A 54,934-nucleotide genomic window follows, 5' to 3' on the forward strand; every position below is an offset into this window, starting at 1 on the left:
TGGGCCTGTTCCACCTTGACCCGCGACCAGTCGGCTTCCATCTCCTCAGCCACGATCAGCGGCAGGCTGGTGCGCACGCCCGTGCCCATCTCGGCGCGGTGGGCGAGGATGGTGACGGTGCCGTCGGGTGCGACCGCGACGAACACGCGCGGATCGACCACGACGCCGTGCGGCATCTTGCCGGCGCCGGTCTCGTAGGCGAACGCCTGGCGCGACATCACGGGAGCAGCGAGCACAAAGCCGCCGGTGATGCCGAGCCCCTTCAAGATGCTACGGCGCGAGACCTTTTCGACCCTGATGTTCTTCTCGAAGCCACGAAGCTTCCTCGGATTGTCGATGAAATTCATGTCACACTCCCGTCGATGCGAGATGGACCGCATTCTCGATGCGCTGGTAGCAGCCGCAGCGGCAGATGTTGCCGGACATCGCTTCGCGGATCTGGTCGTGCGACGGCTTTGGATTGTCCATTAGCAGCGCAGCCGCCTGCATGATCTGGCCTGCCTGGCAGAAGCCGCATTGGGGGACGTTGACCTGCCGCCAGGCCTTCTGCACCGGGTGATCGCCCTTCGGATGCAGTCCCTCGATCGTCGTGATCTCGCGGCCGGCGACGTCGTTGATCGACGTGATGCAGGCGCGCACAGCTTCCTTGTCGACGATGACGGTGCAGGCGCCGCACAGTGCCTGGCCACAGCCGAATTTGGTGCCGGTCAGCCCGGCCTCGTCGCGCAGGAACCAGAGTAGTGGGAGATCCGGGTCGCCGTCCCAGCTCTGTTCCTGGCCGTTGATCTTCACCTTGATCATGATCGTCCCTCGCTCTTCATAAGCTTGTTGATTTCAGATTTTCCAGATGCCGGTCGGTGCCATGCCCGCTGCGCGGCGTCGCATTCCAGCGGTCATCCCGCGCGGGCAGATCCCGGCAGGACTCAGGAATGCCAATTCATGTCCGGATGTGCTCGATACCTCCCGTCGTGTTCTTGATTATTGAATTTCGCGCGGCATCGTCACGACGCGATCTTAGTGGGATCGCTTCGGTCCGGTCACAGCCAAGTGTTCTCTCGTCAGCTGTTCTCGATGGGAAAAGATTGCAACGAAGGTTTGTCAAAAGCAGGGCGCCGCATCACGCCGTGCGCCTCTTGAGATGGGCACAACGAAAAAAAGCTTCGTCCGCCAGAAGACTCGTGCGGACGAAGCAGGATGCCTCAGTCGAGGGAGGGAGAAACGCAGGGGCCGCGGACTTCAAGCAGGAAGCCGGCGGTCCTGCGCAGTCATTCAGAGACCAGGACTGAGGGAGCTGACGGTCCCACACAAGTGCAGTCGAGAAGCGGCGGCATCGCCGCGATTGTCCCGGGTCGGCTCCGTCCGCTCGCTGGGTGTGGTGGAACCAGCGAGCGGGCGGGGCGCGGCAAACGTCAGGCGGCCTTTGCTCAGGCGGCCTTTGCTTAAGCGGCCTTTACTTAGGCGGCCTTGGCCTTCGCCACGTGGGTCGCGATGGCGTCCATCAGCGCCGGCGACAGGCAGTCATAGGGCTCGAGACCAAGCTCCTTGAACCGAGCCCGTATTCCGCCCATCTGCTCCGGCTTCACGCCCGATTCGATCACCGACGAAACGAAGGCGGCGAATTGCGGCGCCTGCGAACCCTGTTCCTGGAACAGTTCGGGGTGAATGAAGTCGAGGCCGTAGAACGGGTGACCCTTGTTCTCGATGCGGCCGTACATGTGCGTGCCGCAGGCCTTGCAGGCGTAGCGCTGGATCACCGCCGATGGATCGACGATCTGGAGCTTGTCGCCGTTCTCGAGTACGGTGACGTTCTGGCGGGGCACCACGGCGACGACGGAGAAATTCGCGCCCTGCGGTTTCCAGCACTTGGTGCAGCCACAGGCATGGTTATGCGCGACGTCGCCCTTGACGGCGACCTTGACCTGATGGTCGCTGCATTTACATGCGAGCGTGCCGCCGGCGAAGCTGCCGCTGCCCTGTTTGATGCCGTTATCGATCGAGGGATGGAGTGCAACAGTCATGGGTCGATCCTCCTTGGGGTGACGCTTTTCGAGTTAGAACACGACGACTGAACGGATCGATTTGCCCTCATGCATCAGGTCGAAGCCTTTGTTGATGTCTTCGAGCTTGAGCGTGTGGGTAATCATCGGGTCGATCTGGATCTTTCCGTTCATGTACCAGTCGACAATCTTCGGCACGTCGGTGCGGCCCCGCGCGCCGCCGAAGGCGGTGCCGCGCCAGTTTCGCCCGGTGACGAGCTGGAACGGGCGGGTCGCGATCTCCTTGCCGGATTCGGCAACGCCGATGATGATCGAGGTGCCCCAGCCGCGATGGCAGGCTTCCAGCGCCTGGCGCATCACCGTGGTGTTTCCGGTGCAGTCGAAGGTGTAGTCGGCGCCTCCGTCCGTCAGGGTCACGAGATGCGGGACGATGTCGCCCGTGATCTTCTTGGGATTGACGAAATCGGTCATGCCGAACCGGCGTCCCCATTCCTCCTTGGAGTCGTTGATGTCGACGCCGATGATCTTGTCCGCGCCAGCCATCTTGGCGCCCTGGATCACGTTCAGGCCGATGCCGCCGAGGCCGAACACGACCACGTTGGAGCCCGGTTCGACCTTGGCGGTGTTGACGACGGCACCGACGCCGGTGGTGACGCCGCAGCCGATGTAGCAGCTCTTGTCGAACGGCGCGTCCTCGCGGATCTTGGCGACCGCGATCTCCGGCAGCACGGTGAAGTTCGAGAAGGTCGAACAGCCCATGTAGTGGTAGATCGGCTTGCCCTTGTAGGAGAAGCGGCTTGTGCCATCAGGCATCACGCCCTTGCCCTGCGTCGCGCGGATCGCGGTGCAGAGATTGGTCTTCTGGCTGAGGCAGCTTTTGCATTGCCGGCATTCCGGCGTGTAGAGCGGGATGACATGGTCGCCCGGCTTCACCGAGGTCACGCCAGGGCCGATCTCGCGGATGATGCCCGCGCCCTCATGGCCCAGGATCGACGGGAAGATTCCTTCGCTGTCGAAGCCGTCGAGCGTGTAAGCGTCGGTATGGCAGATGCCCGTCGCCTTGATCTCGACCAGGACTTCGCCGACCTTCGGTCCTTCCAGATCGACTTCGACGATCTCGAGCGGCTTCTTGGCTTCGAAAGCGACGGCGGCACGTGTCTTCATCTTAAGCTCCTCAAATTCCGGCAGGGCGCCAAGAACCAGGTCCTGGTCGGGCTCCGCACGTTCACTTCTTGCCCATGCACGAATCTTCGTTCTTGGTATAGGCGTCGTTCTTGTCGTCGTGCTTGCCAGGTCTGGTGCGGCCCCAGGCCTCGTTGGAGCGGGCGCGCAGATAGACGTAGAGATCGTCCATGTAGCAGGCGACGTTCGGGTTATCGCCGAAGGCCGGCATCACGTTCTCTGCGGCAGTCGAGATGTTCTTGCGGCCGGAGGCGACGACGCCGAGAAAATCGGCATAGCTCATCGTCTTCAGCGAATCCTTCAGCGCCGGGGCGTAGGTCGAGCCCATGCCATCCGGGCCGTGACACACATGGCAGTCCGAGTGATAGCGGCGGTATCCGGAATAGGTATACCAGTCGACGGAGCCGTCGGTGATCTTGTAGGTTGGGTTGCCTTCCTTGTCGGACCATTCGCCGGTTTCGTTCTGCTTGACGGCAGTCGGGTCACCTGAGCCGTCCGCGACGGCAATTCCCCCGGACGCGATCAAGAACATCGCGGCAATGGCAGAGCAGATTTTACGCAAGAGATTTTCCTCGGAAGGCATTCGGTGAGACGAGCCGGCGCGTGGAGTTGATCCACGCGCCGGAGCGATGCTGAGAGGCCTAGTTGGGCAGCGAGAACACGGTCAGCGTACCGCCGAGTGCCGTGTAGTTGCTGAGCGCCGCGTAGCCACCGACTGCGCCGAGACCGGCGGTCGGATCGGTCAGACCTGCCGCCAGACCGATGCCGGCCCAGCCGCCCACGCCGGAGAGCACTGCGACATACTGCTTGCCGCCGTTCTCATAGGTGGTGACGTTGCCGATGATGCCGGAAGGAGTCTTGAACTTGTAGAGCTCCTTGCCGGTCTTGGCGTCGACTGCCTTCAGGTAGCCTTCGAGCGTTCCGTAGAACACCACGTTGCCTGCGGTTGCGAGCGCACCCGACCAGACCGAGAACTGCTCCTTGTTCGACCAGACGATCTTGCCGGTCTTGCCGTCCCAGGCGATGAAGTTACCCATGTGGGTTTCACCCTGCGGCGGATACATCGAGAGCGTCGCACCCACATAGGGCTGGCCCGCGGTGTAGCTCACCTTGAACGGTTCATAGTCCATGCAGACGTGGTTGGTCGGGACGTAGAACAGCTGCGTGTCCGGCGAGTAGGCTGCCGGCTGCTCGTCCTTGGTGCCGAGCGCGGCCGGGCAGATGCCCTTCACGTTGTGGTCCTCGCCCGCCTTGTCGGTCGAAGCTGCGTCGAGCACCTTCGGGCGGCCGTAGGTCGGCGAGTTCTTGTCCATGTCGACGCCGGAGGTCCAGTTCACCTTCGGATCGTACTTTTCGGCGACCAGGAGCTCACCGGTGGCACGATCGAGCGTGTAGCCGAGGCCGTTACGATCGAAGTGCGTCAGCAGCTTGCGCGGCTGGCCGTTGATCTGCTGGTCCGAGAGGATCATTTCGTTGACGCCGTCATAGTCCCACTCGTCGTGGGGCGTCATCTGATAAACCCACTTGGCCTGGCCGGTGTCAGGGTTGCGAGCCCAGATTGTCATCGACCATTTGTTGTCGCCGGGACGCTGCTTCGGATTCCAGGTCGAGGGATTGCCCGATCCGTAGTAGACGAGGTTCAGCTCGGGGTCGTAGGAGATCCAGCCCCAGGTGGCGCCGCCGCCGATCTTCCACTGATCGCCTTGCCAGGTCTTCAGGCTGGAGTCCTTGCCGACCGGCTTGCCGAGTGCGGTGGTCTTCTCGGCGTCGACCAGGATTTGATCATCCGGTCCTTCAGAGTAGCCGCGCCAAGCCAGCTTGCCGGTCTTGATGTCGTAGGCGCTCATATGCGCCTGAACACCGAACTCACCGCCGGAAATGCCGATCAGCACCTTGTCCTTGACGACGAGCGGCGCCGAGGTGCCGGTCTCGCCCTTGCCGGGATCGCCATTCTTGGCGGTCCATGCAACCTGACCGGTCTTGGCATCGAGCGCGACCAGGGTGGTGTCAGCCTGATGCAGGAAGATCTTGCCGTCGCCGTAAGATACGCCGCGGTTGACTGTGTCGCAGCACATCACGGGGATGACGTTCGGATCCTGCTTCGGCTCATACTTCCAGACGATCTTGTTCTCGTTCGAAAGGTCAATAGCGTAGACCTTGTTCGGGAACGGTGTGTGGACGTACATCATGTTGCCGATGATTAGCGGGCCGCCTTCATGGCCGCGCAGCACGCCGGTCGAGAAGGTCCATGCGACCTGGAGCTTGCCGACGTTTTGAGCATTGATCTGGTTGAGCTTGGAATAGCGGGTATTGGCATAGTCGCCCGCCGGCATCACCCAGTCTTTCGGGTTCTGCGCCATCTTGTTCAGCTCGTCATTGGCTGACGCGCTGCCTACGGCGAGAGCCGCAGCGGACCCAAGAAAGGTCGCCAGTAGTACCTTGCGCATAGTCATTCCTCCGTTGTCTCGTTTATTTTTCCGAAGCATTGCTCAATCACCGGGCTTCTCGTCCGGTGTCTGCTCGTGCAGGGCGGTCACGTTTGGGACCAGAAACGATGCTGGGTGCTTTCTCCTCCTGATGAGAGCTACGGGTCCACGTGCAGGAGCGGCCCGTTTTTGTTGTTCCTGATGCATCCGTAGCGACTTCGCCATCGGGAAACTTGCCCAAGAGAGAAGCTGGTTTGCTTGACAGCGCACGGCCGCGAAGATTTTGATTTTGCAGTAGCGAATTCAGCGGCTTCCGCAGCGGCTTGGGACCGTCTTCCACGCTTAGGTTCCCCTTGACGGCGCTGCAACTAAGGCGGAGGATTAACTTCCAAGGGTGGCAATGGAACGATGGCGCTCGTTCCAGAAGATCGCTCAAAATCGAGGTAAACGTCACGCAATCACGGTTCAGGGCTCCGGCAGCGCGGCTCGCGATTCGCGTCAAAATCTCCGGATCAAACCAGTGGCTGGATTAATGTCCGACACAATTCACACGCTCTCGACGACGGGAATGACGCCGAAGCGGCAGATCCAGAGCTGGATCGACGGGCTGACGAGCCTGTGTGGGCATTTCGACGTCGATCCGCTGGAAGCGTCTTCGCTCGAAGGCCGCATCGACTACACCAGCGTCTCGCGCCTGAAGCTCTGCCAGATCGAGGTCAGCCAGCATCGCATCGCGCACACACTGGCGCGCGCCAAGGCCAACGAACACCCATATATCAAGATCCACTTCCAGACTTACGGTGTGTCCTATTTCGAGCAGGAAGGCCGCCACATCGAGCTCAACCCCGGCGACATCATCGCCTATGACGTCTCCTGTCCGCATTCGATCATCAGCCCTGCTTTTACGCGCCACGACGTGGTGATCGTACCCAAGGCGCTGCTGCGGGACCGCGGGTTCCCGTCGCAGCGAATGCCGGCCTGCAAATTGACCTCACGCACGGGGACGGGGCGGATCGCCCACGATTTCGTCCATGCGACCTTCGACGAGGCGGCCAAGCTGTCGGCGAATAGTGCGGTCGGCGTCGCCGATTCGCTAATCGACCTCTTGCTGCTGCCGCTGCGCGAGGCGGACACGATGCTCGATCGCGTCGGTCCCGAAGCGACCTATGTGCGCGCGCAGTTCTTCATCCGCGAGCATTTGCGCGATCCGGATCTGTGCATCGACCAGATCTCCGGCGAGCTCGGCTGCTCCAAGCGTTATCTGCACATGCTGTTCTCGGAGCGCGGCACCACGGTGAGCGACTACATCTGGCAGGCGCGTCTTCAGAATTGCCGCCAGGAGCTCGAGGCCCACGCCGGCAAGACCATCACCGACGTCGCGTTCTCCTGGGGCTTCTCCAGCTCATCGCATTTCAGCCGGGTGTTCCGGAAATATTTTGGCGTAGTGCCGTCCTCGATCCACAAGGCGCAACAGGGCGCGGTTGCCGCGGACGAGCATTAGGCAAACGCCAGGTTTGGCGACGACGACGGTTGACCGTCGCGCGCCCGCGATGTCTCTCACGCCGATATGGCGATGTAGGGAATGCTGGTCAGGAGAGCGGCGAGCAGCACCGCATTGCCGAGCATTCCACTCCAATGTAGTCGGCGTAGCCGGCGCGGGGCCTCGGCATCGCCGGCGTCCCTGGCGCTGAGCTGTTCGTCCATCCGTTGCATGAACCAGCGGCGTCCGTAGATCGCCAAGGCTGCAAGAAGGCCAACGCCCATCGCGGCGACCAGACGACCGTCGAGCAGGAAAGCGACCGCTCCGATGAGTCCGGCAACGCGCATCACCAGAAAATGCGCATTGAACATTCCGCGCAAAAGCTGGGCGACGGGCTGGATATCCAGCTTCACCAGCAGGAAGGCCGGAGACGCCAACGTGAAATAGCCCATCGGAAAGAGCAGGATGATCATGACGGCTACGGCAACGCCATCCGGTGTCATGGGATCGGCCTTTCTCGTCCGCGCCGGTGAGACCTTCCCGGCAGCGTCGCACAATCATAGCGGGAAAATACGTTTCCGGCACTAGGCTTTGGTCGAATGCTGCGCCGCGAAGGGCGTGTTGTCTCGCGGTTCAGGAGGGCTCGAGGCCGAGGGACCGCGCGCTCTCGATCCAGATCGGCAGCTCGCGCTGATATAGGGCGTTGGTTTCCTTGAAGCCGATCGCGGGTTCGAGCACGAACGTGTTGAGAACCTCCTTCACCTTCGGATCGTTGTTGGCAGCGACGCAAAGCTCCGCCATGCGGTCGACGACCAGTTGCGGTGTCGCCTTCGGCACGGCCCAGCCGGAGAAGCCGCTAACGGTGAAGAATTTCGACGTCGCGCCCTGCTCGGGGAGGGTCTTGATATCGGGGATGGCGTCGACCTTCTTCGAATGAACCGCGAACACTGTGCCGCGATCGCTCTGCAAAACCGATTGCGCTGCCGTGTAGCTGCCCATGGCGACATCGAGCGTACCTTCCAGCATGCCTGTCCACATCGGGGCTTCGCCGCGATAGTGGATCGGCTCGATGGCAAGGCCATACTGTTTGTTGAGCTCGTGGACCGTCATATGCGGGGCCGAGCCCGCGCTATAGGTGCCGAAGTTGACCTTGCCGCTCTTGCGCGCAAAGGCGACGAAATCCTCCAGCGTCTTGACGCCGGTTTTCGGGTTCGCCACCAGCAACAGGCCGGCGCCCGGAATGACGCTGACGAGCGTCAAATCCTTGTCCATGTCGTAGCCCGGAGTCTTCATCACCACCCGGTTCATGATGTAGGTGGTCGAGATCGAGCACAGGATGGTGTGGCCGTCGGGCTCCGCGCGGGCGACCTCCGCGGTCCCGATCGCGCCCGCGGCACCCGGCTTGTTCTCGACAACGACGGTCTTTCCGACCTGCCTGGCAATGAATTCGCCATAGGCGCGTGCGAGCAGGTCAGTCTGTCCGCCGGCGGGATAGCTGCAAATCATGCGAATTTGCCGCGATGGCCATGCAGCCTGCGCCGAGGCGTTGCGCGAGACGAAAGGCGTCGAGAGCGTGGCGGTGCCGGCGGCAATGAAGTGGCGGCGATCGAGTTTTGGGGACATGATTCTCTCCCGGGTTGTCGCCGACGGTACTGCATCGGGTCGCCTCTGCCATGGGTGGCAGGCGAGACAGATTGGCGCATTCGAAGGGCCGCGCTGTGCCTATTCGGGCGTCATCCGGACAATCGCACTTTTCGCATGACACGCAGCCAGACGATTTCGGTCAGGGCTATCGCAAGCAAGCCAAAGGTGCCGCCGATCAGCACGTTGACGATGCGCTCCTCCGAGATGCCGCTGGCGCTGCCGGCGAAAGAGGCGGCCAGCGCGATGAAGAAGCAGCGCAGGCCGAAGCCGATGATGTAGCGGGAGAACGAGATCAGCGTGAGGGTGGCCGCGAGAACCGCGAGCGCATAGCTGACCCGGCTTTGCGGCAGCACCATGCCGGCGAGGAAACCGAGCGGCACGCCGGCGACGGCGCCGATCGCCCGCTGCTTCAGCTTGCCGGTCGAAGCGACGAGATCGCCGACCACGACGCTTGCGGCCGACCACATCACCCATTGGCCCTGCGCGAGATCGAGGATCTCGACCAGAGCCGCCGCAGCGAACACCGCAAGGGCGGTTGCCGCCGCGGGCACAAACCATCCGGCCGCGGGCGCTCCGAACGAGGTCGCGGCATCGCCGCACCGTCGCTGGTCGTAAATCCGGATGGCGCAGACCAGAGCCAGCGCGATCGGAGAGGACACGATGATCATGCCGGCATGGTGCAGGGCTTCCGAGGCGCTCACGCCCTCCCGCACCTCGCAGGCAAGATACACGGCGGGGATGAACACCCAATTCCCGAGCGTGCGGAAATGTTCGCCGTGGCGCGTCACTGCGACCGCAAGGAATCCGGCGAGCGCCGTCAGCACTGCGAATAGCGGCTTGATCGGGTTCGCGAGGAACAGCGCGGCAAAGGTGAGGAGGATGGCGAGATAATGCCACGCGACGACTTTCGGCGGCAGGTGCAGCCTGAGTGCGGGAATGAGCAACGAGACCGCGACCAACCCGAGATTCAGCAGCGCCGTCTCGCGCGCGATGAAATAGGCGGCGACCATCGGGCCGACGACGATCAGCGCCCGCACCAGCTCGCCGGTCTTGATTTCGCGCGAGAGGAGATCGCGCAGGCTTGCGGCGGAAGGATTCACGATGCCACCAGATGGCCGAATGAAAACGGCGGCATCATAGGGTGCAGAATGTCGCCGAGCTAGCCATGGTTGTAGCGGCCCATCGACCACTTTATCCGTCATTCCGGGAGCCGGACGCTCCGGTCAACGCTGAATGATCTTCATCCAGACGTCGCCGAGGATCGCGGGCTCACGCGGCGGCAGATAGGTCAGCCCCGCCTGCCTGCCGAATTCGGCGATCTTGCCCTCGGCAGCAAGCCCGGTCAGCGCCTTGTTGACGGCGTCGGTCAGCGCGGAATCGCTGGCGAGCCCGACATAGCCGCGATTGGCCCCGATCGGATAGTAGTAGCCGGACGCGGTGATCGCTGTATCGGGGTGCGCGGCGCGATGGGCGTCGAGGCGGCCGAGGTCGATCAGCGTCGCGTCATAGTCGCCGCGGGCAAGTGCACCGAGGAGATCATCGCGGCCGGGGACGAGATGGGTGATGTCGTCGATCAGGCGCCCCTTGTCGAAGGTCATGAGGATCGCATCGCCGAGCGAGCCGCTCTCGATGACGAGGCGCAGGCCCGCGAGATCGCCGACATCGCCGATCTTGCGACCCCGCGCCTTCGGTCCGAGCACGACCGTCATCGGCGAGTAGACATAGGGCTGGCTCGGCGCGAGCACGCCGAGCGCGACGCGGCGGCGCCGGTCGTCGCGCGTGGCGCCGGCAAAATCCGGCAGGCGCGCCGTTTTCATGCCGGGCTTGACGAGGGAGTCCGTCGTCAGCGCGTAGCCGCCGACGAGCGAGCAGCGGCCGTCGGACAGCAGCGCATTGGCCTCGAGCTGCGGGCTCGAATCCTCGTCCAGCTTGCTCTCGAACCACTGGATCGTCAGCGGCCGTCCGATCCGGTCGGCGATCGCTTGCGCCAGCAGCACGTCGAAACCCGAGCCCGGCTTGCCCTTGTGATGCACCGAGAGCGGCGGCCTGTCCTCGTCGAGACAAATCTTGAGCGGATCGTCGGCCGTGCGTGCAGCCGCGGCCGCCGCCGCGAGGATCGCGGCGATGCTCCAAGCGACCAGCCAACGCATCATGGTTTTCTCCGACTCGAGATGAAGGCCCAGAGATTCCCGATCTCCTCGTCGCTGAGAATATCGGCCCAGGGCGGCATCTTGTTGTTCTTGCCGTTCTTCACGGTGGTGACGAAGCGCGTCTTGTCGTCGGGGAAGGCGCGCAGGTCCGGCGTGATGGTGCCGGGGTTCATCATGTTGGGACCGTGGCAGTGCGAGCATTTCTCGGCATAAGTCGACTTGCCGTGGTCGATCTGTGCCTGCACGGGATTGCCGGTTGAATCATCCGCGGCACGAACGGTCGCCGCAAGCGCGACCGTCAGCACCGCGACGGTGGCGAGGATCGCCACCGTCTTGTGAGATAGCTTTCTCAGCATCGTGCCGTGGTTATTGCTTGACCGCAAAAACCCAAAGCGAGCCGCCGGGCGGGACTTTGGCCAGCCGTTCGTCGCCGGAGAACAGCGAGTAGACGCCGCCGTAGCCGCTCGTCACGGCGACATACTGCACGCCGTCCTGCTGCCAAGTCACCGGTTGTCCTTCGATGCCCGAGCCGGTCTGGAACTGCCAGAGCTTCTTGCCGGTGTCGGCATCGAAGGCCTCGAACTCGCCGGTCAGCGCGCCCGAGAACACGACGCCGCCCGCAGTCGACAACACGCCGGAGAAGCGCGGGATGTCGCTTGGTGCTTCCCACTTCGCCTTGCCGGTCATGGGATCGATCGCCTTCAGATGACCGCGCGGACCATCACCCCATTCCCAGAGATCGGTAAGGTCCATGCCGAGATACCATTCACCCTGCTTGAAGGTGGCGGGTTCGGTCTTGTACCTGCCGCCGAAGGCTAGCGTGTTGGCGTAAGCGAGGCCGGTCTGCGGATTGAACGACATCGGCTCCCAGTTCTTGCCGCCGAGGATCGACGGATAGACTGTCACCTTCTTGCCCTCACGCGCGTCCTTCGAGACGTCGGTCTCGATGGGACGTCCGGTCTTCATGTCGATTCCTGTCGCCCAGTTGACCTTCACGTAGGGATTGGCCGCGAGCAGCTTTCCGTTGGTGCGGTCGAGCACGTAGAAGAAGCCGTTGCGGTTGGCGTCCATCAACACTTTGGTCGGCTTGCCCTCGACGTTCATGTCGGCGAGGACCATCTCGGCCACGCTGTCATAGTCGAATGGATTGTTGGGCGAGAACTGGTAGTGCCACTTGATCTTGCCGGTCTTGGGATCCATCGCCAGCACGGAGCAGGTGTAGAGGTTGTCGCCCGGACGAACCGCCGAGTTGAACGGTCCGGGATTGCCGATACCCCAATAGACCGTGTTCAGCTCGGGGTCATAGGAGCCCGTAATCCAGGTCGAGCCACCGCCGAGCTTCCAGGTATCGCCCTTCCAGGTGTCGCCGCCGGGCTCGTCGGGGGAGGGGATCGAATGGGTGCGCCACAAATGCTTGCCCGTTGCGGGATCCCAGCCGTCGATGAAGCCGCGGGTGCCGAACTCGGCGCCGGAGATGCCCGTGATCACGATGCCGTCGGCGACCAGCGGCGCCACCGTCATCGAATATCCCTCCTTGATATCGGCCGCCTTCTGCCGCCACAGCTCCTTGCCGTCCTTGGCGTCGAGCGCGATCACGTTGGCGTCGAGCGTGGTGCGGAACACCTTGCCGTCATAGAGTGCTGCGCCGCGATTGATGATGCCGCAGCAGACGATGCGCGGCGTTTCGGCAGGATACTCGACCTTGGATTTCCAGATCTGCTTGCCGGTCTTGGCGTCGACCGCCATGGTCGCGTTGTGCGACGTCACGTAGATCACGCCCTGGTACACCAGCGGCTGCGATTCCTCGCTGCGATCGTCGTTGAAAGAGTAGTTCCAGACCGGGACAAGGTTCTTGACGCTGTCTTTGTTGATCTGGTTCAGCGTCGAGAAACGCTGGAGATTGTAGCCCATCCCGTAATTGAGAACGTTCGATGTATCGGTCGCGCCCTTGACCAGCTGCTCGCTGGTTTGTGCATTTGCACAAGTCGATGCAAGCATGACGAGGCTCGCGGCCATCGCAAAGCGTTTCATCCGTTCCTCCCAATATGCGCGCCTATTGACGCTGCGACAGCAACACTCCGCCCGAATGCAAAACGCGTCAATACGAAAGTCGTAATTGCGATGCCGATATGGTGGGCGGCGCGAGATGCCGGTCATCTGACGGAGAGCTGACAAGCAACTCTCACTTGTGCGCAGGCGCTGAAGAAATTCCGCGACACGGAGCAGGAGCGCGTGCGCCACGGCAATGGTCGGGCCGACGGGTTCCGCAAGTTGTACGGGCGCAGGCTGCAATTCGGGGCTTGAACCGAGGCTCGCTTGTGGACTTATGTCGTCGATCTGGCTCGAATCGGAGCTCTTGATCTGGGAGGTTTTCATGATATCGCGTCGCTCTGTTGCACTTGCGCTCACGATTGCACTGCTGTCCGGTCCGGCATGGTCGGCCTCCGGCAATGCGGTCAAGACGTTCGATACCGACAATGACGGCACGCTCGATCTGGCCGAGGTGAAGAAGGCGGCGGCCGCGTTGTTCGCCAAGCTCGATCCCGATCACGACGGCACGCTCGACGCCCGCGAGTTGCGCGGACGGTTAACGGCGAAAGAACTCGCCGCCGCCGATCCCGATCGCGACGGGACTCTCACGCTCGACGAATATCTCTCGGTGGTGGAGCAGCGCTTCAACGCAGCGAATCCCGACAAGGACGGAACGCTGGATGCGAAGGAGATGAACTCGCGCGCCGGCCGCGCGCTGCTGCGCTTGTTGCGGTGAGAACCGCGCCGCTTGACTGAGAGCGAAGGCGAGTTGCCCGAGAGAGAAATTTGCAAGCGCGATGCGACAGTTCGCTGTGTCAACGGCGCGATTCCAGACTTGCGCTGTGCCTGACGCAGCCCTAGGTTTTGGCCGGCGCGATGTCGCGCTCAATCCCTTGGGAGTCCCCGAATGGCCTGGAAAGCTCCGAAGATCGTGGAAGTGCCGGTCGGCATGGAAATCAACATGTACGCCTGCGCTTTGCGCAAGTAAGACTGCAAGACTGACGACCTGCCGCGGCTTCGATGGCAAACACCGTCGAAGCCGTGGTAGTGTCGGGGATGCGAGCGAGAGCCCATACATTCTGGACCATAGTCGCCTGCACCGTCGCGCTCGCGCCGGCATGCGTCAGCGCCGAAGAGGGCTTCGATACCGAGCACATCTTCGGCTTCATGATCGGCACCGATGTCGGCAATCCCGGCGAGCGCGAATTCCAGACCCAGACGACAGGTCGATTCGGCAAAGGCGGCGGGACCTATCGCGCGCTGTCGCAGGAGGTCGAAATCGAGGTCGTGCCGCTGCCGAACTTCCGCGTCGAGGTCGGCGGCACTGCCACCCTGCACGACATCACCGGCGTCCCCGATATCGGCGACCGTCGCCAGTTCAATTTCCAGGGGGCTTCGCTCGACCTGCGCTATCGCCTGCTCGATCGCGAGCGCGCGCCATTCGGGTTAACTGTCGCCGCCGAACTCCATGGCGACCGCATCGACGAGACCTCCGGCGCAAAAGGGCGGATGTACGGTACCGATTTCACGCTCGCTTTCGATCGCGAGCTGATCCCGAACTTTGCTATCGGGGCGCTCAACCTGATCTATCAGCCGGAATGGGCGCGCTTCGAGATGACGGGGCTGTCCGAAAAGAGCTCGACCATCGGCGCGGCGTTCGCCGGCCTCGTGCGCGTGCGGCCCGATGTGCTGCTCGGCGGTGAGGTGCGCTACTTCCGGCAGTACGAAGGCATCGGCCTCGGCGAGTTCGCAGGCCAGGCCCTCTTCGTCGGTCCGACCGCCTATTTCCAGCTTTCGGAGCGCTCGCGCCTAACCATGAGCTGGAGCATGCAGGCCTGGGGCCGTCCGGCCGGATCGGGCGGCAATCTTGACCTCGTCAATTTTGAGCGCCATCAGGCGAGGCTGGTGTTTGGGGTCAATTTCTAGCGCTCGCGCACCGGTTGCGGGGACAGGCGACGGGCGATTCCCGCTCGATCTCGCGCGGCCGGATTGAAACTTCCCGCTCCTCGGAACGTAATCTTTTGTGCTAACTTCATCGCCTCTGCGAGGATCCCGGCATGAACCCGATCGACCTGGTGGTGACTGTGTGTGCGGTGCTCTCGCCTGCGACCTGCGAGGAGCAGCATCTGGTGTTCAACTATGCGGGGTCGCCGACGCAATGCGCGATGGCTGCGCCGCCCTATATCGCGCAATGGGTCGGCGACCATCCGAAGTGGCAGGCGGTGCGGTGGCGCTGCGAATATCCGCACCCGAACGACAAGGCGTGAAGCCCTGAGCTGCGTTGCCGGTCGCGACTGGCTTAGGTCCTCATCCTGAGGAGCTTGCGAAGCAAGCGTCTCGAAGGATGGCCGCAGGCGACAGACGGGCCTGCATGGTTCGAGACGCGCGTTCCGCGCTCCTCACCATGAGGGGAAAACGCTCGTAACGCAGCCCGCGTTACTTGCTGCAATCCTTCAGATCCTTGTCGGCGATCGAGAACACCGCATCCGCCTTGATCTCGATGTCGCGCACGATGCACTGCCGCGCATTGGGATAGCTGACCTTGGCGTCGTAGCGGCCGGGCTCGACGCCGGTGATGCGCAGCCGCTCGTCGTGGTCGACCTCCTTGTCCTTGTCGTTCAGGCACTGGTTCGGCCCCCACTCGGTCTTCCCGGCCGGCGAGAGCTGGAAGCCGGAGATCGTCTCCGTCGTCAGATTCCAGAGCCGGATACCCTTGCCCTTGGCCTGCGCGAGCGCCGCGCCCGGCATCGCAACCAACAGGATGCCGATCGCAATCAGCGTGCGCCGCATGGTGAACCTCCCGTGAAAATCTCGTTGGTCCAGTTGACCATGACTTCTCATTTTGATTCAAGCTGCAACGCCGCGAGCTCGGCCTTGATCCTGCCGAGCTCGGCCTCGCTGCGCTCCGCGCGCGGGATGGCAATCGGCACCTCCCGCACGATGCGCGCCGGTCGCGGCGCCAGCAAGAACAGGCGGTCGCCGAGCCGGATCGCGTCATCCAGGCTGTGGGTGACGAGCAGCGTCATCACCGGACGGCGCGCCACCAGCGTCGCGATCTCGTCGCGCAAACGGCCGGCGAGTGCGTCGTCGAGCGAGGCGAGGGGTTCGTCGAGCACGAGCAGGTCGGGCTCCACCGCAAAGGCGCGGGCGAGCGCGACGCGCCGGGCGAGGCCGAGTGACAATTCGCCGGGAAAATGGCTGCGATGCGCCTCCAGCTCCAGGATCCTGAACAGCTCGGCGAGCTTGGCATCAGTGACGTCGGGTGCCGCAAGCCGCACATTCTGCTCGACCGAGCGCCATGGCAGCAGCCGCGGCTCCTGGAAAACCATGCCGATCCGCGCTTCCGGCGGGCGCGAGATGCGTCCCTCGAAATCGCGGTCGAGCCCGAGGATGATGCGCAGCATCGTGCTCTTGCCGCAGCCGGACGGACCGATCAGCACGCCGACCTCGCCGGATTGCAGCGCGAAGCTGATCGGCGCGAGCACCTCCTGCGTTCCGCCCGCGGCACTCCTGAACGTCTTGCCTGTGATATCGACCTCAAGCCGCACGGGGTCGCCATCGTGTTGCGCGGGCTTCGAACGGTTGCACCAGCGCGGTCTCGATCACGAGCACGACGGCGGCGAAGGTCAGTGAATAGGCCAGCAGCCGCGGCGTGTCGAACAGTTGGAAAGCGACGCCGATCTCGAAGCCGACGCCGTTCGGCCGGCCCAGGAGTTCGGCGACCAGTACGATCTTCCACACCAGCGACAATCCGGAACGGGCTGAGGCTGCGATATAGGGCGCCAGTTGCGGCAGCACGACGTGGCGAAAGGCGCGCAAGCGCCGCATCGCGAACACGCTCGCCATCTCGTCGAGCGAGCGGTCGAGCGCGCGCGCGCCCTCGCGCAGGGTGACGATGGCGGTCGGCAGCTTGTTGATGGCGATCGCCGCGATCGCTGCGGCCTCGGTGAGCCCGGCCCAGATATAGGCGAGCACGATCACGACCAGGGCGGGCAAGTTCAGGAGCAGGATCAGCCAGGGATCGCCGAGCCGGTCGGCGAGCTTCACTCGTCCCATCAGATAGCCGATGGCGCTGCCGAGCGACATCGCCAGCACGAAGGCGAGGCTTACGCGGGCAAGCGTGGCGCCGAGATGCAGGAACAGCGCGCCGCTCGATGCTTCCGCGATGACGACGTCGAGCACGGCGGGCGGGGAGGGCAGCTTTGCGGCGCCGACGAACAGCGCGGCTGTCCACCAGATCGCGAGCAACAGGGCAAACGACAGAAGACGCAGCACCTCAGTCTCCGGGAACTGCGTGATAGAACGTGCCTGGCTCGAGTTCAGCGGCCGAGCCAACGAGGTCGCGTCCGCCGGTCTCGGCCAGCACGCGGTAGAGCACGCGCGCGTCCTTTTCTTCGTCATCGATGCTCCGGCGCGGAATGCCGTCGCGATAGCGCTCGCGATAGGTCTTGAGCAGGGTGGCATCGCTCGTGCCGGTGAGCGGTGCGATCTTGTCCCAGGCAGCATCCGAGGTCACCAGCAGCTGCTTGGCCTTGCGGGTCATCGCGATGAAGCGCGCCACAGCGTCCCGATGGCTCGCCGCCCAGCTCTCGTCGAAGACATAGCCGACTGCGGAGACGGCGCCCTTGGCGCCGAGCTTCGGCAAAATGTCCTCGATGCCGGCGAGGCGTCTAAAGCCCTTCGCCTCCAGCTGTGCGCAGAAATTCCAGAAGTTGAGGCTTGCATCCATCTCGCCGTCGAACGCCTTCGCGGCGATCAGGGGCGGAGCCCCATAGACGATGGTTGCCTCCGATTTCAGGTCGATGCCGTCCAGCTTCAATCGCGCCTGGAGCAGCAGCCAGCTCTTGTCGATGGGACCACCGCCGACCGCGAGCTTGCGGCCCTTCAAATCGGCGAGCGACCTGATCGGCGAGGAGGCCGGCACCATCACCGCGCCGAGCGCGCTGGAATAGGGATAGAAGGTGAGCTTGGCGCCGAGCGTGCGCTCGCGAGACACCCACAGCCAGTCGGACAGGATGATGTCGGCATTGCCGGCGCGCAGCGCGATCTTGCCGGCCTCGGGGCTCGCAAGCTCGGTGACGTCGAGCGACAGGTCGGCCTCCTTGTCGAGGCCACCGGCGCGGATCGCGGCCAGCTCCCAGGAGAATGTTCCGGTCTTCTGCACCGCAAGGCGGATTGTATCCGCGGCGCGGCCGGACCCGGCTAGTGTCAGCGCCAGCGTCACCGCAAGTGCCAATGATCGACCAATTGCTCTCATCACCTTGTGAGCCGTTTCCTCAGACAGAGTGCTTTTCAGGACAATAGGCATAGCATAACTTCCGTCGCAACCAGCGGGAGGACGCGCATGAATCTGGCCGGACAGCTACGACCGATTGTCGCCGCATTGGCGGTGTGGGCTGCGACCGCGCTCGCCGCGCAGGCTGAAGAGGCCAATGATTATCCGACGTCGGCGCGTGCGGAATACGTCTATGGCTGCATGAAGGCCAATGGCGAGAGCCGGCAAGCGATCGAGCAATGTTCCTGTTCGATCGACGTGGTGGCCTCGATCGTATCCTATGAGCGCTACGTTACCGCAGAAACCGCGCTCAGCATGTCCCAGGTCCGCGGCAATCTCGGCGTCCAGTTCCGCACCTCGGAGCAGGCGAACTCGGCCGTGAATGATTTGAGGCGAGCGCAGGCGGAAGCCGAGGTGAGGTGTTTCTGACCGCTTCGCGGCGCCTGTAGTGGTCGTCATGCGGCCGGGACAAGTCCGGCCATGACGACCAGGAGACCTACGTCCCCGGCTTCTCCACATCCCACTCGTTGCGGAACACGTGTCCGTCCGTGTCCTTGGCTTCCGCGCGAAAACGCCTGGCGCCGTTGGACACATAGGTGAAGCGCAGATTGGGATCTTCCGAGATCGAGATGCCGCCTTCCATCGAGAGTACGGGGCTGTCGTCCTGCGTCAGCTTGAGCTGGTTGACGAAGAAGGCGGGAATATAGAGCTGCGTGACCTGGTCCATCTGCAGCCCGGAATTATTGGGATGGCCGATCATGATCTGAGCCTCCCGCATGCGGCTCGCCGGTGCCTCCTGGCGCGCGAATTGCCGGTAACGCATCTGCCCGAGCCGGTTCTGGGCTTCCTCCGCATTCTTTCCTGCCGGGGCCGAGCAACCGCCGGAAGCCTTTACATAGACCTTCGAGACATAGAGCTGGCCGTCGCTGAGCTCGGCCACCGCATGGACGTCGGTGTAATTGTTGACGCGCACGCGCGTCGAGATTTCGGTGACGTTGGCATCCGGTCCGAGTTCGAACTTCGCCGCCATCGGCGCGGGATTACGATCGATCACCAGCGTGATCGAACGGATGCGGCGGGCATCGCCAGGCGAGAGCTTGCTGCGCAGAGTGACCGGCACGATGGCCGCGTCCTCGGCACGATACGGCATCTCGATGCCAATGACATTGCCGCCGTCATTCATCGGGCGGTTGCTGAAGATGTCCTGCACCAGGCCCGGCCAGGGATCGTAAGCGTCTTCCGCCTGCGCCGGCACGGCGAATGCAATGCCGAGGAGCAGGGCGATCAGAGGCAGGCGGCGCGTGCATCCCGTCATGGTCATGGTCTCGCGGACGAAGCAACGTTACGGACATCGTAGCGCGTCCGCTACTCCCATTCAATTTCCGAAAATGCTGCGGTTGCGTTGCGGGCATTGTAGTCGTCGAACAGCTCCCAGTGCGGCCGTTCGGAGGCGGCGGCCTTGTCTGCGGCGGTCCGGATCGGCTCGCCCTTCTTGTTCGACGCCCGGACGTCCGCCAACAGTGCCGTCAAATAGCGCCGCTCATCGGTCAGCGCCGCAGGCCATTCGCTCACGGGCCCGTGACCGGGAACGACGCGCTGCGCCGGAATGCTCTGGAGTTCCCCGAGGGTGCCGAGCCAGCCGCGAATGCTGCCGTCCATCACCGGAATATGGCGGAGGAAGACGAGGTCGCCAGTGAACAGCGTCTTCGTCATCTCATCGAACACGGTCAGGTCATTGTCGCTGTGCCCGGCCGGCCAGGCCCGCAAGGTCAGGCGGCGTGCGCCGAGATCGAGCGTCATTGTGTCCGTGACGAGCATTGTGGGCGGCACGATTTTCACAGGAGAGATCAATTCGTCGCCCATGATCCGTCTAAAATTATCGAGATAGTACGGCCCGCGGGCAGCCAGCGCCCGCGGCAGCCTGCTGTGACCGACGAAAATGGTGTCCCCGACTGCGAAGGCCGCATTCCCGAAAACATGGTCGGGATGGCCGTGGGTATTGATGACGTAGCGGATCGGCTTGCTGGTTCGGGCCCGCACCGCCGCCAGCAGCGCCTCGCCCTCGCGAACGCTACCGCCGGTATCAATCACAGCCACCGCATCCTCGCCCACGATGAAGCCGACATTGGCGATGTCACCCTCGTTCTCGCGGGTCATCAGGGCGATGGTCCCGGAGTGTACGAATATTCCCGGTGCGACTTCGCTCACAGGCAATTCGGCCGCTGCGGCGCATGCTAGCGTCGCTGTCACCAGCAGGGACAAGGCTGCGACCACGAGAGCGATGCGAGACACTTTTCCGCCTCAGTTCAAAGGGTTGTGCGCACTGCACTGCAATAAAGAAAAGCCAGCACACAGTCTGGCAAAACATGGCGCGTCATGCGTTGCATGGCTAGCATTCAAACAAGCCCAGGAGGAAGCGCGATGACGGAGGCCGGACGACATCGTCGCTGGTTGTTTTCACTGAGTATCCTGGTTGCGTCTTGCGCATTCGGCGACGTCGCCATCGCGCAGACCAACGAGACGGGTGACCTTTCGTTCGAGCTGGTCGATCCCAAGGTGTTGCGCGTCTGTTCCGACCCACGCAATCTGCCGTTCTCAAATGAGAAGGGCGAGGGGTTCGAGAACAAGCTTGCCGAGCTGTTTGCGGACAAGCTCCAGAAGAAGCTCGACTATGTCTTTTTTCCGCAAGCCACCGGCTTCGTGCGCATGACGCTCGGCTCGCATCGCTGCGACGTCATCATGGGCTTCCCCCAAGGCGATGACCTCGTGCAAGGCACCAATCCCTATTACCGCACGAGCTATGCCCTGGTCGCGAAAGCAGGCAGCGGGCTGGAGGAGGTCGACACGCTCGAGGATGCCAGGCTGAAGGGCAAGCATGTCGGCATCGTCGCCGGCACGCCGCCTGCCACCAACATGGCCATCGCGGGACTGATGGGTGATGCAAAACCCTATCCGCTGATGATCGACACGCGCTACGACAATTCAGCGCAGGCAATGATCAATGATCTCACGGCGGGCAAGATTGACGCCGGCGTGCTGTGGGGACCGATGGCGGGGTTCTACGCGAAGAAGGCGGGCTCGCTTCATGTCACCCCGCTGGTCAAGGAAACCACCGGGCCAAAACTGGTCTATCGCATCGGCATGGGCGTGCGTGGCGCCGACCAGAACTGGAAGCGGCAGCTCAACAAGCTGATCCAGGAGAACCAGGGCGAGATCAACAAGATCCTGCTCGACTTCGGCGTTCCGCTGCTGGACGAGAACGATCGGCCGCTCGGCGCGGAGACGGCCAAAAAGACGCCATGAGGCAGACGCCATGAGGCGGCACCTTGCCGTTGCGCTGGTCGCCGCCATGCTGGTGACGCCGGGCGTTGCGCAGCAGCAGGAGCCGTTCGAGCCCGAGGGCTATCGCACCGACAACTACCGCGCGCCTGTGCCGGCGACGCTGGGCGGCGCGCGCGTGCTGTCGACGTCAGAAGCCGAGACGATCTGGCACGCGAAGAGCGGCGCCTTCATCGACGTGCTGCCGCGCGCGCCGAAGCCGAAGAACCTTCCAGCGGGTACCGTCTGGCGCGAGGCGCCGCACAAAAACATTCCGGGCAGCATCTGGCTGCCGGATACCGGCTACGGCACGCTGCCGCCCGCCATGGACGATTATTTCCAGCGCGGCATCGCGCGTGCATCACACGGCGACAAGACCGCGCTGCTCGTGATCTATTGCCTGGCCGATTGCTGGATGTCCTGGAACGCCGCCAAGCGAGCGCTCGCGTACGGCTACTCCAACATCGCCTGGTATCCCGATGGTACCGACGGCTGGGAGCGCGCCCAATTTCCGACCGAGGAGGCCCAGCCGGAGCCGCGGCCGGAGCAGTAGGCAAGAGATCATCATGCCCGGGCTTGTCCCGGGCATCCACGTTCTTGGTGCCGCGTGGCTATGCGTGGAGGGCCGGGACAAGCCCGGCCATGACGCCCTGTCGCACGTGGGAGAGGCGAGGAAAGCCTACTGCTTCTGCAATTTCGTCAGCGTGCCCGTGCCGTTATTGTCGGTCGCAGAGTAGCTCACCTTGTCGCCGGCGTGGACGGCGTCAAGCATCGCGGCATCCTTGGCCTTGTACTCCTGGAGCGCGCCGGCGCCGCCTGCGCTGCCGCCGACTGTGCCCCTCTGTGTCTGCTGGATCGAAATCGTGCTGTTGAGCCGATCTATCCGGGTGACCATTCCGGTCAAATCGTCAGCGAATGCGCTGCTTGCGAGCATGCTGATGGCCGCAGCGCCTGCGAGGATGAATTTTGTGGTTCCCATCGAGGCCTCCCGATGCCTTGGATTACCCATCGACAAGACATCCTAGATCGATTTGGTTCCGGCATATAGCGCGGCGATAGGTTAATCATCGCAATGGGGGCGCGGGAACCTGCCGCAAGCGGTCAATGAGGCTGACGCTATTCCATTTCCTGTTGGATCACGCGTCCGAGCGCAAACAGCCGCTGGTCGATTGTGGTGGGAACCTCGCAGACGAACCGTACCACCTTATAGCGGTCCTCGAAAATGCGGGTCTTCCAGATCAGCTCGTTGCTGAGCGCATCGACCTTGGCCCCGTCGCGCGGCGTGGCGCCCTGGAGCGCCTGGAGCTGCACACTCTCCTCACGGATCTTGTTGGCGGCTTCGCGCTGCTTGCGGCTGACGCGTTCCAGCCCGCTCATGACCTGCGAGCGCTGAGCGTTGAGCGTGTCGAACAAGCCTGCGAACAGCAGTTTCGCATTCGCGGTCTTGTCGGCCGCGGAGCCCGCCAAAAACTCCCTCACCAACTTCTCGGCTTCGTCCAGCGGCGTCTTGCGTGCCGACAGTTTCGCGACCAGCGCGCTGACTTTGGCGTCGTCCTTCCACTTGTTCTGCACGTCGTCGAGCGAAGGGCCGGCCCAAACGGCCGCGAGCGAAATGTCCGGCACTTTGGCCTGCGTGCAGGGCCAGTCCGGATAGCGCGGATCGGCCGCGCGTGCCGCCGTGCTCGCGGCTGCGAGCGTCAGAGCGGCCATGGCCAGAACTCTAACCGTCATCCTTCGCCTCCCGCAGGGCCCCGTCGCGCCAGCCCGCGCGAGGGATCATAGGCATAGATCGCGCCGATCATGAAGACGATTGTGCAGGTCGCGACCACCGCCAGCGAGATCCAGTTGATCTGCCCGTAGAATGCAAAACGTATCAGCTCGACCGCATGGGTGAACGGATTGGCCTCGCAAACGTAGTAGAGATAGGGGCTGCCCTCCTGCACGCGCCAGAGCGGGTAGAGCGCCGATGAAGCGAAGAACATCGGGAAAATGACGAAATTCATCACGCCGGCAAAGTTCTCCAGCTGCTTGATGCCGGAGGAGATCAGCATGCCGAGCGAGCCCAGCATCAGTCCGGACAGGATCAGTGCCGGCAGCACCGTGAGATAGCCTGATACAGGAGGGGTGATGTCCCAGAACCAGGCGATCAGCAGGAACGCATAGACCTGGAGCAGCGACACCGCGGTGCCCGCGAGCAGCTTGCAGAACAACAGGTAGCCGCGCGGCAGTGGGCTTACCAGCAGCGTGCGCATGTTCCCCATCTCGCGGTCATAGACCATCGAGAGCGAGGACTGCATGCCGTTGAAGAGCTGGATCATGGCCATCAGCCCCGGCGCGATGAAGACCTCGTAGAGGATGTAGGTTTCGTAGGGCGGGATGATGGAGATGCCGAGCACCTGGCGGAAACCGGCGGCGAAGATGAACAACCACACCAGCGGCCGCACCAGCGCCGAGACGAAACGCTCGCGCTGGTGCAGGAAGCGCAGGCCTTCGCGCCAGACGATGCCCGTGAGGCAGGTCATGTATTCCTGGAACGAGAAGCCGCGTGGGGCATCGCGGGTGGCGATGCTGCTCATGCGCCGCCTCCCGGCAGGGTCTGCGCGCCGGTCAGACGCATGAAGGCGGTGTTGACGTCCTGCGCGCCGGCTTCCGCGACGACGCGGCTCATCGGCCCCTGCGCCAGCACCTTGCCCTGGTGCAGCACCACGAGATTGTCACCGGCCATGATCTCGTCGAACAGATGCGTGGCCCAGAGCACGCCGATGCCTTGCTCGCTCACGAGCTGGCGCACATGGCTGATGATGTCGGCGCGCGCCTTGACGTCGAGGCCGACGGTGGGCTCGTCCAGCAACAGCAGGCGCGGCCGGTGCAGCAGCGCACGGGCGATTTCCAGCCGCCGCATCTGCCCGCCCGAGAGATCGCGCACCTTGCTGCCGGCGCGCTCTGCAAGCCCGATGCGGCCGAGCAGCTCGGCGGCTCGCGCGCGGGCCTCGCGGCGGCTGATGCCGTGGAGTGCCGCGTGATAGAGCAGGTTCTGCGTCAGCGACAGATCGAGATCGAGCGTGCGCGGCTGGAACACAACGCCGAGCAACCGCAGCGCTTCGCCGGGGCTTTTGCCGACGTCATGGCCGAAAATGCCGACGCGGCCGGATTGGATGCCGAACAGCCGTGTGATCAGCGAGAACAGCGTGCTCTTGCCCGCACCGTTGAGGCCGAGCAGGGCCGTAAAGCTCGCGGGCTGCACGTTGAAGGACACGTCCATCAGCGCGCGGCGCGGTCCATAGGCGTGGCTGACGCCGTCGATCGACAGCGCGGGTACCGCCGTCGGATCGGGCCTTGGTGTTTCGCGTTGTTCGGCGATGGGAGCAGGGTTGGTCATGGCGCGATCGTGATACCCCAGGGCAGTTCGCCCACCTGAATGGTCTTGATCACCTTTTGCGCGGCGACGTCGATGACGGAGACGTCGTTCGAGACGCCATTGGTGGTGAGCAGGTATTTTTCGTCCGGCGTGAAGGCCATGTGCCAGACCCGTTGTCCTACCAGCAGATATTTCGTCACCTTGCGCGAGGCGGTATCGACCACGGCGATGCGGTTGGCGGGCCCGAGCGCAATGAAGGCGGTCTTGTCGTCCCGGGTCATGCCGATGCCGACGGGCTGGATGGCCTCCTTCCTCAACCCCGGAATCTCGAAATTGATCTTGCCGGTCACCTCGTGCTTTCCGGGGTCGATGATCGAGACGGTGCCGCCGATCTCGGAGGACACCCACAATTCGGAAGCGTCGTGCTTGAATTCGGCAAAGCGCGGCCGCGCGTCGACCAGCACGTTGGCGACGATCTGGCGCGACGACGTGTCGATGAAATGCGCCATGTTGGTGGTCTCGGACGTGTTGATCAGCGTCTTGCCGTCCGGGCTGATGGTCATGCCCTCGGGCTCGACGCCGACCTGGATGTCGCCAAGGCGGGCGCGCTTCTCGAGGTCGATCACCGTCACTGTGTTGTCGTTCTCGTTGGCGACATAGAGGACCTTGCCGGCGGCATCTTGGGCGAACAATTCAGGGTCGGGCCCGGAGGGCAGGCTGTCCACCACGGTTTGCGTCTTGACGTCGATCATCTGGATGGTGTCGTCGTCGCCGACCGCGACCATCACGAACTTGCCGTCGCGCGTGAAGTCGATGCCGCGCGGGCGCTGGCCGACCTTGATGGTCTTGGTCACCGTCCAGCTGTCGGTATCGATCACCGACACCGTGTTGCTCTTCTCGTTCGAGACATAGGCGATGAACGCATGCGCGGGCGCTGCCGTCAGCGCCAGCCCGGACAGCAGTCCCACACGCCACAAGCGCAACATCTTCTTCCTCATTTCAGCTTGCATTTGCTCTCCGGGCGGTCATAGCCGAGCGTGTCGAGCTCGGAGACCTGGTGCAGGAAACCTTCCTGCGGCGACACCGACACCACCATGCGGCCGTCGACCAGCAGGATCGGCTGGCGCAGCTGTAGGTTCCAGTCGCGCAGGGTCAGCTTCGTTCCCTTGAAGGCGGCGACCGAGAACTCCGGACCCTTGATGAAATCGGTGACCTTCTTGATGTCGCCGGAATTGGTGCGCGAGGTGGCCTCTCCGATCATGCGCACGGCCGTCCAGGCCTGCATGTCGAGCGCGGTCATCCGCCGCGCGTTCAGCTTGACGAAGCGGTTCTGCATCTGGATCGCGCCCCACTGGTCCTGCGCGGCGTCCCAGCTCCGCGGCACGAGGCCGGCAGAGCCCGCGACAGGCCGCGGATCCCAGGTGCGATAGGGCAGGTAAGCGCCGAATACCTCGCTCTCGTCGGCCGCGAGCAGCACGTCGTAGGCCGGAGCCTGTTGCGTGAACACCGGCATCTGGCGCTGGATCAGCGTCACGCCCGAGTCGGTGCGGCGCGCGCCGCCTTTGTCTTCGAAGCTGCGCTCCTGCACGATTTTGGCGCCGAACCGCGTCGCGGTGCGCCGGAGCGCATCGGCGAACAGTTTGTCCTCGTCATGCGAGCCGACCACGAGCAGCCAGCGCTTCCACTGCTTCCACACCAGATATTGGCCGAGCGCATCGGCCAGCATTGCGCGCGTCGGCGCGGTGTGGATGACGTTGGCACGGCAATCGGCCTCGCGCAGCCGCTCGTCGATCGCGCCGGCGTTGAACAGCAGCGTGCCGCGCTCGCGCAGGGCGTCGGCCACTTTCAGCAGCGCGTCGGCCGGCAGGTCGGCGATGATGAAGCCGTTGCGCGCGGCGAGGTCGGTCGCGGCCTGCACGGCATCCTCGCCCTCCTTGATGCGCCGCTCCTCCAGCGCAAAACGCTGGTTGAGGAACTTGCCGGTGGTGTTGTTGTCCTCGATGGCGAGGCGTGCGCCGGCGACGCCGTCATTCTCCGCGGGCTGCTCGACCAGCGACAGCGTCGATCTGGTGCCGGCGATTCCGAGATAGCCGACGCCGATCATGACGGGATCGGCCGCGAGCGCGCTCGTCGCAGCAAGTCCCAGGCCGATCAGGCCGACCAACCATCGGATCATGTTTCCTCCGTACAACTCCCCGGCTTGACCGCCGATGGAGAATTGTCTCTGCTAAAGCATGACCGATTTGTCAGGCCATGCAACCCCGCATTTCGTCCTCGCGCGCGTGAGGCCGGGAATCACGATCATGCGAGCGCTGATAGGTTTCGCGGCTTTGCTGTTGACGGGCTCGGTCGCGCTCGCCGATCCGCCGAAACTCGCGGTGTTCGATTTCGAACTGATCGACACCAGCCTGCCCGGAGAGTTCTACGGCTCCAAGCCGGAGGAGGCGAGGCTCGACCTTATCAGCGAGCAGTTGCGCAAGGCACTGGTCGAGTCAGGCAGGTTCCAGCTGCTCGATATCGCGCCGATCCGGGATGCGGCGCGTCACAGCAATTTGCAGGCCTGCGGCAATTGCGACCTCAAGCTTGCCGGGCAGTTGGGTGCCGATTTGGAAATCACCGGCATGGTGCAGAAGGTTTCGAACCTGATCATCAATCTGAACATCTACCTGCGCGACGTGAAGACCGGCAATATGATCACGGCCGCCAGCGCCGACATGCGCGGCAACACGGATGAATCCTGGACGCGAACGATGAGCTATCTGATCCGCAACCGGTTGCTGGCACCGAACTACGGCAAGCCGGAGTAGGTTCTTCCAAGAGAGAAGAAGCCTTCACCCTTTCAATCTCTCCGCATGCCAGTGCAGATGGTCGCCCATGAAGGTCGAGATGAAATAATAGCTGTGGTCGTAGGCCGCCTGCCGCCGCAGCGTCAGCGGAATGTTGGCTGTGGTGCAGGCGGCTTGCAGCAGTTCAGGACGAAGCTGCTCCTTCAGGAAATTATCGGCCTCGCCGACGTCGACCAGGAAGCCTGAAAACTTCGCGCCGTCCTCGATCAGCGCCACCGTGTCGTGGCTGCGCCAATTGTCCTTGTTCGGCCCGAGGTAGCCGGTCAGCGCCTTGATACCCCAAGGCACGAGCGACGGTGCCACGATCGGCGCAAAAGCGCTGGCCGCGCGAAAACGGTGCGGGTTGCGCAGCGCGACCGTCAGTGCGCCGTGGCCGCCCATCGAATGGCCCATCACCGATTGGCGCTTCGCGTCGACCGGAAAATTCTCCGCCACGAGTTTCGGCAGTTCGTCGGTGACGTAGCTCCACATCCGATAATTGCGTGAAAACGGCGCTTCCGTCGCGTCGACATAGAAGCCGGCGCCGAGGCCGAAATCGTAGGCGTTGTTGGCATCACCCGGCACGTCGGGGCCGCGCGGGCTGGTGTCGGGCGCGACGAAGATCAAGCCGAGCTCGGCGCAGGCTTTGCGGAATTCGCCCTTCTCGGTCACGTTGGCGTGCGTGCAGGTGAGGCCGGAGAGATACCAGACCACGGGCAGCTTGGCGCCCTGCGCGTGCGGGGGAACATAGACCGAGAACGTCATGTCGGTTCCGGTCGCCTGGCTGGCATGGCGATACACGCCCTGCACGCCGCCATAGGATGTATTGGTCGAGACAGTCTGGATCGTCATGCCGTTATGCTCCGTGGCATCAAGCCACATCAGGATTGCAACGCTTGTGTGACCGAATTCGTGGCGGCCTTCAGGCCACGCCGCTGTCGATCGCGAGCCGCACCAGCTCGACAGAGGTTTTCACCCCGAGCTTCTGGCGCATGATGGACGAGGTGTTGGCGACAGTCTTGTAGGACGACTGCACCAGCCAGGCGATCTCGGAAAGGCTCTTTCCCGCGCTGAGCAGCCGCAAGATCTCCATCTCGCGCGCGTTCAGCTTCGACAGCGGGCTTTGCGCCAGCGCGGGTCCTGCAAAGGCGATGCTGCGCGCGATCGCGCTCGGCAAATAGGTACCGCCGCTGCCGACGGTGCGGATCGCCTCGACGAGATCGTCGGGGTCGCCGGTCTTTGAGACATAGCCCTTGGCGCCGCACTCGATCGCGCGCGCGGCAAACGCAGGGTCGTCGTTCATGCTGAACATGATGATTCGGGCCTCGGGCGCGCGCTCGAGGATGCGGCGCGCCAGCTCGAAGCCGGACACGGTCGGCAGGTTGATGTCGATGATCGAGAGGTCAGGGCGCTCGACGATGAAGACGCACTCGCCGTCTTCGGCGTCGGCGGCCTCCAAAATCTCGATCTCGCCTTCGTCGGCCAGCACGGCACGGCAGCCGGAGGCGACGATGGGATGATCGTCGACGATCAAAATGCGCATAGGCGTTCCTCGCGACAGCGCCTTGGCCTGTTTCGCGCCCGGCCGGGATTGCTGTACGCTTTCGATTAGATATCGGGCGCTTCGCCTCTGTCAACGTTATCGGACAGGCGCAGGCCAATCCTTCGCGGGGGCACGGGCGATACCAATGTGGCAAAATCTATCCTTGCGTGGGCGCATCAACCTGCTGCTGGCGCTGCTGCTGGCGCTGGGGCTCGCCGTCAATATCGGCCGCCAGGTCGCGGAAGCCGGGCCGCGCGTGCAGGCCGAGGACCAGAGCGTGATCCGGCTCGCGCGCGAATTCATCGAAATGATCGTGGCGGATCTCAACGAGGCGCCCGATCCGGACGCCAGGCTGAACCAGATCGCACGCGACCTCAGCCGCCTGCGCCATGTCAGCATCGCGCTTCGGGACGAAGCGGGCAGTCCGCTGACGCAGCCCCGGACCGACGCCGACGACGACACCCGCGCGCCGCCGGCCTGGTTCGTCAGCCTGGTCCATCCCGAGCAGACCGCGGTGAGCGTACCCGTCTCGATCCATGGCAAGCCGGGTTCGCTGCTGATCACCTCCCATCCCGATGACGAGATCGCCGAGATCTGGGACGCCGTCGTGACCCAGCTCGAGGTCGGCTCGGTGATCGCGCTGGCGCTGTTTCTGGTGATGATGAATGTGATCGGCCGGGCACTGGCGCCGCTCCAGTCCCTTGCGGACGTGATGGCCGAGCTCGAAGACGGGCGCTATCAGGCGCGCGTCGCGCCGGGCGGCGCACCGGAGCTCGCCGCGATCTGCACCAAGCTCAACCATCTTGCGGCAACGCTCAGCGAGGCGATCGAGGACAAGCGGCGCCTCGCCGAGCGAACGGTGTCGCTCCAGGACGTCGAGCGCAAGGAGATCGCGCGCGAGCTCCATGACGAGTTTGGGCCATACCTGTTCTCGCTGCGTGCGCATGCCAGCGCGCTGGCGAAGCAGGCGGACGGACGCGCCCCCAGTGCGGAGGCCGTACGAAAACACGGCAGCGCCATGCTGGAGCAGATCAACGCGCTTCAGCAGTTCAATCGCCGGGTGCTGGAACGCCTCCGGCCCGTCGGCCTTGCCGAGCTCGGCCTGCGCCGGGCGCTGGAATCGCTGTCGCGGCTGTGGCGGGAGTCGCATCCCGATGTCATCATCGAGACCGCGATCTCGCCGGCGCTTGGCGTCACCGGGGAGACCGCCGACCTCACCATCTACCGCATCGTGCAGGAGGCGCTCACCAACGTGTTCCGCCACGCCGGCGCGACCTCGGTCAATGTCGTCATCGAGCCGGTGACGCAGGCGGCAAGCGATGGCCGCGGCTGTGCCCGGGTACGGGTCAGCGACAACGGCCGCGGCATGGAGCCAGGCCAGAAGCTCGGGTTCGGGCTCGTCGGCATGCGCGAGCGGATCCTGGCGCTGGGCGGCACGCTCAACGTCGTTTCCGGTGATGGCGGTCTGACCGTCGAAGCACTGGTTCCGACGGCGGCGGCCTGATCGCGTCGGGAAAAATTCCCGATTTTTTCGGGAAAATTGGTGCGGATACGGCCCGACCTTTTGTGGGTGGCGCACGCATCTCTGCCGATTACACTCGTCTCGACCAACCGGCGAAAATCAAAACAGCCGGTGGTCACGGATGGGAAGGCTGGGATGGGCGATCGTGTTCGGTTCAAGCGTTTTGGGTTCAAGCCTCTTGGGTTCAAGCGTCGTTTGGTGATGGCCTCGGTTTCGACCGGGCTGGTGTCGGGGTTGATCTTCGCGATCCCTGCGGGGGCCGCGCAGGACGAGGAAACCAACGTCCAGAACCTGCCGCCGGTCGAGGTGACGGCGCCACCGCCGTCGACGGCGCGGCGCACCGCGTCGTCGCGTCCGGTCGCACACGTCGGGGCACCGTCATCCGCCAGCCCCAGGACGCGCCTCTACGTCTATCCGACCGCGCCGGGTACCGGCAGAGGTCTCGACGTCGACAAGGTCCCGTCGGCGATCAATGCCGTCGATGCCAGCCAGATCAAGCGCACCGGCTCGATGAACATCACCGACGCACTTCGCGACAACATCGCCGGCGTCAACATCAGCGAGGTCACCGGCAATCCATTTCAGCCGGATGTCGAATTCCGCGGCTTCGTTGCCTCGCCGGTGACGGGCACGCCGCAAGGCCTCGCCGTGTATCAGAACGGCATCCGCATCAACGAAGCCTTCTCCGACGCCGTCAATTGGGACCTGATCCCGACCGCGGCGATCCGGTCGGTCACGCTCGTGACCAACAACCCAGCCTTCGGCCTCAACGCGCTGGGTGGCGCGATCAATTTGCAAATGAAGGATGGTTTCACCTATCAGGGTGCGGAGCTTGATCTCATGGGCGGCTCGTTCGGCCGCATCCAGGGCTCGGCGCAATGGGGCAAGACGGTCGACAAGAACTACGGCGTCTATGCCGCGCTCGAAGGCCTGCACGACAGCGGCTTCCGCAATTTCTCCCAATCGGACGTGCGGCGCTTCTACGGCGATGTCGGCTACAAGGCCGGCGACAGCGAATTCCACGCCAACATGGGCGTCGCCAAGAACGATTTCGGCGCCAGCGCCACCGTTCCCGCCGAGCTGCTCGATAAATATTGGGGTGCGACCTACACGACGCCGCAGACCACCTCCAATCGCGTCGGCTATCTCAACCTGACCGGCAAGGTCGATGCGACGCCGACCTGGACGCTCGAAGGCACCGCCCATGTGCGCCGCTACGAGCAGAAGCTCGTCGACGGCAATCCGACCGACGCGCAGGAATGCACCGATCCGGGGCTCACCGGCCTTCTTTGCTTCGGCGACGGCGCCACACCGGCGAACGGCGTGAACGGCCTGCCGCTTGCCAATCCTTTCGCGTCCGGGACCATCCTCGGCGAGATCGACCGCAGCTCGATACGCTCGACCACCTTCGGCGTGTCGGGGCAGGCCACCAACACCGATCAACTGTTCGGCCACGACAACCGCTTCGTGATGGGCACGACCTATGATGCCAGCGTCACGCGCTACAACGCCACCGCCGAAATCGGCACGATCGGAGAAAACTACGTCGTCAGCGGCAGCAGTCTCTTCCTGGGGCCGACCGGCGTACCTGAAACCGTTGCCGGCCCTGTCTCGCTGCGGACCGTCAACCAGTATAACGGCCTCTACGCAATGGACACGTTCAATATCACGGACGCCTTCGCCGTCACCGGCGGCGGCCGTTTCAACGTGGCGCGCATCACGCTGGAGGATCAGCTCGGGACCGATCTTAACGGCGATCACACCTTCACCCGCTTCAATCCGGTGATCGGCGGCACATACAAAATTACACCGGAGCTGACGGCCTATGCCGGCTATTCCGAGGCCAACCGCGTTCCGACGCCGCTCGAGCTCGGCTGCTCCGATCCCGCCCGTCCCTGTCTCATTGCCGCGTTTCTCGTCTCCGATCCACCGCTGAAACAGGTCGTGTCCAAGACCGTGGAAGCGGGCCTGCGCGGCAGCAGGGAGCTCAACATCGGCACGCTCGGATGGAAGCTCGGCGGATTCCGCGCGACCAATTACGACGACATCGTCGCCGTTCCCGCAGTCGGCCGCACCGGCTTCGGCTATTTCTCCAACGTGGGCCGGACCAGGCGTCAGGGGCTCGAAGCCGAGGTCAACATCAAGTCGCCCACGCTTCAGTTTCAGGCGAGCTACGCGTTCGTCGACGCACGCTATCTCGACGCTTTCGCGCTCGGTTCCGAAAGCCCGTTCAGGGATATTGCCACCGAGACCATTCAGGTGCTGCCGGGCAACCAGCTCCCCGCGATCCCGCGCCATCGCGTCAAGGTCGGTGTCGACTATGCCGTCACCGACGTCTGGAAGGTCGGCGGCAACGCGCTGTTCGTCTCCAGCCAATATCTGGTCGGAGACGAGTCCAACCAATATGCGAAGCTGCCGTCGTACACCGTGTTCAACCTGCACACGTCCTACCAGGTGACCAAGAACTTCCAGCTCTACGGCAAGATCGACAACATCTTCGACAAGCGCTACGCGACCTATGGACAGTTCTTCGACACAGGAGCCTTGCCAAACTTCACCAACGGCGCCGCCGACTTCAACGACCCGCGCTCGCTCAGCCCGGCAAGGCCGCGTGCATTCTATGCGGGGATGCGGGTGACGTTCTGATCTGGCTCGCAAGCCCCGGCCCATGTGGGATGACGAGGAGGCCGGTTTGCGCCGGCGCGGCGTGCCGCCACGGGTGTGTTCTACCTAAGGCCGATTGACTCATCGTTCATATTTTGTTCTTATGCTGCTCGTCCAGCCAAGGGAGCGAGCCATGGACAACCGCATCAACGAAATCCGCAGGATCATCAGGGCGTTACGCGTCAGCATGCGTGAGGCCGAGGCCATCATGCATGAGCAGATCAACAGGGACGAGGACTGCGGCTTCGTTGCGGGCGAAGTCATGAAGATGCGCACGGTGATGAGCGGCCTCGTCCAGGAGCGGGCCGCGCTCGGAGACACCGACCCGATCGTTGTCGCCAGCCTCTTCGTTCCCCGCCGGCGACCGATGCCATCGCGCGTCGGCGTTGAGAAGCGCCGCCTTGTTCCGCCGCGAGAGATGGCACGGGCATGAAGGGAGAGAGGCCGACCTACTTCTCCGACATGCCGGAGCCCCCGGAATTTCTGAAGGCTCTCCATCATGCGCGGCGCCTGTCCTGCCTCGAGGGCTGGTGCCGCATGCACATCGAGGCCATCCAGGTCGCGATCGACCAGTACGCGGAGGCGGCTCTCGGTAACCGGGAGTTCTTCCTCAACAAGCCGCACAGCATCGGCGGAAGTCGCAACAACGGCGAGGTGCCGTGACAGCGGTACGTGTCAGCGTATCGACCTTTTGACGCCCCATGGTCCGCGCGTCGGTAAAGCCTGGCCTGCGTTGTTTTACCGATCAGAAACCATAGCGAATGATCCTAAAATTGTAACGAAACTGTTCGGCTGTCTCTGCGTCGTTTCGTCGGAGGGCCCGTCCGATGACAGAGCACCAGTTGAGAGAGCAGGAATTCCAAATCGCGCGTTACCGGCATTTGGAGCGCGAAGTGACCGATCCACTTGCCGCCTGCCTGCTTCACAGCATCATTGAAGACCTGGAGGCCGAACTGCGCAGGGATAGCCCGGATTGGCACAGGCCGCGCGATTAACGCTTTGTTAGCGCTGATCGTGTCGATGATGCGCGAGGGAATACCGGGAGACTGCTCCCATGTTGAAGGACGGCACCTACGCCGCCTGGTACAAGACGCCGCTCGATCAGGGGACCGGGATCGTCCATGTCGCAGACGGACAGATTTGGGGCTGCGATAGCCTGATGACCTATCACGGCTCTTGCAAGGTCGACGGCGATCGCTTCACCACCACCGTGTCAACGAGGCGCCATACCGACGGACGCGCCACGGTGTTCGGCGTCGACGATGAGCTCACGCTCGATATCGAGGGAAACTGCCCGGGCAAGGTCGCGACTTACACGGCGACGGCAGCGCAGGTGCCGGGAATGGTCCTCCAAGGTACGCTGATTCTGACGGAACAGCAGACCCCCGCACCCAAACGAGCCCGGCAGATACCGCCGTTCAATCCCGACAAGATGCCAAAATTGCCGAAGCGCTCACGCTGATCGCGGAAGCCGCCGTCGTCAAGCAGTTCACTGCGAATACGAAAGCTGATCTTCCGTGACGACTCGCTCGATTTTCTCCGACTTGCACTTGATGCGGTATCGGAGACGTCCATCGGACTCGATGGGCATATGCTGGACGATGGTGTAAATCATCGGCGGCTCAGTTGCGGCACGTCCTTGTGGGCCTTGGGGCTGGTGGCGAACGTCTTCATTCAGCTTGTAGGCATACGACATATATCTACCTCGAATTCACAGTGGCTCTGACGCGGGGTCAGTCGATGTATCCCTGGCGGGACAGGCGCTTGGTCAAGCGGAAGAGGTGACCACAGTCTCATGCGGTCAAACCGCGTCCTAAGTCAGTCGTTCTCTTGCTTGACCGGTGCAGACAGACAATCGCCCAGAGCGGAGCGGCGATGGTTGCACCATACGCCATATTTTCGAACTTTGGTCGTAATTTCCGAGCGGTTTAGGGCATTCTGTGAGCCTACGGGCCCTCTTATCGAGGGGAACTGACAACTTCCTCGCCGGATTGGGCTGGTATTTCGGCTTTGGGGTAGCTCTGCCGACAATCGCCCTAGTCCCTTTCGGACGACTTTGTCGCATTCCGCAATCCTGCATCCTCGGCCCTCGGCTCGCCCGCTTCTCAAACGACCCGCGATTCGCCATGGTGCCGCCGAAAGAGCATCACCCGGAGCACTATCAATGTCGGACAAGGTCTCGCGCCGCCAGTTCGCCACGCTGGCGGGATTGTCCGCAGCCGGAATCGCCAATCCTCTTGAGGTCGCGGATGCCAAGCCCGCATCGTCCCCGCGGAGCGTGGACGGCTTTCCGGCGGGCTTTGTCTGGGGCACGGCGACCTCGTCCTATCAGGTCGAGGGCGCGGTCAACGAGGACGGGCGAGGGGCCTCGATCTGGGACAAGTTCGTCCGCATCCCCGGCAAGATCGAGGACGGCAGCACCGGCGACCGCGCCAACGAGCACTATCACCGCTACAAGGAAGACATCGCGCTCATCAGGGAGCTCGGCTGCAAGGCCTATCGCTTCTCGGTGGCCTGGCCGCGGCTGTTTCCGGACGGCGATGGCAAACCCAACCCGAAGGGGCTCGACTTCTACAACCGCCTGGTCGACGAACTCCTCAAGAACGGCATCGAGCCGTGGCTGACGCTCTATCATTGGGACCTGCCGCAATCGCTCCAGGACCGGTTTGGCGGCTGGCGGTCGACGGAGACCTGCAAGATTTTCGGTGATTACGCGGCCTATGTCGCCCAGCATCTGACCGATCGCGTCAAGAACGTGTTCACATTGAACGAGAGCGGTCGCTTCGTCCATTTCGGCTACGGCATCGGCATCGACGCGCCCGGCGTGACACTGCCACAAGCCGAGGTCAACCAGATCAGGCACAACAGCGCACTCGCGCACGGGCTCGCGGTGCAGGCGGTCCGCGCCCACGGCCGCCGCGGCACCAGGGTGGGGCCGGCCGAGAACATCGATGCCTGCGCCCCCGCGATCGACACGCCGGAGAACGTCCGTGCCGCCGAGATCGCGCTGCGCGAGATGAACGCCGGCTATCTCAACGTCATCATGACGGGCCAGTACACCGACGCCTTCTTGAAGTTCGCCGGGCGCGACGCGCCGAAATACACCGATGCGGAGCTGAAGATCATCTCTTCGCCCGTCGATTTCCTCGGCCTCAACATCTACGCGCCGCAGAACTATGTGGTGGCGTCCGACCAGGGCGCGGGCTTCATGCCGCTGCCGATCCCGAAATCGTTCCCGCACATGAATTCGGACTGGCTGCGCGTCGGCCCCGAGACGATCTACTGGGTGCCGAAGCTGGCGGCGAAGATATGGAAGACGGACGCGATCTATATCAGCGAGAACGGCACCTCCGGCGACGATGTCGTGACGCCCGATGGCAAGATCTACGACACCGACCGCATCATGTATCTGCGCAACTACCTCGCTCAGCTCCAGCGCGCCACCGCCGAAGGCGTGCCGGTGCGCGGCTACTTCCTCTGGAGCCTGATGGACAATTTTGAATGGGTGTTCGGGCTCAACAAGCGCTTTGGGCTCTACCACGTCAATTTCGACACGCAGGTGCGTACGCCAAAACTCAGTGCCAGCTTCTATCGCAACGTGATCGCGAAGAACGCGGCGGGGGCGTGATTGCTCTCCCTCCCCCCGTTCTTGCGGAGGCGCGACGAGCTTGGCTTGCGCTGAGAGGGTGGGGTGAGGCGGTTCCGCCGACGCGCATTGACTCCCTTCGCACCTTGATTCAAAACGCCTCCAAGAATTCAAAAAGAGGATAACGCCAATGACCGACGCACTCATCATCGATGCCTGCCGGACCCCACGGGGCGTCGGCAAGGCCGGCAAGGGCGCACTCTCGGGCATTCATCCACAGCAGCTGGGAGCAACCGTGCTGCGCGCGCTCGCGACGCGCACCGGCATCGACACCGCCGATGTCGACGACATCATCTGGGGCTGCAGCGCGCAGGTCGCAACGCAAGGCGGCGATCTCGGCCGCATGTCGGCGCTGGACGCCGGCTACGACGTGCGCGCGAGTGCCGTGACGCTCGACCGCTTCTGCGGCTCCGGCATCACCAGCGTCAACATGGCCGCAAGCTCGATCATGGCGGGCGCGGAAGATCTCGTCGTCGCCGGCGGCTGCGAGATGATGTCGATGGAAGGACGTCGCGGCGGCGGCCCGATGATGATGGACAACGGCAATCTGCGCCTGCGTGCGCGGCATCCGCAGTCGCATCAGGGCGTCTGCGCCGACGCGATCGCGACCATGGAAGGCATCACGCGAAGGGACGTGGACGCGCTCGGCCTCGAAAGCCAGAAGCGCGCAGCCTTCGCGATCGCGAACGGCCACTTCAAGAAGAGTCTCGTGCCGGTGCATCGCGAGGACGGCAGCCTCGCGCTCGACCATGAAGAATATCCGCGGCCGCAGACCACGATGGAAGGGTTGAGCGCGTTGAAGCCCGCATTCCCCGCGGTCGCCGACTATGCGCTCGACGACAAGGGCACGACCTATCGCGGCCTGATCCTGCAGAAGTACCCCGAGCTCGAGATCGACTTCATGCACCACGCCGGCAACTCGTCCGGCGTGGTCGACGGCGCGGCTGCGATCCTGCTGGCGTCGCCAGCTTATGCCAAGCCGCATGGCCTGAAGCCGCGCGCGCGCGTGGTCGCGATGGCCAACATGGGGGACTCGCCGACCTTGATGCTGAACGCGCCGGTGCCGGCGACGCGCAAGGTGCTGGCGAAGGCGGGGCTGACCGTGGACGACATCGACCTGTTCGAGATCAACGAGGCCTTTGCCGTGGTTGCGGAAAAATACATCCGCGACCTCAAGCTCGACCGCGCCCGGGTCAACGTCAATGGCGGCTCGATCGCACTCGGCCATCCCATCGGCGCCACCGGCTCGATCCTGATCGGCACCTTGCTCGACGAGCTCGAGCGGCGCGACTTGAAGCGCGGTCTCGTCACCATGTGCGCGGCCGGTGGCATGGCCCCGGCCGTCATCATCGAACGTATCTAGCGCGAGCGAAGCTCGTCGGGCTCCTTAGAAATAAGGGAAAGAAAGTACCCGCGATCGCCGCATCCCGACGGTCTAGCCTTATTTCCAGGGTGAATCGCGACCCGCCTTTCACAAAGAGGCCGGTCGTCGCTTGTCGAAAGCATCGAATCAGCTTTAGCAAGGCTGCGTGCGGGCCTTTGAAACAAGGTAAAATCCGCTGCCTGAGGCTTCTCCCGCTCCGGAAGTGGCTAAAAAGCAGGGTTTTTTGCCACAGAGGGCCAAAAAAGCCCGTAAAACCCCGACAAAACTGTGCAGAAGGCTATAGGCCTTCACCGGTTGGTCTAATATGCAGCCGTCAACGAATCAGAGGAGACACGATGGCCACCCAAATGTCGAAATCGCAGCTGATCGAAAAGATCGCGACCACCACCGAGCTTTCCAAGCGTGACGTCAAGAGCGTCATGGAGACGCTGACCGACGTCGGCCACAAGGAGCTCAAGAAGAACGGCCTGTTCCTGGTGCCGGGCTTCGCCAAGTTCGTGGTCATCAAGAAGCCCGCGACCAAGGCGCGCAAGGGCACCAACCCGTTCACGGGCGAAGAGATGATGTTCAAGGCCAAGCCGGCCCGGAAGATCGTCCGCGCCCGCCCGGTCAAGGCCGCCAAGGACGCCGTGGGCTAACAACGCAAAGGCCCCCTCGCGTGGAGGGGGCCTTTTGTTCGGGGCTGTCGCGAGGACTTGAGACGGAGGGCTCAACCCTTGCGGCGCTTCACCCTGACCGGGACCGGCTGAAGCCGCGGTCCTGATGCCGCCAGCGCATCGCGAACCCCGTCGATGGCGCGATCAAGCAACTGGCGCAGCCGTTGCGTTGTCCGCGATCGCTTCGCTCTTTCCAGCAGTTTTTTCATCGCATTCACTCCGCCGCTTCGACCTTGGCCTCGATCTTGGCCTCGGCCGGCTCAAGCGCCGCGGCGATGGCTTCGTCGACGCGCTCCAGCCAGATGAATTCGAGGTTGTCCCGCGCGCTCTTTGGGATGTCGTCGTAGTCCCGCTTGTTGCGCGCCGGCAGCATCACCCGCTTCAGGCCCGCGGCCGCGGCCGCCACCACCTTCTCCTTGATGCCACCGACCGGCAGCACCAGGCCGCGCAGCGAGATCTCGCCGGTCATGGCGGTGTCGCTGCGCACCGTGCGGTTGGTGAGCAGGGACGTCAGCGCCGTGAACATCGCAACGCCCGCGCTCGGCCCGTCCTTCGGGGTCGCGCCTGCGGGCACGTGAACGTGGATGTCGCTCTTTTCGAACAGCTGCGGATCGATGCCGAGCTGCGTGGCCTTGCTCTTCACCAGCGTCATCGCAGCCTGCACGCTCTCGCGCATGACCTCGCCGAGCTGGCCGGTCAGGATCATCCCGCCGCGACCGGATACCCGCGAGGCCTCGATGAACAGGATGTCGCCACCGACCGGCGTCCAGGCAAGGCCGGTGGCCACGCCTGGGATGCTGGTGCGCTGCGCGATCTCGCCTTCGAAGCGCGGCTGGCCGAGCACGGTGCCGATATCCTTCGGCGCCACGACGACCTTGGCAGCCGTGCCTTCGGCGACCTGCACGGCAGCATGGCGGAACAGCTTGCCGATCTCGCGCTCGAGGTTACGCACGCCGGCTTCGCGGGTGTAGCCATTGACCACCAGCTGCAGCGCCTCCGGCTCGATCTCCGCTTGCTCCGGCGTCAAGCCATTGGCCTCGAGCTGCCGCCGCACCAGATAGCGCTTCGCGATCTCCAGCTTCTCTTCCTGGGTGTAGCCGGTGAGGCTGATCAGCTCCATGCGATCCAGCAACGGACCCGGGATCTGGTCCAGCATGTTGGCGGTCGCGATGAACACCACGCGCGACAGGTCGAAGGGCACGCCCAGGTAATTGTCCCGGAACGTCCCGTTCTGCTCGGGGTCGAGCACCTCCAGCATCGCTGCGGAAGGATCGCCCTGCACGCCGCGGCCCATCTTGTCGATCTCGTCCAGCATCATGACGCAGTTCCGGGTGCCGGCCTTCTTGATGCCCTGGATGATGTTGCCGGGCAGCGCGCCAATATAGGTGCGCCGATGGCCGCGGATCTCGGCCTCGTCATGCACGCCGCCGAGGCTGACGCGCACGAAGGGACGATCCATCGCGCGTGCGATGGATTGGCCGAGCGAGGTCTTGCCGACGCCGGGCGGTCCGACGAAGCACAGGATCGGCGCCTTGCCCTGCGGCGCCAGCTTGCGCACCGCCAGATATTCGATGATCCGGCTCTTGATCTTCTCCAGGCCAAAGTGATCGGCATCGAGGATGCGGCGCGCTTCCTTGATGTCGATCGGCTTCTCCGCGGGCAGCGCCCACGGCAGCTCGATCAGCCAGTCCAGGTAAGTGCGGACCATGCCAGCTTCCCCAGCGGCCTCCGGCATGCGCTCGTAGCGGCGCAGCTCCTTCTTCGCATGCGCGTCGGCCTCGGGCGGCATGTTGGCCTTGGCGATGGCGGTGGTCAGCTCGGCGACCTCGGCCGCCTTGCCGTCGCCTTCGCCGAGCTGGCGCTGGATGGTCGCCATCTGCTCGCGCAGGATCGCTTCGCGCTGCCGCTCGTCGAAGCTGGCGCGCGTCTGCTGGCCGATCTCGTTGCTGATGCGCAGCACCTCCAGCCGTTCGGCCAGATGCTTCGACACCTTCTCGACACGCAGAGCGAGGTCGATGGTCTCCAGGACCTCCTGCTTGTCTTGCGGCTTGATGTCCATGAACGAGGTCGCCAGGTCCGCCAGCGCGCCGGGCGCGGTGGTGCCCTGGAACATCGCGATCAGTTCGGGCGGCGCCTGCGGCAGCAGCTCGATCGCCTCGATGGCCTGGCGCTGCAGGTTCAGCCCGCGGGCCTCGATCTCGGGCGTGCTCGTGGTCGGCTCCGGAATCTGCTGGATGCGCGCGGCCGGGAACGGCGTCCCCGGCAGGAAGTCGAGGATGCGCGCGCGCTGCACGCCCTGGCAGACGATGTGATGGGTGCCGTCGGGCGCGGTGATGTAGCGCACGATGTTGGCGATGGTCGCGACCCGATAGAGGTCGTCCGGTCCGGGCTCCTCGGTCTCGGGGCTGCGTTGCAGGACGATGCCGACCGGCCGCTGCTCGCGCAGCGCCTGTTGCGCGGCGGCGACCGACTTCGGCCGCGCGATCGCGATCGGCGCGATGGCGCCGGGGAACAGCACTATCTCGCGCACGGGAATGATGATCAGCGCGTCTTCGGGAATCTTCACGTCGGAACTGCTCTGGGGATTGGTCGGTGCGGTATTCATTGGTTCGGTGGCCATGATCGACCTCAGGATTTGGCGAGGCGCAGCGCGACGCAGCCGTCCATCACGAAGCGGCTGATGGCGTAGCGACCAACGGGCAGTGCAATGCGGCGCTCAAAACGCCCCTGCGGCAGCTCAAGCCGGTGGATGCGGGCGTTGCGAAGCTCCGGCGGAAGGGTGCGCTGGCCGGAGATGACGAGCACGCCGTCATGGATGACAGTCTCGACATTGTCGGGATTGACGCCGGGAAGCGCGACCAGGATCAGGAGCTCATGCTCGGTTTCGAGCACGTCGATCGGCGGCTCCCAGCAGGCTTCCTGGCGGCCGAACTGCTGGCGCAGCCGTTCGGCGCGGGTCAGCGAGTCCAGGGCTTCGGACAGCATCCAGTCGAGGGGATTTTTGGGTTGCATGATGCAGGCTCGGCGGTGGGAACGCTGAATATGGGGCCGGTTCCCAAGAATTCCAGCCCGGCGGCGCGGAGGTGCCATGCGGATCGTGCGATCCGAAAAGACAAGCGCCGCGGCCTTCCGGACCGCGGCGCTCCGTTGTCACGCGATATGCGGCTCAGGCCGCCTGGCGGTATTCCTCTTCCGCCTCGAGGTTGATCACGGAGGTGGCGAGCTCGGTCAGCGCGTGATCGGTCGCCTCTTCTTCGTCCAGAGTCGCCTGCAGCAATCTTGCGGCGTCTTGCATGCCGAGTTCCTCGGCCCAAGTGCGCAAGGTGCCGTAGCGGGAGATCTCGTAGTGCTCGACCGCCTGCGCCGCTGCGAGCAGGCCGGCGTCGAGCGCAGGCGCGTTCTTGAATTCCTTCATGATCTCGGCGCCTTCGTCGGTGATGCCGTTGATCGCTTCGCAAGGCTTGCCGCGGGCCGGCTTGCCTAGCATTTTGAAGATCTGGTCCAGACGCTTGACCTGGCCCTGGGTCTCGCGCAGATGCTTGTTGAAAGCCGCCGCGAGCTCCTTCGAGTTGGCAGCCTTGGCCATCTTGGGCAAGGTCTTGATGATCTTGTTCTCGGCGAAATAGATGTCCTTGAGCGTTTCCAGGAATAGGTCGCTCAACATCTTCGGCGCCTGACGGGCGCGGCCCGTCGACGATTTCTTGGTTGTGCGCTTCTTTGCTTTCTTGGCCATACATCCTCCTCTTGAGGTGACACGCGAAGGCATCGCCTTCCGCAATCCTCAGGCGATCAAAAGCTTTCGGAGAACGAAAGTTCCAAACGGCAACCTGCGCTCAGGTCGGACGCTTGTAGGGATCTTCCTGCCGCTGACGCGCCTCGGTGTTGCGGTCAAGCTGCGCGCGCTCGTGGCGCCGCAGGCGCCCCGCCTTCGCCACGCCGTAGACGAGGACCGCACCCAGCACGAAGGCTCCGATGAACCAGAGCCAGAGCAGGTTGCCCGAAAGCTGGCCCAGCAACATTCCAATTCCACTGTCGCTCATTGTGCATCTCCGGTGATTTTCAAAGCGGTTCTGTCGGGCTAAGTCACTCCGCCAGCCATCGTTCCTGCGTCCAGGGAGCCCACCGAGACATGATCGACTTCACCTTATCTGCGTTCGTGACGCTGCTGCTCGTGGTCGATCCCGTGGGCCTTGCGCCGGCCTTCCTTGCCGCGACCGGAGGTATGCCCGACAAGACCAAGCGCACCATCGCGCTACGCGCGCCGCTGATTGCGGCGTCGATCCTGGTGGTGATCGCCCTGATCGGAAACTGGCTGCTGCGCCAGCTCGGGATCGGCATCCCCGCCTTCCAGATCGCCGGCGGACTGCTGCTGTTCGGCGTGTCCTACCAGATGATCTTCGGCGACCGTCCGCATCGCGAGGCTCGCGAGGCCGACAAGGCAAGCTCCGAGCATGCCTCCGACGTCGCGGTATTCCCGCTGGCAATCCCGATGATGGCCGGTCCCGGCGCGATCGCGACCACGCTGCTCCTGACGGGCGATGCCGGCTACGGTCCGAGGCTCGCGATCATCATCGCGGTCGTGCTCTCGGTGTGCCTGCTCTGCACGCTCTGCTTTATCTTCGCGAACATGATCGCGCGGAGCCTTGGACGCACCGGCAACGCCGTCCTCTCACGCGTGCTCGGCATGCTGCTCGCGGCCTATTCGGTGCAGTTCGTGATCAATGGGATCGCAGCGGTCCGGGCGAGCTTGCCGTAGAGCTGCGACAATCTGTTAATGCGTTGATTTTCATGTTTATTTCATGATGCCACGCGGCGGCTGGCGGGCTCGCGCGCGATCCGGCCCGCTTTCTCTTGCGCTGCCATATTGCTTGACGTACTCCCCGTCTGACAGGCGCCCATCGTCAGGAAATCGAGATGTCGATGACAGCGGACGAGCTCGACAAGAGACAGGCCATCATCGGCGCCTGCCGCCGTATGAACGCGCTCGGCATCAACCAGGGCACCTCGGGCAATATCAGCGTCCGGCATGTGGACGGGCTTCTGGTGACCCCGACCAGCGTGCCCTACGACGCCATGACGCCGGAGCAGATCGTGTTCATGACGATGGATGGCTCGCACGCGCCCGCTCAGAAGCCGTCCAGCGAGTGGCGCTTCCACCTCGACATCCTGAAGGCCCGGCCAGACGTCAACGCCGTCGTCCACGCCCATCCGACCTATTGCACCATCTTGGCGATCATGGGCCTGGAGATCCCGCCCGTGCACTACATGATCGCGGCCGCCGGCGGCGACAGCATCCGCTGCGCGCCCTATGCCACCTTCGGAACGACGGAGCTGTCCGAGCATGCCGTTCGGGCGCTGGACGGCCGGCTCGCCTGCCTGCTCGACCATCACGGCATGATCGCGATCGGGAATTCGCTGGACAAGGCGATGTGGCTCGCCGTCGAGGTCGAGACGCTGGCGCGGCAATATCACGGCTGTCTCCAGATCGGAGAGCCGTCGCTGCTGTCGAGCGCCGAGATCGAGCGGGTCCGCCAGCGCATGTCCGGTTACGGCATGTCGGAAGGGTAGGGCGGACAGAAAGTGTTCCTGCGGATCAGACATCTCGCCGACCGCAAGGGGACGAACCGCGTCATGGTTCGGCTGCGGGCGCTGCTGCGCAGCAACGAATTCTATCTGATCCCGCTGGCGCTGCTGATCGGCACGCTTGCCGGCGCCATCGTGACACTGATGGCCGAGATTGCACAGATCGCCCATATGGTGATCTACGGCATTCCCATCGATGTCCGCCTGTCTGCCAATACCAGCGTCAGTCCCTGGGCCGCGCTGATTGCGCCCGCGCTGGGCGGATTGGCGCTCGGTATCATGGAGTGGTGGCGGCGACGGCTCAAGCTCTCCAGTGCGGTCGATCCGATCGAGGCCAACGCGCTGCGTGGCGGCAATCTGTCGATGCGCGACAGCGTGGTGGTGTCGAGCCAGACCTTGATCTCGAACGGTTGCGGCGCCTCTGTCGGCCTCGAGGCGGGCTATACCCAGATCGGCTCGGGCATCGCCTCGCTGCTCGGCAAGTTCTTCAATCTACGCCGCAACGATCTGCGCCTGATTGTCGGCTGCGGCGCCGCTGCGGCGATCGCGGCGGCCTTCGGTGCACCGATCACGGGCGCCTTCTACGCCTGCGAGCTCATCGTTGGCGTCTATTCGGTCGGCAGCGCCGCGCCGATCCTCGCCGCCTCGCTCGCCGGTGCGCTGACCGCGCAATGGCTCGGCGGCGCGCCATACTCGCTCGAAATCCCCAAGGTCAGCGCCGTCGGCGTCGAGCAATATCTGGCGCTGATCGGGCTCGCCCTCGTCACCAGCGGCGTCGGCATCGCCGTGATGCGCTCGTCCTCGATGTTCGAGCGCCTGTTCAAATGGCTGCCGGTCTGGCTGCGCCCGGTGATCGGCGGCCTCATCGTCGGCGGCTTTGCGATTGTCACGCCGCAGGTGCTGGCGGCCGGCCACGGCGCGATGGTGCTCGATCTCTTTCACGACATGACGATCGGCCTGATCGCGCTGATCATCGCCTTGAAGGTGACGGCCTGCCTGATCTCGCTCGCCTCCGGCTTCCGCGGCGGGCTGTTCTTTGCCTCGCTGTTCGTCGGGAGCCTGATCGGAAAGTTCTTTGCCGCGGTGCTGGTCTTGATCAGCCCGAACTTCGTGATCGATCCGCTGGTCGCGATGCTGACGGGCATGGCGACGCTCGGTGTCGCCATCGTCGGCGGTCCCTTGACCATGTCGTTCCTCGTGCTCGAGATGACCCGCAACGTCGACGTCACCGCCGTGGTGCTGGCCGGCTGCATCGTCACCTCGATCTGCGTCCGCTTCATGTTCGGACACTCCTTCTCGACCTGGCGCCTGCATCTGCGCGGCGAGACCATCCGCAGCGCCAACGACGTCGGCTGGCTGCGCAACCTCACCGTCGAGCGGCTGATGCGCTCCGATGTCGGCAAGGTGCCGTCGACCACGACGATCGCCGCGGTCCGCCGTGAATTCGCGCTGGGCTCGCGGCCCGGGATCGTCATCGTCAACAATGCGGACGAATATGTCGGCCTCGTCCTGCTGCCCGACCTGTTCTCCGGCGACCTCGACAGCATCGCCGACGAGATCCAGGTGATCGAGCTCGCGCGCCTGACCGAGATCGTGCTGATCCCGGAAATGAACGTGAAATCGGCGATGGCGGTGTTCGACGAGGCGGAGGCCGAAATGCTGGCGGTGGTCGATTCCACCGACAGCCGCAAGGTGGTCGGCTTCCTCACTGAGACCTTCGTCCGGCGCCGCTATGTCGAGGAGATCGACAAGGCGACGCGCGGCGTGCTCGGGGCGCTGTCGTAAGGTCATGCGGAAGCGGGACGGCGTGCATCATGCGCCGCCGTCCGCGCCCGCTATCGGCCCGATTGGGAGGGAACGGCAACGACGCTAGCCACGATCCGGCGGACCAGCGGCAGCACCATCAGCAGCGTCGGAAACGCGACGAGCCATGACAGCGCCCAGGCGCCCGGCCAGGTCGCGAGAAACGCCGGCGTTGCGCCGAGGCTTCGAAGCGTGGAAATGACCGACACCACGGCCGTCATGAGGATGGACAGCACGAATGGCATCACGATCGGCGCATAGCGCGCCGGCAGTTTGCGAACCGCAATCATCTGATTTCTCTTTGGAATAGGACGCGCACGGTGAACCCAAAAATGGCATCGATCCCGACGACGTCGGTTGATGCGTTGGTTCACGTAAAACGCTTACGGCGACCGAAAAACGGTGCGTCCGTTCATTATCCGCTCATGTTGGATGGTTCAAGCTGGATGTGGACGTTCGGTTTACAATCGTTCAAAGCGTGGCAGATTGCCGCGATCACGAAACCATTTCAGTGGTTTGTGCATTAAGTCTTGTTTGATTATGTCGCTTTGAGCGAGAACAGGGAAGGTCACGATGAATAAAGGACCGATGATTTCTGCAGCCGGCCGCAACGCTGTGTTGGCGGTTTTCGCAAGTCTCGCTCTGATTACGGCCTCTATCACGCCTTCGGCTGCCGACTCGCCCGCGCCCACCAAGGCCGCTGCCGCGGGCCCGGCCGCTCCGGCTGCCACCGATTTCAGCGCCGCTCGCCGCCACCGCTATTATCGACGAGGTCCGAACGCTGCAGGTCTCGCCTTCATGGGCGTGGCGGCAGGTCTGATCGGCGGCGCGATCGCAGAGAGCAGACGCCAAGAGTACTACGAGGACCGCTATAATTACGGACCCCGTCCTTACTACGGCGGCCAGGGATACGGCGGCGGCCCCTACTATGGTCCGCGTGGCTATTATCAGCAGTATTAGGCGCCTGTCTTCGCCTCAGTCTCGATTCGCGCCAAAGGGGCGGTGTTTTGCACCGCCCCTTGTTGCTTCTGCGCGAGGCGTGTCATTGCGCGGCCTGTGTCGCGGGCGCGTCAATCCCCTTCGGGAAAAATATTCCACTTTACCGAAATTCGGAAATGGCGTATGTGTCGCCCATCCCGGCTCATCCTTGAGGGGCGATCTTGTGGTCGTCACGTTCGCGAGCCGGGCTTGCGGTGGACGCGGCAGCGTTCGGGTGCGAGGCGTGGGGCAGGGCGGATTGCTCTCCGTGAGCCCAAGGCTTCGTTCCGACGAGCGGCGCTGCTAGGCTTCGTCTCGTCATCAGGTCGGCGGCAACGTGCACAACGTCGTCGAAACCGGTGACGAAATGGCGGGCCGTGCGTACGGCAAAACCGTGTGGTCCTGGCCGTCGTTGCTACGGTCAAGCTCTGGCGAATGCGGCATCTGCGTCAACCGGCGTGGTGTCGGTGAATTTCGCGAGGGTGAGGGAGGCCAAAAGAAACTCGGCTCCCGGGAGAGCACGGCATAAGCCGTCCAATCATCGCGCAGGGAAGGCCGAGTGATTGGCTACACCTGTATGCTGCTGTGCGGTTTTCCTGCGTGTGCTTTTCGCGCAGCGGACCGCGGGTGCCAGCCGGCACCCGGCCTTCCCTGCGCCCTCTTGGACAAGAGGGTGAAGCGACGAAGCAAAGCTCGGGCGAAATCAGCCGCGAGGCTGCGAAGCTGTGTCTGCTTCAAAAATGCGAGCTGGAAGCGTGCCGCTGCCGCCTCATACTTCGTCATTGCGAGCGCAGCGAAGCAATCCAGAAATGCATCCGTGGAGAATGTCTGGATTGCTTCGTCGCAAGAGCTCCTCGCAATGACGACGTGGAGGCAGTTTCGCTTGATCGCGCTAGGCTTCCCGCATCACCGTCCCGCTGGTGCAGACATCGCGCCGTTGGAATAGCGCGACCAGTCGGGCTCGGTCCGTTGTGATGGCCAGAGCGCGGCGTTGGAGACGCGCACCGACTGGGTGATGGGATGGGGCTGCGCCTTGCGGACATGACGGCGGTCGTTCGCCGCGGCGATTTGGATCGTGGCGGCGGCAATCAGCGTCGCGCCGAGAATGATGAAAGTCTTTTGCATTGTTTCTTTCTCCCGTGACGACAGCCCGGCTGTGAGATTGTGTGTTTGTGTGCTCGCCGTCGCGGCTGACATGGCGACGCGCCCAGCCGATATCAGCGCTCGCGACATCACATTGGGGCGAGCCAATTTTCTAGCCTCGGCTAAATATTCGGCAATCGCGCCCGTTGCACCGGTGGACTTGCTCCCTCCAATCCGGTTCAATGGGCCAGATCTAGTTTTCAGGCGACAATGATGTCGAAATATCTGCTGGTCCTTCTGCTGATCGCTGCGCCAGCGGTGGCGCAGGTCAAGCTGACCCCAAAAAAATCGGTGGCGCATCCGGACCCCTGCGCGCCGATCGGGCATACCGCGGACGGCAAGCTGGTCTATTCCATGAAATGCGAGAATTTGCCGGTGCCGCCTCCGCCGCCGCAGGCGGAACTGAGGGAGGCGCCGCAGCCCGCCGCCGAGCCGGAGCCCGAGACGCGGCGGAGTGGCGTTTTCGGCTGGTCCTACGACCGCAGGTAACTTGAGGTGACTTGCCGCGCCCCTTGCGCGAAGCCCGATGGAATGCTCTTTGCCTGAAAATTCCCCGTGGGGCCACCGCCCCCCGATCCAGAGAGATGAGATGAGCAAACTCGTTATCCGTGCCGGCGACTTCACCTTCGATGCCCGTTTCGAGGAGCAAGCGGCGCCCAAGACTGTCGCCGCGTTCCGCAAGGCGCTGCCGTTCGAAAGCCACATCATCCACGTGCGCTGGAGCGGCGAGGGCGTGTGGATGCCGCTCGGCGACCTCGATTTCGGTGTCGGCTACGAGAACCACACCAGCTATCCCGCGCCCGGCCAGATCATCCTCTATCCCGGCGGCATCAGCGAGACCGAGATCCTGATGGCCTATGGCGGCGTGCACTTCGCGAGCAAGATGGGGCAGCTCGCCGGCAACCATTTCATCACGCTGACCTCCGGCCTGGAGAATTTGGCGACGCTCGGCAAGAGCGTGCTGTGGAAGGGCGCGCTGCCGATCCGCTTCGAGGAAGTCTGAGTGACTGGTACCCGCTACCCGCGCGATCTCCGCGGTTACGGCCGCAACCCGCCGCATCCGCAATGGCCCGGCAACGCGCGGGTCGCGGTGCAGTTCGTCGTCAATTTCGAGGAGGGCAGCGAAAACAACATCCTGCATGGCGACCCGGCCTCGGAAGCATTCCTGTCCGACGTGCTCGGCGCTCAGCCTTGGCCCGGCCAGCGCCACGCCAATATCGAATCGATGTTCGAATATGGCTCGCGCGCCGGCTTCTGGCGGCTGTGGCGGATGTTCGGCGAGCGGAAGTGGCCGACCACCGTGTTCGGTGTCGCCACGGCGCTGAAGCGCAATCCGGAAATCGTTGCTGCCATGAAGGAGGCGGGCTGGGACATCGCCAGCCACAGCCTGAAGTGGATCGAGCACAGGGACATGACCGAGGCGCAGGAGCGGGCGGAGATCGCGGAAGCGATCCGCGTCCACACCGCCGCGACAGGCTCGCGTCCGCTCGGCTGGTATACCGGACGCTCCTCGATCAACACCAACCGTCTGTTGATGGAGGAGGGCGGCTTCCTCTATCTCAGCGATTCCTATGCCGATGATCTGCCCTATTGGATCGAGGGCGCGAGCGGCAAGCAGCTCGTCATTCCCTATACGCTCGACGCCAACGACATGCGCTTCATCAACCCGCAAGGATTTGCCGAAGGCGAGCAGTTCTTCACCTATTTGAAGGATGCCTTCGACGTGCTCTATGCCGAAGGCGAGAGCGCGCCGAAGATGATGTCGGTCGGCCTGCACTGTCGTCTCGCCGGTCGCCCCGGCCGTGCGGCGGGGCTGATCCGCTTCCTCGACTACATCGGCAAGCACGACCGCGTCTGGGTGCCGACACGGTTGCAGATCGCCCAGCATTGGCACGACAAGCTCGCGCACCTTGCGGCCGATGCATTCGAGATCGGGTGAGGACGATGTCGCAGATATCGCTGTCCGATCTCAATGCCGCCGATGAAGCCGATTTCGTTGCCGCGCTCGCCAACGTCGTTGAATACTCGCCGTGGATCGCCGGGCAACTGGCCGCGAAGCGACCGTTCGCCGGCATCAACCAGTTGCACGCCGCGCTGATGGCGGCGATCCAGAGTGCCGAACCCGACGTGCAATTGGCGCTGATCCGGGCGCATCCGGACCTCGCCAACAAGACCCAGCGCGCGGCGGGGCTCACCGCGGAATCGACCGAGGAGCAGAACAGCGCCGGCCTCGACCGGCTGTCGGATGCCGAATACGCGGCGTTCGAGCGCGTCAACAATGCCTATCGCGAGAAGTTCGACATCCCCTATATCGTCTGCGTGCGCCGTCACACCAAAGATTCCGTGCTGCGCGATTTCGAGACGCGGTTGCGCAATATCGCCAAGACCGAGACGAGGCGTGCGATCGAGGAGATTGGCCGCATCTCGGCTTTGCGGCTCGATCAACTCGTCGCAGCCGATGACAAGCTCAAGGTCCACGGCCGGCTCTCGACCCATGTGCTGGACAACCACGTCGGCAAACCTGCGCCAGGCATTCCGGTCGAACTGATCGAGCTCGCGAACCTCGGCGAGAGCCGCGTGATAGCGCGCGCGGTGACCAATGCGGACGGCCGCACCGACCAGCCGTTGATCGGCGGCCGTCCGCTTCCGATCGGCCGCTACGAGCTTCGCTTCAGCGTGGCCAAATATTACGCCGAGCGCAACGTGCAGCTCTCTGACCCGCCGTTTCTCGACGAAATCCCGCTTCGTTTCGCGATCAGCGAGCCGGAGAGCCACTACCACGTGCCGTTGCTCGTCACGCCGTGGAGCTATTCGACCTATCGCGGTAGTTAAACATGTTGCGCGGATGAGGCGACCGCTGCTGCATCCGCTTCCGCGGCTGCGCCGCCGCTCAATCCGTTGAAGAAGGCGTTGAGCAGCACGGAAACGATCGCACAGAGCAGAATGCCTGACTCCAGCAGCGGCTGGAGATCGTGCGGTAAATTCCTGAAGAAGCCGGGTGCGGCGAGCGGGATCAGGCCGAAGCCGATCGAGATCGCAACGATGAAGAGATTGTAGCGATTGTTGCGGAAGTCGACCGAGGTGAGGATGCGTGCGCCTGTCGCGGCGACCATGCCGAACATCACGAGGCCGGCGCCGCCGAGCACGACCAGCGGCACGGCCTCGACCAGCGCGGCGAGCTTCGGCAACAGGCCGAGCACGAGCATGATGAAGCCGCCCGTGACCGTCACCCAGCGCGAGCGCACGCTGGTGACCGAGACGAGGCCGACATTCTGCGAGAACGACGTGTACGGGAAGGTGTTGAAGATGCCGCCGAGCAGCGTGCCGACGCCGTCGGCGCGCAGGCCTCGGCTCAGGGCATCGCGATCGACCGTCTTGCCGGTGATGTCGCCGAGCGCGAGGAACATGCCGAGCGATTCGATCATCACGACGACCATGACGACGCACATGGTGATAACAGGTACCAGATGGAATTGCGGCATGCCGAAGCGGAACGGGATCACGATGGCGCCCCAGGAGGCCGCAGCGACCTTGTCGAAATGCATCACGCCCAGAATGCTCGCGAGCACGGCGCCGGCGATGATGCCAAGCAGCACGGAGACGTTGGCGAGAAAGCCGGTGCCCCATTTGATCAGGCCGAGAATGAAGAGCAGCACGAACAGCGAGATGCCGAGTCCCTGCAACTGTCCGTAAGCCGGATTGGGAAAGCTGCCGGCGACGCCGTCCACCATCCTGGTCAGCGTCGGCAGGCCGCCGCCGGCCCAGTTGATGCCGACCCGCATCAAGGAGATTCCAATGACGAGAATGATGCTGCCGGTGACGACGGGCGGAAATAGCGGCAACAGCCGGCTGACGAACGGCGCTGCGACAACGCCAAACAGGCCGGCGGCGATCACCGAACCGTAGATGCCGAGCAGGCCGATGTCAGGTGAAGCCGCCATCGACAGCATCGGACCGACGGATGCGAAGGTCACGCCCATCATCACGGGCAGGCGGATGCCGACGCCGGGAAAACCAAGGCATTGCACCAGCGTCGCGAGTCCGCAGGCGAACAGGTCGGCACTGATCAGGAAAGCGACATCCTCCGGCGGCAGTTTCAGCGCGCGCCCGATGATCAGGGGCACCGCGACCGCGCCGGCATACATCACCAGCACATGCTGCAACCCGAGCGCCAGCAGGCGCGGGACCGGCAAGACCTCGTCGACGGGATGGACTTCGCTGCTCATGGATCAATCCCCGAAATATGCCTACCCAAACTTATCGTGCAGCGCCGGAAACAGCCTGTCCGGCTTGAAGGGCGGCGCCGTGAAGCGGATGCCGGTGGCATCGGCAATCGCGTTGCCGAGGGCGGCGGCGACCGGATTGTACGGACTCTCGCTCATCGACTTAGCCCCCAGCGGGCCGATCGTGTCGGAGGTCTCGGCGAAGAAGACTTCGGTGCGGGGCACATCCGCGAAGGAGGGAAGATGGTAGTCGCGGAATTTGGGGTTGACGACGCGGCCGTCCGCATCGATCACCATCTCCTCGTAGAGCGCGGCACCGAGTGCCTGCGCGACACCGCCTTCGACCTGACCGCGGCACTGCATGGGATTGGCGACGACGCCGGCGTCCGCCGCATGCACGCTCCTGAGAATCCGGAGCTCGCCGGTGCCCTTGCTCACGGCGACGCGAAAGCCTTGCACGTTGAAGCCGACCGAACGCGGCGTGCCACCGGAATTGCCGGCGCCTGCGAACGGCTGTCCGCGTTCGCGCGCGAGCTTGGCCAGCTCCACAAAGGACATCCGCCGCACGCCACTGACGACGGCCTCGTTCTCGAGCGCGCAGCTCCCGACGTCGCAGAGCCATGCGCCGGCGGCGGCCGCCTTCAGCTCAGTCGCGAGCTGCATGGCTGCCGCATGCGTCGCCTTGCCGGCAACGAACATGCCGGCGCTGCCATAGGCGCCGGTGTCGTGGCCGCCATGGGCGGTGTCGGACTGGCGCAGGCGGATGCGGTCGACGGTGGTCGCAAGCGTCGTGGCCGCGATCTGCCGGTGCACGGTGCTGGTGCCGTTGCCGAATTCGGCGGTACCGACGATGAGGTCGAAGCTGGCGTCGTCGTTGAGCGTGACCATCGCATCCGCGAGATGGCCCGCCGGGGGCACCGTATCGATCATCGTCAGCGCGATGCCGTCGCCGATCAGCCACTCCGGCGACAGGTCCGGCTGCGGGCCATCAGCCTGCATCGCGCGCTCGACGAGGTCGAGGCACTGGTCGAGCCCGTAGGAGCCGTAGAGCACGTCGTGGAATTCCGATGACGATGGCGACACCATGGGATCGCCGGGCTTGACGACGTTGCGCCGGCGCATCTCGTAAGGGCTGATGCCGAGCTGCTTGGCCAGTTCGTCGATCGCGGCTTCGACCGCGATCAGCGTTTGCGGCAAGCCATATCCGCGAAACGCGCCTGCCGGCACCGTATTGGTGTAGACGGCGCAGCCGTCGACCCGCTTGTTCGGGCAATTGTAGACGCTGATGGATTCGGCCAGCGAGTGGAACATCACGGGGCCGGCGTGATTGCCGTAGGCGCCGGTATTGGAGAGCACGTCGAGCTGGAGCGCGGTGAGCTTGCCGTCCGCGTCTGCACCGGCCTTGACGTGGACCCGCATCGGATGCCGCGTCGACGTCGCGACGAACTGCTCCTCGCGGGTGAGCTCCAGCTTCACCGGCCGGCCGGTCTCGAGCGAGGCGAGCGCCAGAATGTCCTCGACGAACATCTCCTGCTTGCCGCCAAAGCCGCCGCCGACGCGCTCGCAGAAGACGCGGACCTTGTCCATGGGAAGCTCGAAGATATCAGACAGCGCGCGCCTGGTCAGGAACGGCACCTGCGTCGAGGTGCGGACATTGAGCACGCCGGAAGCATCGAGCCAGGCGAGGCCGCCGTGGGTTTCCAAAGCGGCATGCTGCACACGGTGACTGTGGAAGGTGCCCTCGAAGGTGACGGCGGATGTCGCGAGCGCAGCCGCCACGTCGCCGAATTCGCCATGCGTCTCCGCGGCGAGGTTGCGCTGGGCGTCGGCAACGCGGTTCGCGGTGGTGAGATCGGGATGAACGATGGGCGCACCCGGCGCCATCGCCTGCTCCGGATCGACCAGCGCGGGCAAAATCTCGTAACTGACCTTCAGCCGGCGGCATGCGTCCTCGGCGGCGGCTTCGCTGTCTGCGACGACGGCGGCGACCTTCTGGCCGATGAAGCGGACGATGTCGTCGAGAACACGAGTGTCCTCGGGATCCATCCAGTCCTTCTCATGCCGCGCGGTCGACATCAGAGTGGTTGGCGCATCCTCATGCGT

At 63.8% G+C, this 54,934-nt stretch carries 61 protein-coding genes (2 of these 61 running past the window's edge); 26 read left to right on the plus strand and 35 right to left on the minus strand.

The annotated features are described in order from the left end of the window. The 6 genes from IVB40_RS10545 to xoxF5 all read right to left on the minus strand — a co-directional run. On the minus strand, positions 1-347 hold the 5' end (the start) of the coding sequence (locus IVB40_RS10545; RefSeq protein ID WP_027566532.1) for a molybdopterin cofactor-binding domain-containing protein. Its footprint begins 1,966 nt before the window's first position; the window shows 347 of its 2,313 coding nt (coding positions 1-347); the start codon lies at positions 345-347; the stop codon falls past the left edge of the window. Position 348: 1 nt separating this feature from the next. Beyond that, a complete protein-coding gene (locus IVB40_RS10550) occupies positions 349-801 on the minus strand; it encodes a (2Fe-2S)-binding protein (protein WP_247475190.1) in 453 nt (150 codons plus the stop codon). Positions 802-1,454: 653 nt separating this feature from the next. After that, a complete protein-coding gene (gene gfa / locus IVB40_RS10555; RefSeq protein ID WP_027519384.1) occupies positions 1,455-2,018 on the minus strand; it encodes an S-(hydroxymethyl)glutathione synthase in 564 nt (187 codons plus the stop codon). 33 nt (positions 2,019-2,051) lie between these two features. Continuing rightward, positions 2,052-3,161: an S-(hydroxymethyl)glutathione dehydrogenase/class III alcohol dehydrogenase gene (locus tag IVB40_RS10560; RefSeq protein ID WP_027566533.1), complete on the minus strand. Its 1,110-nt coding sequence runs from the start codon at positions 3,159-3,161 to the stop codon at positions 2,052-2,054. A gap of 61 nt (positions 3,162-3,222) precedes the next feature. Further along, the gene (locus IVB40_RS10565) at positions 3,223-3,711 is read right to left on the minus strand and encodes a c-type cytochrome, methanol metabolism-related (RefSeq protein WP_027566534.1); all 489 of its coding nucleotides are present in this window, start codon (positions 3,709-3,711) and stop codon (positions 3,223-3,225) included. Between the two features lie 109 nt (positions 3,712-3,820). Continuing rightward, entirely contained in the window at positions 3,821-5,626 is a 1,806-nt protein-coding gene (gene xoxF5, locus IVB40_RS10570; protein ID WP_027566535.1) for a lanthanide-dependent methanol dehydrogenase XoxF5, read from the minus strand. A 511-nt stretch (positions 5,627-6,137) separates the two neighbouring features. Between xoxF5 and IVB40_RS10575 the strand changes: the two genes are divergently transcribed. Further along, a complete protein-coding gene (locus tag IVB40_RS10575; protein WP_007601369.1) occupies positions 6,138-7,106 on the plus strand; it encodes a helix-turn-helix domain-containing protein in 969 nt (322 codons plus the stop codon). Between the two features lie 56 nt (positions 7,107-7,162). Here IVB40_RS10575 and IVB40_RS10580 read toward each other — a convergent pair whose 3' ends face one another. The 6 genes from IVB40_RS10580 to IVB40_RS10605 all read right to left on the minus strand — a co-directional run bounded on the left by IVB40_RS10580 (position 7,163) and on the right by IVB40_RS10605 (position 12,910). Further along, positions 7,163-7,588: a hypothetical protein gene (locus IVB40_RS10580; protein WP_027566537.1), complete on the minus strand. Its 426-nt coding sequence runs from the start codon at positions 7,586-7,588 to the stop codon at positions 7,163-7,165. Between the two features lie 130 nt (positions 7,589-7,718). Next, positions 7,719-8,708, minus strand: coding sequence for a tripartite tricarboxylate transporter substrate binding protein (locus IVB40_RS10585; RefSeq protein WP_247818831.1), 990 nt, complete (start codon positions 8,706-8,708; stop codon positions 7,719-7,721). Between the two features lie 110 nt (positions 8,709-8,818). Continuing rightward, a complete protein-coding gene (locus tag IVB40_RS10590) occupies positions 8,819-9,829 on the minus strand; it encodes an FUSC family protein (RefSeq protein ID WP_247818832.1) in 1,011 nt (336 codons plus the stop codon). Between the two features lie 123 nt (positions 9,830-9,952). Continuing rightward, complete coding sequence (locus IVB40_RS10595; protein WP_247818833.1) at positions 9,953-10,882, minus strand: transporter substrate-binding domain-containing protein; 930 nt, start codon at positions 10,880-10,882, stop codon at positions 9,953-9,955. Beyond that, a complete protein-coding gene (locus tag IVB40_RS10600; RefSeq protein ID WP_027566541.1) occupies positions 10,879-11,235 on the minus strand; it encodes a cytochrome c in 357 nt (118 codons plus the stop codon). Before IVB40_RS10600 ends, IVB40_RS10595 begins: the two co-directional genes overlap by 4 nt. A gap of 10 nt (positions 11,236-11,245) precedes the next feature. Then, entirely contained in the window at positions 11,246-12,910 is a 1,665-nt protein-coding gene (locus tag IVB40_RS10605) for a methanol/ethanol family PQQ-dependent dehydrogenase (RefSeq protein ID WP_247436601.1), read from the minus strand. A 343-nt stretch (positions 12,911-13,253) separates the two neighbouring features. Between IVB40_RS10605 and IVB40_RS10610 the strand changes: the two genes are divergently transcribed. From IVB40_RS10610 to IVB40_RS10625, 4 genes are all read left to right on the plus strand, one after another. Then, positions 13,254-13,646 carry an EF-hand domain-containing protein gene (locus IVB40_RS10610; RefSeq protein ID WP_027566543.1) on the plus strand — a complete coding sequence of 131 codons (393 nt, stop codon included), beginning with the start codon at positions 13,254-13,256 and terminating at the stop codon, positions 13,644-13,646. Positions 13,647-13,817: 171 nt separating this feature from the next. Continuing rightward, positions 13,818-13,898 carry a pyrroloquinoline quinone precursor peptide PqqA gene (gene pqqA / locus IVB40_RS10615; RefSeq protein WP_018460299.1) on the plus strand — a complete coding sequence of 27 codons (81 nt, stop codon included), beginning with the start codon at positions 13,818-13,820 and terminating at the stop codon, positions 13,896-13,898. Positions 13,899-13,930: 32 nt separating this feature from the next. Further along, positions 13,931-14,836 (plus strand): hypothetical protein, encoded by a 906-nt coding sequence (locus IVB40_RS10620; protein ID WP_027566544.1) that lies wholly within the window; start codon positions 13,931-13,933, stop codon positions 14,834-14,836. Positions 14,837-14,967: 131 nt separating this feature from the next. Then, on the plus strand, positions 14,968-15,177 hold the full coding sequence (locus tag IVB40_RS10625; protein ID WP_027566545.1) for a hypothetical protein: 210 nt from the start codon (positions 14,968-14,970) through the stop codon (positions 15,175-15,177). A gap of 169 nt (positions 15,178-15,346) precedes the next feature. Here the strand turns inward: IVB40_RS10625 and IVB40_RS10630 are convergent, their stop codons facing one another. Genes IVB40_RS10630 through IVB40_RS10645 form a run of 4 tightly spaced genes read right to left on the minus strand, consistent with a single transcriptional unit; the run spans position 15,347 to position 18,167 of the window. Continuing rightward, complete coding sequence (locus IVB40_RS10630; protein WP_027566546.1) at positions 15,347-15,700, minus strand: hypothetical protein; 354 nt, start codon at positions 15,698-15,700, stop codon at positions 15,347-15,349. Positions 15,701-15,747: 47 nt separating this feature from the next. Further along, positions 15,748-16,458, minus strand: a complete 711-nt coding sequence (locus IVB40_RS10635) for an ABC transporter ATP-binding protein (RefSeq protein ID WP_247818834.1) — start codon at positions 16,456-16,458, stop codon at positions 15,748-15,750. Beyond that, entirely contained in the window at positions 16,448-17,185 is a 738-nt protein-coding gene (locus tag IVB40_RS10640; RefSeq protein WP_027566548.1) for an ABC transporter permease subunit, read from the minus strand. Before IVB40_RS10640 ends, IVB40_RS10635 begins: the two co-directional genes overlap by 11 nt. Before the next feature lies 1 nt (position 17,186). Next, positions 17,187-18,167 (minus strand): ABC transporter substrate-binding protein, encoded by a 981-nt coding sequence (locus IVB40_RS10645; RefSeq protein WP_247818835.1) that lies wholly within the window; start codon positions 18,165-18,167, stop codon positions 17,187-17,189. 87 nt (positions 18,168-18,254) lie between these two features. Here IVB40_RS10645 and IVB40_RS10650 point away from each other — a divergent pair, with 87 nt between their 5' ends. Further along, positions 18,255-18,614 (plus strand): hypothetical protein, encoded by a 360-nt coding sequence (locus IVB40_RS10650; RefSeq protein WP_027566550.1) that lies wholly within the window; start codon positions 18,255-18,257, stop codon positions 18,612-18,614. A 67-nt stretch (positions 18,615-18,681) separates the two neighbouring features. Here IVB40_RS10650 and IVB40_RS10655 read toward each other — a convergent pair whose 3' ends face one another. Together IVB40_RS10655 and IVB40_RS10660 are read right to left on the minus strand one after the other, a co-directional pair. Next, on the minus strand, positions 18,682-19,500 hold the full coding sequence (locus tag IVB40_RS10655; RefSeq protein ID WP_247402766.1) for a quinoprotein dehydrogenase-associated SoxYZ-like carrier: 819 nt from the start codon (positions 19,498-19,500) through the stop codon (positions 18,682-18,684). 50 nt (positions 19,501-19,550) lie between these two features. Then, the gene (locus IVB40_RS10660) at positions 19,551-20,477 is read right to left on the minus strand and encodes a quinoprotein relay system zinc metallohydrolase 2 (RefSeq protein WP_247818836.1); all 927 of its coding nucleotides are present in this window, start codon (positions 20,475-20,477) and stop codon (positions 19,551-19,553) included. A gap of 129 nt (positions 20,478-20,606) precedes the next feature. Here IVB40_RS10660 and IVB40_RS10665 point away from each other — a divergent pair, with 129 nt between their 5' ends. Together IVB40_RS10665 and IVB40_RS10670 are read left to right on the plus strand one after the other, a co-directional pair. Continuing rightward, the gene (locus tag IVB40_RS10665; protein WP_247290591.1) at positions 20,607-21,488 is read left to right on the plus strand and encodes a substrate-binding domain-containing protein; all 882 of its coding nucleotides are present in this window, start codon (positions 20,607-20,609) and stop codon (positions 21,486-21,488) included. Positions 21,489-21,498: 10 nt separating this feature from the next. Next, on the plus strand, positions 21,499-22,056 hold the full coding sequence (locus IVB40_RS10670; RefSeq protein ID WP_247818837.1) for a PQQ-dependent catabolism-associated CXXCW motif protein: 558 nt from the start codon (positions 21,499-21,501) through the stop codon (positions 22,054-22,056). A 126-nt stretch (positions 22,057-22,182) separates the two neighbouring features. Here the strand turns inward: IVB40_RS10670 and IVB40_RS10675 are convergent, their stop codons facing one another. From IVB40_RS10675 to IVB40_RS10700, 6 genes are all read right to left on the minus strand, one after another. Next, on the minus strand, positions 22,183-22,482 hold the full coding sequence (locus IVB40_RS10675; RefSeq protein WP_247402771.1) for a copper-binding protein: 300 nt from the start codon (positions 22,480-22,482) through the stop codon (positions 22,183-22,185). A gap of 137 nt (positions 22,483-22,619) precedes the next feature. Continuing rightward, the gene (locus tag IVB40_RS10680) at positions 22,620-23,234 is read right to left on the minus strand and encodes a hypothetical protein (RefSeq protein WP_247818838.1); all 615 of its coding nucleotides are present in this window, start codon (positions 23,232-23,234) and stop codon (positions 22,620-22,622) included. Next, entirely contained in the window at positions 23,231-24,079 is an 849-nt protein-coding gene (locus tag IVB40_RS10685) for an ABC transporter permease (protein WP_247818839.1), read from the minus strand. The genes IVB40_RS10680 and IVB40_RS10685 overlap by 4 nt, the downstream gene beginning before the upstream one ends. Beyond that, positions 24,076-24,882: an ABC transporter ATP-binding protein gene (locus IVB40_RS10690; RefSeq protein WP_247818840.1), complete on the minus strand. Its 807-nt coding sequence runs from the start codon at positions 24,880-24,882 to the stop codon at positions 24,076-24,078. The genes IVB40_RS10685 and IVB40_RS10690 overlap by 4 nt, the downstream gene beginning before the upstream one ends. Further along, positions 24,879-25,871, minus strand: a complete 993-nt coding sequence (locus tag IVB40_RS10695; RefSeq protein ID WP_247359126.1) for a YVTN family beta-propeller repeat protein — start codon at positions 25,869-25,871, stop codon at positions 24,879-24,881. Before IVB40_RS10695 ends, IVB40_RS10690 begins: the two co-directional genes overlap by 4 nt. Further along, complete coding sequence (locus tag IVB40_RS10700; RefSeq protein ID WP_247818841.1) at positions 25,856-27,037, minus strand: ABC transporter substrate-binding protein; 1,182 nt, start codon at positions 27,035-27,037, stop codon at positions 25,856-25,858. The genes IVB40_RS10695 and IVB40_RS10700 overlap by 16 nt, the downstream gene beginning before the upstream one ends. A gap of 58 nt (positions 27,038-27,095) precedes the next feature. On the opposite strand from IVB40_RS10700, the gene IVB40_RS10705 reads away from it, so the two are divergent. Continuing rightward, positions 27,096-27,668 carry a DUF3280 domain-containing protein gene (locus IVB40_RS10705; RefSeq protein WP_247290578.1) on the plus strand — a complete coding sequence of 191 codons (573 nt, stop codon included), beginning with the start codon at positions 27,096-27,098 and terminating at the stop codon, positions 27,666-27,668. Positions 27,669-27,692: 24 nt separating this feature from the next. Here IVB40_RS10705 and fghA read toward each other — a convergent pair whose 3' ends face one another. Both fghA and IVB40_RS10715 read right to left on the minus strand, forming a co-directional pair. Next, positions 27,693-28,538, minus strand: coding sequence for an S-formylglutathione hydrolase (gene fghA, locus IVB40_RS10710; RefSeq protein ID WP_247402787.1), 846 nt, complete (start codon positions 28,536-28,538; stop codon positions 27,693-27,695). 70 nt (positions 28,539-28,608) lie between these two features. Further along, positions 28,609-29,229: a response regulator transcription factor gene (locus IVB40_RS10715; RefSeq protein WP_007612921.1), complete on the minus strand. Its 621-nt coding sequence runs from the start codon at positions 29,227-29,229 to the stop codon at positions 28,609-28,611. A gap of 145 nt (positions 29,230-29,374) precedes the next feature. Here IVB40_RS10715 and IVB40_RS10720 point away from each other — a divergent pair, with 145 nt between their 5' ends. The 9 genes from IVB40_RS10720 (at position 29,375) to IVB40_RS10760 (ending at position 39,083) form a co-directional block, all read left to right on the plus strand. Next, positions 29,375-30,733, plus strand: a complete 1,359-nt coding sequence (locus IVB40_RS10720) for a histidine kinase (RefSeq protein WP_247818842.1) — start codon at positions 29,375-29,377, stop codon at positions 30,731-30,733. 153 nt (positions 30,734-30,886) lie between these two features. Further along, positions 30,887-33,397 (plus strand): TonB-dependent receptor, encoded by a 2,511-nt coding sequence (locus tag IVB40_RS10725; RefSeq protein ID WP_247818843.1) that lies wholly within the window; start codon positions 30,887-30,889, stop codon positions 33,395-33,397. 151 nt (positions 33,398-33,548) lie between these two features. Continuing rightward, a complete protein-coding gene (locus IVB40_RS10730) occupies positions 33,549-33,848 on the plus strand; it encodes a hypothetical protein (RefSeq protein ID WP_247359139.1) in 300 nt (99 codons plus the stop codon). After that, complete coding sequence (locus IVB40_RS10735; protein WP_027566566.1) at positions 33,845-34,078, plus strand: hypothetical protein; 234 nt, start codon at positions 33,845-33,847, stop codon at positions 34,076-34,078. The genes IVB40_RS10730 and IVB40_RS10735 overlap by 4 nt, the downstream gene beginning before the upstream one ends. A 164-nt stretch (positions 34,079-34,242) precedes the next feature. Beyond that, positions 34,243-34,410 carry a hypothetical protein gene (locus IVB40_RS10740; RefSeq protein ID WP_197031110.1) on the plus strand — a complete coding sequence of 56 codons (168 nt, stop codon included), beginning with the start codon at positions 34,243-34,245 and terminating at the stop codon, positions 34,408-34,410. A gap of 59 nt (positions 34,411-34,469) precedes the next feature. Next, entirely contained in the window at positions 34,470-34,877 is a 408-nt protein-coding gene (locus IVB40_RS10745) for a hypothetical protein (protein ID WP_247818844.1), read from the plus strand. Between the two features lie 702 nt (positions 34,878-35,579). Next, complete coding sequence (locus tag IVB40_RS10750; RefSeq protein ID WP_027566568.1) at positions 35,580-37,043, plus strand: GH1 family beta-glucosidase; 1,464 nt, start codon at positions 35,580-35,582, stop codon at positions 37,041-37,043. Between the two features lie 148 nt (positions 37,044-37,191). Further along, complete coding sequence (locus tag IVB40_RS10755; protein WP_247818845.1) at positions 37,192-38,424, plus strand: acetyl-CoA C-acetyltransferase; 1,233 nt, start codon at positions 37,192-37,194, stop codon at positions 38,422-38,424. Between the two features lie 356 nt (positions 38,425-38,780). Further along, positions 38,781-39,083, plus strand: a complete 303-nt coding sequence (locus tag IVB40_RS10760) for an HU family DNA-binding protein (RefSeq protein WP_007601427.1) — start codon at positions 38,781-38,783, stop codon at positions 39,081-39,083. Positions 39,084-39,154: 71 nt separating this feature from the next. On the opposite strand, the gene IVB40_RS10765 is transcribed toward IVB40_RS10760, so the two are convergent. From IVB40_RS10765 to IVB40_RS10785, 5 genes are all read right to left on the minus strand, one after another. Further along, positions 39,155-39,310, minus strand: a complete 156-nt coding sequence (locus IVB40_RS10765; RefSeq protein WP_247436679.1) for a hypothetical protein — start codon at positions 39,308-39,310, stop codon at positions 39,155-39,157. A gap of 5 nt (positions 39,311-39,315) precedes the next feature. Further along, positions 39,316-41,721, minus strand: a complete 2,406-nt coding sequence (gene lon, locus IVB40_RS10770) for an endopeptidase La (RefSeq protein ID WP_247818846.1) — start codon at positions 41,719-41,721, stop codon at positions 39,316-39,318. Positions 41,722-41,729: 8 nt separating this feature from the next. Further along, positions 41,730-42,113, minus strand: coding sequence for an Hsp20/alpha crystallin family protein (locus IVB40_RS10775; RefSeq protein ID WP_007601432.1), 384 nt, complete (start codon positions 42,111-42,113; stop codon positions 41,730-41,732). Between the two features lie 154 nt (positions 42,114-42,267). Continuing rightward, positions 42,268-42,834, minus strand: a complete 567-nt coding sequence (locus tag IVB40_RS10780; RefSeq protein WP_027566571.1) for a ferritin-like domain-containing protein — start codon at positions 42,832-42,834, stop codon at positions 42,268-42,270. A 100-nt stretch (positions 42,835-42,934) separates the two neighbouring features. Beyond that, a complete protein-coding gene (locus IVB40_RS10785; RefSeq protein ID WP_027566572.1) occupies positions 42,935-43,141 on the minus strand; it encodes a hypothetical protein in 207 nt (68 codons plus the stop codon). Between the two features lie 89 nt (positions 43,142-43,230). Here IVB40_RS10785 and IVB40_RS10790 point away from each other — a divergent pair, with 89 nt between their 5' ends. The 3 genes from IVB40_RS10790 to IVB40_RS10800 all read left to right on the plus strand — a co-directional run bounded on the left by IVB40_RS10790 (position 43,231) and on the right by IVB40_RS10800 (position 46,469). Continuing rightward, entirely contained in the window at positions 43,231-43,857 is a 627-nt protein-coding gene (locus IVB40_RS10790) for a MarC family protein (RefSeq protein ID WP_027566573.1), read from the plus strand. A 158-nt stretch (positions 43,858-44,015) separates the two neighbouring features. Further along, positions 44,016-44,669, plus strand: coding sequence for a class II aldolase/adducin family protein (locus IVB40_RS10795; protein ID WP_247818847.1), 654 nt, complete (start codon positions 44,016-44,018; stop codon positions 44,667-44,669). A 12-nt stretch (positions 44,670-44,681) separates the two neighbouring features. Next, a complete protein-coding gene (locus IVB40_RS10800) occupies positions 44,682-46,469 on the plus strand; it encodes a chloride channel protein (protein WP_247818848.1) in 1,788 nt (595 codons plus the stop codon). A gap of 50 nt (positions 46,470-46,519) precedes the next feature. Here IVB40_RS10800 and IVB40_RS10805 read toward each other — a convergent pair whose 3' ends face one another. Further along, positions 46,520-46,777 (minus strand): DUF2798 domain-containing protein, encoded by a 258-nt coding sequence (locus IVB40_RS10805; protein WP_027566576.1) that lies wholly within the window; start codon positions 46,775-46,777, stop codon positions 46,520-46,522. Positions 46,778-47,060: 283 nt separating this feature from the next. Between IVB40_RS10805 and IVB40_RS10810 the strand changes: the two genes are divergently transcribed. After that, the gene (locus tag IVB40_RS10810) at positions 47,061-47,447 is read left to right on the plus strand and encodes a hypothetical protein (RefSeq protein ID WP_247818849.1); all 387 of its coding nucleotides are present in this window, start codon (positions 47,061-47,063) and stop codon (positions 47,445-47,447) included. 924 nt (positions 47,448-48,371) lie between these two features. Here IVB40_RS10810 and IVB40_RS10815 read toward each other — a convergent pair. Beyond that, a complete protein-coding gene (locus tag IVB40_RS10815) occupies positions 48,372-48,590 on the minus strand; it encodes a hypothetical protein (RefSeq protein WP_247818850.1) in 219 nt (72 codons plus the stop codon). Positions 48,591-48,818: 228 nt separating this feature from the next. Between IVB40_RS10815 and IVB40_RS10820 the strand changes: the two genes are divergently transcribed. The 4 genes from IVB40_RS10820 to uraD all read left to right on the plus strand — a co-directional run bounded on the left by IVB40_RS10820 (position 48,819) and on the right by uraD (position 51,440). Next, positions 48,819-49,097 (plus strand): hypothetical protein, encoded by a 279-nt coding sequence (locus IVB40_RS10820; protein WP_035961174.1) that lies wholly within the window; start codon positions 48,819-48,821, stop codon positions 49,095-49,097. 100 nt (positions 49,098-49,197) lie between these two features. Beyond that, positions 49,198-49,611 (plus strand): DUF3830 family protein, encoded by a 414-nt coding sequence (locus tag IVB40_RS10825; RefSeq protein ID WP_027566580.1) that lies wholly within the window; start codon positions 49,198-49,200, stop codon positions 49,609-49,611. Continuing rightward, positions 49,612-50,547 carry an allantoinase PuuE gene (gene puuE / locus IVB40_RS10830; protein WP_247818851.1) on the plus strand — a complete coding sequence of 312 codons (936 nt, stop codon included), beginning with the start codon at positions 49,612-49,614 and terminating at the stop codon, positions 50,545-50,547. Between the two features lie 5 nt (positions 50,548-50,552). Beyond that, complete coding sequence (gene uraD, locus IVB40_RS10835) at positions 50,553-51,440, plus strand: 2-oxo-4-hydroxy-4-carboxy-5-ureidoimidazoline decarboxylase (protein ID WP_247818852.1); 888 nt, start codon at positions 50,553-50,555, stop codon at positions 51,438-51,440. On the opposite strand, the gene IVB40_RS10840 is transcribed toward uraD, so the two are convergent. Further along, positions 51,437-52,834 (minus strand): nucleobase:cation symporter-2 family protein, encoded by a 1,398-nt coding sequence (locus IVB40_RS10840; RefSeq protein WP_247818853.1) that lies wholly within the window; start codon positions 52,832-52,834, stop codon positions 51,437-51,439. The two genes, uraD and IVB40_RS10840, sit on opposite strands and share 4 nt — an antisense overlap. Positions 52,835-52,855: 21 nt before the next feature. After that, positions 52,856-54,934 carry the 3' portion of a molybdopterin-dependent oxidoreductase gene (locus IVB40_RS10845; RefSeq protein WP_247818854.1) on the minus strand. Its footprint extends 645 nt past the window's final position, so the window shows 2,079 of its 2,724 coding nt (coding positions 646-2,724); its start codon lies beyond the right edge, outside the window; it ends in the stop codon at positions 52,856-52,858.

The organism is Bradyrhizobium sp. 40, from assembly GCF_023100925.1.
In the GTDB taxonomy this organism is placed as follows: Bacteria; Pseudomonadota; Alphaproteobacteria; order Rhizobiales; family Xanthobacteraceae; genus Bradyrhizobium.

Coding starts and splice junctions, on each gene's coding strand:
- IVB40_RS10780 (WP_027566571.1), bottom strand. CDS start 42,834: ATGGCCAAGAAAGCAAAGAAGCGCACAACCAAGAAATCGTCGACGGGC.
- IVB40_RS10765 (WP_247436679.1), bottom strand. CDS start 39,310: ATGAAAAAACTGCTGGAAAGAGCGAAGCGATCGCGGACAACGCAACGG.
- IVB40_RS10670 (WP_247818837.1), top strand. CDS start 21,499: ATGAGGCGGCACCTTGCCGTTGCGCTGGTCGCCGCCATGCTGGTGACG.
- gfa (WP_027519384.1), bottom strand. CDS start 2,018: ATGACTGTTGCACTCCATCCCTCGATCGATAACGGCATCAAACAGGGC.
- fghA (WP_247402787.1), bottom strand. CDS start 28,538: ATGACGATCCAGACTGTCTCGACCAATACATCCTATGGCGGCGTGCAG.
- IVB40_RS10790 (WP_027566573.1), top strand. CDS start 43,231: ATGATCGACTTCACCTTATCTGCGTTCGTGACGCTGCTGCTCGTGGTC.
- IVB40_RS10645 (WP_247818835.1), bottom strand. CDS start 18,167: ATGAGAGCAATTGGTCGATCATTGGCACTTGCGGTGACGCTGGCGCTG.
- IVB40_RS10725 (WP_247818843.1), top strand. CDS start 30,887: ATGGGCGATCGTGTTCGGTTCAAGCGTTTTGGGTTCAAGCCTCTTGGG.
- IVB40_RS10705 (WP_247290578.1), top strand. CDS start 27,096: ATGACCGATTTGTCAGGCCATGCAACCCCGCATTTCGTCCTCGCGCGC.
- IVB40_RS10585 (WP_247818831.1), bottom strand. CDS start 8,708: ATGTCCCCAAAACTCGATCGCCGCCACTTCATTGCCGCCGGCACCGCC.
- IVB40_RS10720 (WP_247818842.1), top strand. CDS start 29,375: ATGTGGCAAAATCTATCCTTGCGTGGGCGCATCAACCTGCTGCTGGCG.
- lon (WP_247818846.1), bottom strand. CDS start 41,721: ATGGCCACCGAACCAATGAATACCGCACCGACCAATCCCCAGAGCAGT.
- xoxF5 (WP_027566535.1), bottom strand. CDS start 5,626: ATGCGCAAGGTACTACTGGCGACCTTTCTTGGGTCCGCTGCGGCTCTC.
- IVB40_RS10600 (WP_027566541.1), bottom strand. CDS start 11,235: ATGCTGAGAAAGCTATCTCACAAGACGGTGGCGATCCTCGCCACCGTC.
- IVB40_RS10735 (WP_027566566.1), top strand. CDS start 33,845: ATGAAGGGAGAGAGGCCGACCTACTTCTCCGACATGCCGGAGCCCCCG.
- IVB40_RS10730 (WP_247359139.1), top strand. CDS start 33,549: ATGGACAACCGCATCAACGAAATCCGCAGGATCATCAGGGCGTTACGC.
- IVB40_RS10625 (WP_027566545.1), top strand. CDS start 14,968: ATGAACCCGATCGACCTGGTGGTGACTGTGTGTGCGGTGCTCTCGCCT.
- IVB40_RS10805 (WP_027566576.1), bottom strand. CDS start 46,777: ATGATTGCGGTTCGCAAACTGCCGGCGCGCTATGCGCCGATCGTGATG.
- IVB40_RS10795 (WP_247818847.1), top strand. CDS start 44,016: ATGTCGATGACAGCGGACGAGCTCGACAAGAGACAGGCCATCATCGGC.
- IVB40_RS10760 (WP_007601427.1), top strand. CDS start 38,781: ATGGCCACCCAAATGTCGAAATCGCAGCTGATCGAAAAGATCGCGACC.
- IVB40_RS10630 (WP_027566546.1), bottom strand. CDS start 15,700: ATGCGGCGCACGCTGATTGCGATCGGCATCCTGTTGGTTGCGATGCCG.
- IVB40_RS10685 (WP_247818839.1), bottom strand. CDS start 24,079: ATGAGCAGCATCGCCACCCGCGATGCCCCACGCGGCTTCTCGTTCCAG.
- IVB40_RS10775 (WP_007601432.1), bottom strand. CDS start 42,113: ATGCAACCCAAAAATCCCCTCGACTGGATGCTGTCCGAAGCCCTGGAC.
- IVB40_RS10740 (WP_197031110.1), top strand. CDS start 34,243: ATGACAGAGCACCAGTTGAGAGAGCAGGAATTCCAAATCGCGCGTTAC.
- IVB40_RS10715 (WP_007612921.1), bottom strand. CDS start 29,229: ATGCGCATTTTGATCGTCGACGATCATCCCATCGTCGCCTCCGGCTGC.
- IVB40_RS10750 (WP_027566568.1), top strand. CDS start 35,580: ATGTCGGACAAGGTCTCGCGCCGCCAGTTCGCCACGCTGGCGGGATTG.
- IVB40_RS10755 (WP_247818845.1), top strand. CDS start 37,192: ATGACCGACGCACTCATCATCGATGCCTGCCGGACCCCACGGGGCGTC.
- IVB40_RS10785 (WP_027566572.1), bottom strand. CDS start 43,141: ATGAGCGACAGTGGAATTGGAATGTTGCTGGGCCAGCTTTCGGGCAAC.
- IVB40_RS10840 (WP_247818853.1), bottom strand. CDS start 52,834: ATGAGCAGCGAAGTCCATCCCGTCGACGAGGTCTTGCCGGTCCCGCGC.
- IVB40_RS10680 (WP_247818838.1), bottom strand. CDS start 23,234: ATGACGGTTAGAGTTCTGGCCATGGCCGCTCTGACGCTCGCAGCCGCG.
- IVB40_RS10650 (WP_027566550.1), top strand. CDS start 18,255: ATGAATCTGGCCGGACAGCTACGACCGATTGTCGCCGCATTGGCGGTG.
- IVB40_RS10655 (WP_247402766.1), bottom strand. CDS start 19,500: ATGACGGGATGCACGCGCCGCCTGCCTCTGATCGCCCTGCTCCTCGGC.
- IVB40_RS10815 (WP_247818850.1), bottom strand. CDS start 48,590: ATGCAAAAGACTTTCATCATTCTCGGCGCGACGCTGATTGCCGCCGCC.
- IVB40_RS10690 (WP_247818840.1), bottom strand. CDS start 24,882: ATGACCAACCCTGCTCCCATCGCCGAACAACGCGAAACACCAAGGCCC.
- IVB40_RS10700 (WP_247818841.1), bottom strand. CDS start 27,037: ATGATCCGATGGTTGGTCGGCCTGATCGGCCTGGGACTTGCTGCGACG.
- IVB40_RS10695 (WP_247359126.1), bottom strand. CDS start 25,871: ATGCAAGCTGAAATGAGGAAGAAGATGTTGCGCTTGTGGCGTGTGGGA.
- IVB40_RS10580 (WP_027566537.1), bottom strand. CDS start 7,588: ATGACACCGGATGGCGTTGCCGTAGCCGTCATGATCATCCTGCTCTTT.
- IVB40_RS10575 (WP_007601369.1), top strand. CDS start 6,138: ATGTCCGACACAATTCACACGCTCTCGACGACGGGAATGACGCCGAAG.
- IVB40_RS10610 (WP_027566543.1), top strand. CDS start 13,254: ATGATATCGCGTCGCTCTGTTGCACTTGCGCTCACGATTGCACTGCTG.
- IVB40_RS10550 (WP_247475190.1), bottom strand. CDS start 801: ATGATCAAGGTGAAGATCAACGGCCAGGAACAGAGCTGGGACGGCGAC.
- IVB40_RS10605 (WP_247436601.1), bottom strand. CDS start 12,910: ATGAAACGCTTTGCGATGGCCGCGAGCCTCGTCATGCTTGCATCGACT.
- IVB40_RS10565 (WP_027566534.1), bottom strand. CDS start 3,711: ATGTTCTTGATCGCGTCCGGGGGAATTGCCGTCGCGGACGGCTCAGGT.
- IVB40_RS10665 (WP_247290591.1), top strand. CDS start 20,607: ATGACGGAGGCCGGACGACATCGTCGCTGGTTGTTTTCACTGAGTATC.
- IVB40_RS10675 (WP_247402771.1), bottom strand. CDS start 22,482: ATGGGAACCACAAAATTCATCCTCGCAGGCGCTGCGGCCATCAGCATG.
- uraD (WP_247818852.1), top strand. CDS start 50,553: ATGTCGCAGATATCGCTGTCCGATCTCAATGCCGCCGATGAAGCCGAT.
- IVB40_RS10595 (WP_247818833.1), bottom strand. CDS start 10,882: ATGATGCGTTGGCTGGTCGCTTGGAGCATCGCCGCGATCCTCGCGGCG.
- IVB40_RS10825 (WP_027566580.1), top strand. CDS start 49,198: ATGAGCAAACTCGTTATCCGTGCCGGCGACTTCACCTTCGATGCCCGT.
- IVB40_RS10560 (WP_027566533.1), bottom strand. CDS start 3,161: ATGAAGACACGTGCCGCCGTCGCTTTCGAAGCCAAGAAGCCGCTCGAG.
- IVB40_RS10620 (WP_027566544.1), top strand. CDS start 13,931: ATGGCAAACACCGTCGAAGCCGTGGTAGTGTCGGGGATGCGAGCGAGA.
- IVB40_RS10745 (WP_247818844.1), top strand. CDS start 34,470: ATGTTGAAGGACGGCACCTACGCCGCCTGGTACAAGACGCCGCTCGAT.
- IVB40_RS10810 (WP_247818849.1), top strand. CDS start 47,061: ATGAATAAAGGACCGATGATTTCTGCAGCCGGCCGCAACGCTGTGTTG.
- IVB40_RS10820 (WP_035961174.1), top strand. CDS start 48,819: ATGATGTCGAAATATCTGCTGGTCCTTCTGCTGATCGCTGCGCCAGCG.
- pqqA (WP_018460299.1), top strand. CDS start 13,818: ATGGCCTGGAAAGCTCCGAAGATCGTGGAAGTGCCGGTCGGCATGGAA.